Origin of the sequence: Daejeonella sp. (assembly GCF_017495225.1) — a bacterium.
Lineage (GTDB): Bacteria > Bacteroidota > Bacteroidia > Sphingobacteriales > Sphingobacteriaceae > Daejeonella.
On record NZ_JAFEIG010000023.1, the window covers coordinates 1 to 57,671 of the forward strand.

Below are 57,671 nucleotides of genomic sequence, written 5' to 3' on the forward strand. Positions count from 1 at the left end.
AATAACGAGGCGGTATCGCCCCTCGCTCATAAAAGCTCATAAAAGTCAAACACCCAGCCCTGAAAGGGCGCAACTTAATAACGAGGCGGTATCGCCCCTCGCTCATAAAAGCTCATAAAAGTCAAACACCCGGCCCTGAAAGGGTGCAATCTAATAGCGAGGCGGTATCACCCCTCGCCTTAGCAAAATTTACAACATAAAATTTTTTGATATAAGATATACCTCATAAAATTTTTTAAATACATTTATAATATGAGTCAAGACAAAACTAAACTATGGTATTTTGAGAATTTTGACCTTATGAAAACCCTCCCTACTCGAGAGCTCATGAGATTAAACTCTTCAACAAAAATGACTGAAGCATCCAAAAAGTGCATTATATATTTTCCTGATGAAAGTTCTAATTCTGTTTACTTAATTAAACAAGGCAAAGTTAAAATTTCAAGAATTTCGGAAGAAGGTAAGGAGATTATAATTGCCATTTTAGGTCCAGGAGAAATATTTGGTGAGTCCGCTATTACAGAAAAGGGATTAAAAAGGGATGAATTTGCCGAAGCCACTGAAGATACTATTTTATGCAACATGTTTTCTGAGCTTATTCAAGAATTAATGGAGAATGATCCATCATTTGGTTTTAGAATTACTAAAATAATTGGATTTCGCTTAAAAAGAATACAATCCCGTTTTGAATCACTCATTTTTAAGCAATCAGATGAGAGAGTAAAGTCATTTATTAAAGATCTTGTGATAGATGAAGGTCAAAAAAACAGCAATGGTGAAATTGAATTAAAACTTAATCTTACTCACCAAGACATTGGGAAACTCACTGCTACCAGCAGGCAGACTGTAACAACAGTTCTTAATAATCTTGAAAAAATGAATCTAATAACTTATGGCAGGTCGAAAATAGTAGTTAAAGACCTAAGCAAGTTTTAATTTATTCTTCTCACTTAAATACCAAGTAATTACTAAGCCATATTCAAGTAATAGTACCCAAGCGTTTTCCATAAAAGGTACTGAGGCATAGGTTAGATAAGTTAAGAAAATCAGTAAGGACCATATGAGCGCGAATCGATGGTTTGAAAACACACTGATTAATACCAAAAAAGTTAAGTACCATGGATGTATTATTAAGGAAAACAGATAATATACAAAGAGTATTGTTAGAGCACTCTCAAAAAATATTTTATCGCTTTGCTTGAGTTTAGATTTGAGTGAGATGTACATAATTAGCGCAAAAGATATGATAGGAAGTAGTTTGCCAATTATTGCAATTTCATTATAACCTGAAATCTGAAATCCTATCCATCTTGCTAAATAATAAATGCTTGCATTAAATTCAAATTTCTGAAAATACAATCCTACACTATTTCCAATATTGCTTATTAGTTCTTGATTTATAAACGGCAAGAACAAAACAGAGCTTAGCAGCAGAACAAGCAAAGAATAAATAAAACCTTTTTTTAAGCCAAGCTTTTTAATGATTAATGGCAATAAAACTAAAGGAAGGAGCTTTGTGCTTACTGCCAAAGAAAATAAGATTGAAGAAAAAATAATGTTATTTATTAATAAAAAATAAAAGGAAGCAACAACAAAAAATAACATTACACCTTCAAAATGCAGATTACCACTGATTTCAACAATTACCAATGGATTTAATAAATAGATAAGAATTCTGTTTTTGGGTAATTTTAAAAAAGCAATAATTTTTGTGAGAAAAAAATAGCTGCCAATTTCAGCCAGTAAAATTACTATTCGTAAAATAATTATGGCTCCATAATTACTTGATAATGATAGCTTTGAGGCAATAAAAAAAATAAAATGTAGTACAGGCGGATATACAGAATAATAATTGGGAGAATTCATTTTAAGATAAAGCGCATTATTCATTTCACCAACAAGTAAAGATTGCTTTTGAACTTCATCAGGCAAATACAAAAAAGGATTGATACCTTCTTCAATCAAACGACCATCCCAAATAAATCGAAAGTAATCATCAGAAAGTGCGGGAACAGCCAGAATGAATATGGCTCTAAATAAAAAAGAGGATATTAAGATAAAATTAAAATTCCTATCAGATAAACTGGGCTTGAAAACAACAAATAAATAGAAAGAAAAAAGCAAGGCAATTCCGGCAAACAATTGAATACTTTCAGTTCGCTCCGTATAGTATCCTAATAGCAAATAACAAATCACAGAGATGAACACGCCTATACTCAGGATTATGTTTTCCGAACTAAATACGCTTTTATTAAAATTAAACATTAATTTACAAATACTTAAAGATCGTAGTAATGATTTTATAGCCAGCTCCAATGGTACCTTTAATAGTTCCACTTACTTTAGAATGCCCAATACGCACTCTGTATTTCACAGGGACTTCCATTGTTTTGAACTTCAGTTTTGCGGCTTTTAATTGCATTTCAACAGTCCACCCATAATTCCTATCAACCATATCAATCTCCAGAAGCTTATCGTATTTTATAGCCCTAAATGGGCCCAGATCAGTATAATTAACTTTGTAAAAAAAGTTTAATAATGTCGTTGCCAGCCAGTTCCCGAAAATTTGCTGGGGCATCATTGATCCGATTTCTCTGTTTCCTAAAGCCCTTGAACCTATAACCATATCATAATCTTGGTTTAAAATAGGAGCTATCAGTTGTGCTATTTCTTCAGGATAATCAGAATAATCGGCATCAAGAAAAATAACGATATCAGGTTTATTCTTTAGCTCTTTAAGATAAGCAAGGCCTTTTAAACATGCGTTACCATAGCCTTGATTGGGTTCGTCTACCACTGTAGCCCCTGCATTAAAAGCATTTAGGCTTGTTAAATCATTGGAATTATTGTTCACTACAATAACTTCATTTACTATGTCTTTGGGAATATCGGCTATTACCTTTCCTACCGAATTTTCTTCATTGAAAGCAGGAATAATAACAACTATGTTTTGCTTATTAATCATCAAATTCTTCAATCTTTAGCAGGTTTCCACTTGAATCATAATACTTCCAAGTACCCCATTTTCTTCCATTATACTGTTTGCCCTCTTCTGAAATAATTCCATTTAGATACTTTTTCACATAACCAGAAATTTTATCTCGCAAATAACTGGCTTCATGACGTATTTTTCCGTTTTCGTCATAACTTTCCCACCATCCGCTTCTATCGTTATCATTATAATTGCCTTGTTCTTTTAATGTGCCATCTTGGTAATAAAACTTCCAGTAGCCCTTTTTAAGCCCCTTTGTATAATTACCGTCTGAAATCAAAATACTATCTGAGGTAAATTCTCTGGCCAGACCTGAAAGTGTATCATTCCTATAGTTAACGTATTTTGAGCTTCTTTTCTGACCTATTTGTAAATAGCCCCAATAACCTTGTTTTTTATTCTGCTCATAATTACCGGCACAAATTAATGTAGTTCCAGATAAAACTTGCCACCAACCCTCAAGCAAATCGTTCACAAATGTGCCTTTATAAGTCAAATTGTGTTTAACATCTTTAATCTCCCAATAACCTTGCTTCAAATTTACTGAATCAACTACCCCATCAATTACATAATTTTCAAAATTATGTTTATTGTAGGAATTAAATGGCAGATTAATTTTCGGTATGATAGCTAAATATTCTGGCACAAAACTATTTATCGGGCTTTTTTTGCTTGTAGAGAATGAATTATTGTACTCCATTCTAGTTTCTGAACAAGCAACTAGCAGGAAAAGAAAAAAAATATACCAAAAAGAAATTTTGATCATTTTCAAATATAAAAAGTTAAATTCTTTTAGTTTGTCTTAACCCCGACATTTGATTGAGAACACAAACATTATTTTTGAAGAAAACAATAAAAACATGTTAAAACTGAAGATATACTTTTTAGCGGCATTTCTATTTTCCATTAAGGCAACATCGGCACAGTCAATTGATCACTTAACCACAAAAACGGATGAGTTTTTAAAAAAATCTGTCAAATCTGGATTGGTTGATTATTCGCTTGTAAAAAATAATATTTCCGAATTAAATGAGCTGCTTAACTTATATCAACAAATTAAACTTGAAGACAATAACGAAAGGAAGGCTATGCTCATTAATTATTATAATTTGGGTACCATAAAATTGTTAGCTGATAACTATCCCATTTCTTCACCTCAAGAAATTACTGGTTTTTTTGATAAAAATATTTTAGCATATAAAGGCGATAAACTAAGCTTAAATGATCTTGAAAACAAGATTATTAGAAAGGAATATAATGACCCTCGGGTGCATTTTGTATTGGTTTGTGGAGCTCTAGGATGCCCCCCGATCACAGATTTTGCATATGATGCTAACAAACTTGATGAGCAAATGACCCAACAAACAAAGCTGGCCTTGAATAATGCTGAATTTATTCGGGTGGATGCCAAACGTGTATTAGTTTCTGAAATTTTTAAGTGGTACAAAGAAGATTTTTTGAAAGAAAATAAAAGTATTATCCAGTTTATAAATAAGTACAAAAATACTCCTATAGATGAAAAGTCATCTATGGATTATTACACGTATAGTTGGAGGATTAACGACATTAAATCCGTAGTAAATGAAAGTGACACTCAACCTTACGATCCATCTGAACAAACTGCTAACAAGAAACTTAGTACACAAGAATTTACTCCCTCTGTGCTATATAGCAAAGGTCAATGGGAATATAAGCACTTTAATAATTTGTATAGCCAAACAGAGGGTTTTGATAATGAAGGAAACAAAGTAAAATATAATAACCGTGGGACTTATTTATCATCTATCAATCAAGTTTTATTTGGAATAAATTCTCGATTTAATGTTGGATTTGATTTTTGGATAAAATCAGTGCGGATTGATAATATAAATAGTTCACCACTTTCAACATTGTTATTCCAAAATAATACTAATGCACGTACTGCACTTTCGGGTATAGGACCTAAGGTTAAATTTCAGCCTTTTAAGCACCTAAGTCGTTTATCAATTCAAAGTACATTTTTAATTCCTACAGCTAAAGACCAAGAAGGATTATCTAATGGAAGACCCTTTTTAAGCCAGGACAGCTATATATCAATAACACAGGTTTTTTATGATCAGCCAATTGGCAAAAAAATTCAACTGTTTTTTTCTTTGTCGCCATGGGTATATATAAAGAAAAAGTCTGTAGCAAATAGAACAAGCTTAAGTTCACCACTAGATATTTTTGTAAGTTATTTCCCTACAGATAGATTTACATTGTACGCACAACAAGGGTATTGGCCAAATTATGGAGAAAATGGAATAGCGTCTTGGTTTAGTCAGCAAGGATTAGGTACAAAGTACCAAATCATTAAGGGGAAACTAGAAATTGAAAGCTCTTACACCAAATTTACAATGGGAAGAAATCAGGGTGCTGGATCTACCTATAATTTTGGTTTAAGGTTTATTCATTTATAAATTAATTTTTCTAAATACAAGGGATCTGAAAAGGTTCAAAAAAATACTAATTCTATGAATTACACTGTTTTTATATGCGTGCAAAAAAGATCCTTCTCCAAAAATTAATTCCAAAACAGGGCTTGAAATTATCTAAACGATAATAAAGGATACAAAGAAATGTTTAATTCTTTACATTTCATGATCGTCAGATGCCATAGTGAATTAAACATGCAACCTGTCTTTAATAAGTTGCATAAACCCTTGTATGTTTCCAATAGTATTTATTTCATTGCTACTTATCAGCTTTTTTATCCCATTGTTTGACTTTAAATACACCACAGGATAACTTGTCTTTTCCCTGGGGAATTCATTTTCGAAATTATCTGAGTATAAAAACTTAAAATCAATACTTAACGAACTTCTAAATTCAGTCCATTCTTTACGTTCGGAAAAATTATCAAAAGTTAAAGCACATAAATTGCAATTGTATGTTTGCGGCGAAATGATTTTATGCATAAAATCAAATGCCTTATTCCATAGATCACTTTTGGCATTGTATACGAATAGAACTTGATCTTGCATTATTGCATTAATATTTATGTCTCATTTCGGTCTATCCTCTGTTACCATTAATTCCTTCTCTCATTCTACAGCACCATGCTCAATTTCAGTTCCAGTCGCATCATTCCATCTATTTAAGATATAGATTTGTATAAAAGCTTGATAAATAGCGTATTAACAACATCCCCCACCGTCATAAAAGTAGGTTGATTCTGAGATGAAAATATCTGCTCGATTAATGGAATTTAAAGCATTGGCTGTTTTATCGCACACAGCCAAAGGTTGATTTTTTAGAAGAGTATGTCCTTTTTTATCATCAAAGAAAGCTTCATTGCCATAAAAAATCGCGGTTTTGCCTGTAAATACGCAAGGTCCATCTTCTGGCATTGGATCTTTAATTGCACACACTTCAACACTTTCAATAAAAATTATATCATTTGTGTCATAATTTTTAGGATCTAAAATACGATATGGTCTTTTAGCACGTATTTCAACTGTGCCAAAACCAACATCCGTAATCATTTTAATATAATCTTTTAAAGGCATTGCACCGCTTAAGCACAGAGCACGTAAACGTTCATCGTTTTTTAAATTTTCAGGCATTGCAGTCTCGCAAGTTGGATCAGACAATACCAATCTGCCTCTAGGTTTTAAAACACGATACATCTCTGCTAAGGCCTTCTTTAAATCATCCACTTTAAAAATATTAAACAAACAATTTTGAGCAGCAACATCAACACTGTTATCTTCTACCGGCAAATTAAGTGCATCGCCTTTTTTTAAGGTAACAAAGTCTGATTTAAACCAAGGATTTTCATTCTCAGCAATTTTAAAATTATCTCTTGATGCCTGCAGCATTTCATCCACCACATCAATCCCAATTACACCACCTTTAGTTCTGTTAAAATAAGAGAATTGTAAAAGCTCCATGCCACCACCAACGCCCACATATAAAATTGTAGGTTCATTTACTAAGTCCCGGGGATTAACAGTGCTACCACAGCCATAGTTCATCTGTTGCATAATAACAGGTATACTTAATCCTGGCAGTTGCCATATTGGTGTTGTGGTACAGCATAAGCCAACATCGGGCGTAAGAGCAGCTTGCTTATAAACATCTTTCGTTGTTTGAAGGTATGATTCTATAGACATATGTTATGTTCTAGGTGAAGTAAAACTTTCTTTCAGAGAATAAAAGAAAACGGTTAAATAGCCTAATGTGAGCATAAAATGAAAAGGTAATAATCCATAATCTTGGGATTGAAAACCTTTTATTATACCATAAGCAAAATAAAAAGCTAATGTCAATTCAAGTATATTAACCAAGCTTAAATGTGGTAATAGGTATTTATTCCTAAGCAAATTTTGTTGATTTTTATTCAAATTGAATTTTGGCGTTCTAACAAAAGGTGTTTTTTTGCCTAAGTATCCTTCCAGTACGGCAATACTATTATGCAAAGAAAGTCCCATAGAAACCGTCAAAAATAAAGGGAAAGTAACAATCAAATTTAAAATCGCAGATAATGTGTTTTTGAACCTCATTGCTGAGGAAACAAAAAACATAGTGAGCAAAATAAAAAAGCTAAATCCAAAAAGAGAAGCGATATAAAAGAAATTTTTAAACTCGGGCAAAGCAATTTTGATATGCAACAATGGAATACTCAAAATTGCACTTACGAAAATACTCAGGAAGATAGCACTATTTAATAAGTGTATCATTCCATGCCATTTTACACCCAATGATTTACTGCTGGAAAAAACTGATTTTAAATGCTTTCTCGCTGTTTCTGCACCACCTTTTGTCCAGCGGTATTGCTGAGTTTTAAGCGCACTCATTACTGGAGGCAATTCGGCAGGCGATTCAATATCTTCTAAATAAAGAAACTTCCAATCTTTTAACTGTGCTCGGTAGCTCAAATCCAAATCTTCAGTTAAGGTATCAGGTTGCCAATTTCCTGCATCAATAATACATGACTTACGCCAAATACCCGCTGTACCATTAAAGTTGATAAAACCATCATGAAAATTTCGACCTACTTGTTCTACCCTAAAATGTGCATCTAACCCAAATGCTTGTAGTTTTGTAAGGATGGAATAGTTTCGATTTAAATGGCCCCATCGTGTTTGTATCATACCTACTTTAGCATTGATAAAATACGGAACGGTTTGTATTAGAAAATCTGAATGAGGCAAAAAATCTGAATCAAAAATTGCAATATATTCTCCAGTAGCCCTTTCTAAACCAGCCTCCAAAGCTCCAGCCTTATAACCAATGCGATTGCTACGATGAACATGTTCAATGTTAATTCCTTTACTTTTCCAAACTTCTACTTTTGCTTTTACGATGTCAAAAGTTTCATCGGTAGAATCATCTAATACCTGAATCTGCAATTTTTCTTTAGGATAATCAAATTGGCAAATAGTATCAATTAATCGTTCTACAACATATAATTCATTATAAATAGGCAACTGGACTGTAACAAGTGGGTAGTAGGTTAAGTCCTTCTCATTTAAATTTTTTCTTCTTTTATTCTTTAAATACCTATAAATAAGAGTAGCTTGGGTAATACTGTATGCAAATATAAATAATAGTGCAATGGAATAAATAACGAGCACTACTATCATCAAAATCTTCATCGTCATTTATAAGCCTCTATTTTATACTATTATTCCCAATTGAAATCGGATTACTATTGATTCTGTTTTCTTCATCAGCATTTTCAAGCTTTAATACACCTCTAGGGCATACTGCCGAGCAAATTCCACAGCCTACGCAACTTGCACGAACAATATTTTCGCCCTTTTGTGCATATGCTCTTACATCAATACCCATTTCGCATGAGTTGGAACAATTACCGCAAGAAATACATTGTCCGCCATTGGTAGTGATTCTAAATTTCGATTTAAAACGTTGGAATATCCCCATATAGGCAGCTAGTGGGCAGCCAAAACGACACCAAACCCTTGAACCTAACATTGGGTAAAAACCTACTCCAATAACACCCGAAAATGCAGCACCTATCAAAAAGCCATAAGGCTGACGAAGCCAAGTATAAGTATCTAATCCGAAAATGGTACTTGTATTCGTAAAATAATTGTACAATACAGCACCTGTCATGATAAAAACAAAAACCAATATAGCATGAATAGAATAACGCTCAAATTTCCAAGCCGACACTTTTTTAGAAGATAAATGCCTAAATGAATCTCCTGCAGTTTCTGCCAAGCCTCCACAACCACATACAAAAGAACAATACCAACGCTTACCTACAAAATAAGTGATTATAGGAGTCACAAATAAGAATAAAACAATTCCCCAAACCAGATAAATCATGCCCATGGTACCACCATTTTTCATGTTATCGATATGCCAACTATCAAAGAAGTAATAATTCAATGGCCACATATTTTTAACATCTTTAGCAAAATAAGCTTGATCACTATTTAAACCTTCCATGATTTCGGGAATCAAATAGGCCAGAAAGAATTGTGAAATGATAACTACAATTGTTCTGATAATTTGATATCGATTATGACGATATTTCAAAATAAACTTATAACCCAAGCCTGTAATACACAAGGTATAAAGTGTACCGTACACAAACCACTGACTTGCCACTTTCCCGTTTAATGCCAAACTTAATGGATCAAACAATGCTACTAAACCAGTGTTGGCATTACCATTTTCGCCTAAACCTAATAATGATGGAAACCAATAAATAATTACATAAAAGCTGGTGAGAATAATGCCTACTGTCCAACCAATTATACCTCGAGAACTTAATGAACTAAACCAGACACCATTATTCTTTATACCTGGCAAGTCGTTTAGATACTTTTGACGAGCAAAAATAACCATGCCTACCAAAAGTGAACTCAGTGAAATTGGAAGATATACGTTATTATTTAACTTAACATTGAAGGAAGAAAGTACTAATATCAATAAACCAATAGCAATTAAAGCCACTGAGAATTTTTCAGTACTATTTAATTTCCCTTTGTCAGGATTTGAAATGGAAATAGATTCGTTTTTCATTTTTAAATTCCTTTAGTAATGTTAAATTGATTTCTATTAAAGGTATTCCTGATTTCTTTTTCATGTTTTTCAAAAAATTCAGGGTCAAAATTAGCTGATGATAAATTTTCAATGACATATTCAATGGTACGTCCTTCAGTTAGCCATTTATCCAAAATGACATGTCGCATACGAATACCAAAAACATTTAAGCCAACAAACTTTTGACTAGACTTTTCAAAAACGATTCTCAAACAAATTTGCCCCCTAGCGTGCTCCCAATAAAATGAAGATAAGTTTTCTGGAAGCTTTGAAGGCACATCTCCATAAGTTTGATATTCAATATCGAAGAATTTGGCTGAATTGAACCAATGTCCGGGATTATAAACTGTTTTTTCACATGTAGCAATTGCATGAGCCAGTGTTTCCCCATGCATTCTGCCTGTGTACCAAACTTGTTCTATAGGTCTTCTGCCATTTATTGGATTAATAAACTGCGCACAATCTCCAATTGCATAAATATCTTTTATGTTTGTTTCGAAGTACTCATCAACTAAAATACCTCTATCAGTATTAATTTCAGAGCCTTTAACAAAATCAATATTGGGACTAACACCCACGGTTAATCCAACAAATTCGCAATTAATAACATCCCCTTTCGATGTAACTATAGCTTTTACTCTGCCTTTTTCATCAGAAATAATTTCTTTTAATTCTGTATCAAGCCTTAAATCAACATCGTGTTCATGGATATGATTCTCGATTATTTTAGCTTCTTCAGCAGGTAAAACTATATTCCAAAAATTCTTTTCTCTAACCAAAAAGGTGACAGAAATATTTCTCGATTTAAGCATTTCAGCCATTTCTACACCAATCAGGCCACCACCAACAACTACTGCATGTTTTACCTGCTTTGTGTTCTCTACAATTAACTGAAGGTCTTGGTAGCTATACAAACCTTGCACGCCTTTTAAATCTTGTCCTGGCCATCCAAATTTGTTTGGCTTAGAACCAAGAGCCAAAACTAAAATCTCATAATTTAAATTCTCACCATTGGAAAAGCTGATTTGCTTTTTAGCAGAATCAATATGAGTAACAAATCTGTTTAATAAATTTATTCTGCTTTTCTTCCAAAAACTGTCTTCATAAGGTTTGGTGTCTTCATATCGCATGTGCCCCATGTAAATATACATCAATGCTGTACGAGAAAAATGATGATCTGTTTCTGCAGAAATTACAGTGATTGGTGCATTACATCCTTTTCGGATATTTCTGGCACAGGTAATTCCAGCCACCCCATTGCCAATAATGACAATAGATTTTGAATTATTACAGTTTTTAGTCAGTTGATGTATCACTCTTTTATAAAATCTTTACAAAATAATTATTGATTCAAATCCCAACTGTATTCTAAATAAGAGATACTTGCTTTGGGATTAATTTTAACAGCAACATACTTATTTATAAAGTCAATTAAACTAGATTTATTTGATTTAAAATCATCAGCATACCACTCAAATATTTTTGAAATTTTAAGTGCATTGGAGGAAATATTGTTTTTCACATTATCATTCAGAAAAAGTTTTGTTTGTTTTTCTAATTGCATCTCCAATTTATCAGCTGTATAAGCCTCATTTAATAATATAGGGCAAGATTTTGCCGCACAAACCAGCACAAAATGAAATCGAGCATCACCAAATGCTTTTCTTAATTTTTCATGTTCAATATTATTTAACGAATAGCTGATATTGCCGATTTTAATAAATTTAATATCCCAAGGACTTGTTTTGGTAGTGATTTTCATTTTAGTAACTACTTCATTAATACTCTTTACAGGATAGTTATCAACGATGAGTTTAACTGTAAAAGCATTGTAGGCATTAATCCAAAAAGTTTTTTGTTCACTTGCAGTCCAAGTCTTTTCATTAGGCCTATACCCAGAAAGTAGTTTTAAATAGGTATTTAATTTAACTGAATCGGTAACAAATCCTTTATAATTCACTTTACCAATACTTGAAACATTCTTTTTCAAAAGCGTATTCCATAGTTCATGTGAGGGCACTTTAGGTTGTGCAGTAGAATCAATACTAAATAGAACTAAAAAGAAAATTATTATATTTTTCATTTATTATTTTATTTTAAGATTAAAAATATTAACCAAAAATTGCGAACAAAGTTAAAATAAGACCCTACAATAGAATTATGTTTTTTATATTATAAATCCTGATGCTATTCCTATTCCAACAATTGAACCAATCAAAGCTGCACTCCTGAAATCAGCTTTATTATTTTAATAGCCAACATAATAGTTATGTCAGCACCCATTATTATTGATAAACTTAATTAATTCGTCGCTAATTAGTCCTTTGCCTAAAAATTATTAACTAAGTCAAAAAAACAATCCCCAAGGTATTTCTTGCCCAAACTAACAATTATTAAAATCTGTGATTCAACTTCCAAAAAATCTTGTTAAACCCTTAAATTTATCACTTGATACAATTGAAAAAGCAAGGAAAATAAAGAAATAAAAGAATTTTTAAAGTATATATAAATCGTTACCAAGTTATCATTCCTTACACGAAAAAAATGTCTTACCCACGACACATCTAAATTTTAATTGTTTCAACAATCAATCAGTAACATTGTCACCATTTTCAATCTCCTTGCTAAAAGGTTTTACTACACTTATTTTCATTGTTCAAAATAGTTGGATAATTATTTAAATCCTTTTCTTCATCAATATCAGATAGTGCAGGCAAAAGTTTAAAGCTGAGGTTCAAATTTGAAAGATCATGCAAGGTTTCTAACAGAACAGTTTCAGTACTCCAGGTTTTGTTCTCAAAAAACTGTTTATGGTATTTTTGTAAACCCAATAAGTAATATCCTCCATCATTCGCAGGACCAATAACCACTTCGTTTTCTTCTAATATTTTAAATGCATTATTGAGTATACCTTCATTTAATTCAAAACAGTCGCTACCAATAATAACAACTCTTTTATAACCCATTTTAAAGGCATCTATAAATGCATTTGACATCTTTTCTCCTAAATCTTCTCCCTTTTGTAATAATTTTTTAAACTCACCTTCTCTCCAAATATCATTCTCGTTGATATAATCCGAATAGAAAACTGCCTTATCTATTTTTATTGCACTGGTAATTTTTAGGGTGTGATCTAATAACAAATGATAAACATTTAAGGCTTTTTCATGACCAATAGACTTAGCCAGCCTTGTTTTTACTTTACCAAGCTCAGGATTTTTAATAAAGATCATTAATAAAGTATCACTCAGCATATAAATTAAGCTACATTACCAGAACAGCTTGATCCTGCGCCAGCAGTACATCCGTAACAATGCTGATTTGTTTTAATATTTCTTTTGTTTACTGTATTAAGATCAAAATTGGATAGGTGCTGAAATTTATTTTCTACATCAATTCTCATTTCAAGCATTTGATTAAAATCACAATCGTAAATAAATCCATCCCAACTAACAGAAAGCGTATTCCTGCACATTACATTTTCTGCAGCAATTGGATTATATGCATTAACTAATTTCTCCATGTAATTATCATAATTTTCACTTCGTACAAGATATTCTAAAAATCTGCTTACTGGTAAATTGGTAATCGCATAAAGCTTATTGAAGCTGATATTGTATAAACTTTTTAATTTCCCCTTAAATTCTTTTTCTAATGCCATTTGATCGGGTGGAAGAAATGCTCCTGAAGGATTATAAACAAGGTTTAGTTTTAATTCACTGCCTTCTAATCCATATCCAACTTCATTTAACATGGCTAATGCCAAAATTGATTTTTCAAAAACACCATCCCCTCTTTGCGAATCTGTTTTGGAAGCCGTAAAATAGGGCAAGGAAGAAACAACCTCTATTTTATGAGCTTTAAAAAACTCAGGTAAATCATTGTATTTTTTATTTGCAAGTATGATGGTTAGGTTGCAGCGGACAATAATATTTTTATTCAGTTTGCTAAGTTCTTCAACAAACCACCTAAAATCAGGGTTCATCTCTGGAGCACCACCAGTTAGATCAACTGTATGAGCACCTGATTTAGCAATAGCATCCAAGCATAGTTGCATGGTGTCTCTTGTCATTATTTCCTTTCTATCAGGACCAGCATCCACATGACAGTGCTTGCAAACCTGATTACACATTTTACCAAGATTAACCTGAAATATTTCTAATTTATTTGTTGTTAAAGGAAATAAATTTTGTTGTTCAAGTTTTTCTGAAAACATAGTTAATTTTGAACTCCCTAAAAATTTAATTTGATTTTCAGAAGTCGATAAATTATGCTTTAGTGCTAATAAGGATTTTGTAATCATTACATGGATAGTTCTTTGTATTTATTCATCATCTGTACTCCATGAACCAAAGCAGCTCCACCCTTAATTGCGGCAGCCACATGAACAGCCTCCATAAGTTGTTTTTCATCACAGCCTTTTTCCATTGTATCTTGAGTATAAGCATCAATACAATAAGGACATTGAACCGCATGAGCTACTGCAAGAGCTATTAATGATTTTTCTCGTGCTGTTAAAGCCCCGTCTTTAAACACTTCACCATAATAATCAAAGAATTTCTTTGACAAATTTGGCTCAAACTCAGAAATATTACCGAACTTTTTAAGATCTTCAGGATTATAATAGGTTTTCATACATTTTTTTATTTAAACAAAAATAAGTAATAAAGCCTTGTTTAATTGTCTTGATGAAGACAATTCATATACACTCTAATAAATTTTTACGATAAAAACTTCTGGTTTCATTAATTAGGCTAATAATATAGATTGTTTTTGATAAATAGACATTAAGAAATCAAGGCCTTAAATGCAGAAGAGCATCCTTGAAAATGCCTAAAACTAATACAATATCTACATGGTAATTATAAACAATAGACCAGCTTGTAACACTGAATGGCACATTAAGGTTCATGAAGGGCTTGCCTTTCATCAATTTCTTAATAATTATATTTCTAAAACTCTCCTTAGTTTTTTAAAATCAAATGTTCTAATCCACTCATTTCTAAATACTCTGTACTAAATACTAAGTACTAAATATCGCTCCTCTGCTCGGTGTTGGCACCGTTACAACCAATTTCCCAATTTTCTTCCCTCCATTACTCTGCACCTTGTCGAGAGCCTAATTTTTTAAAAATTAGATTAATATAAACTAAGTCTAAACAATTTTAGATCAAATAATACCAGCAAAATAAACAGAAAGCATCATCTAAGCGCCTCGCCCTTGCGAGATTTCATGTGCTTAATTTTCCTACAAATCCTCCCTCAAATTCCCAATATTCTTAACACTGAGTCTGGAAGAAATAGCCGATGCAATAATAGAAACCGTTAAAACAGTACCGAAAACAAGAACAAAATCAAAAAACTTAATCGCAACAGGGTAGGTATCAATCATCATATTTGCACCGCCCATGCTAATAAAACCGAATTTCTGTTGCAGTAGGATAAAAATCAATCCCACGGCCATTCCTACAATACAACCAAGCATAGAGATCATCATTCCTTCGATAAAGAAAATGCCCCGAATAAGGGATTTATCAGCCCCAAGGCTCGTTAAAATAGCAATATCCTTGCGTTTATCAATCACCAACATGGTCAAAGATCCAATAATATTGAAAATAGCAATAATCAGTACAAAGGTTAAAATGAGGAAGATTGCCCATTTTTCTGAATTCAAGATTTTATAGAGTAATTCATTCTGCTGACTGCGATTTTTGACTATAAAATCCTTACCCAGCAATTTCTCCATATCTTCTTGGAATTCATCAATTTTAACTCCCTTTCGGACATTTATCTCAATATTTGAAACTAGCTTATTCTCACCCATTAATTCTCGCGCAAAGCGGATAGGCACAATCATCGTATTATCAAATTCCTGCTGAGCCAGAAATACACCTGCTGGATAAATCGAGCGGATATTGAATTCATCGGCGGGATTTAAGGAATTGGAAGCACCCTTGCGGGGAGAAAATACCTCCAAACTTTGAAATTCATTATCGAGGGTTACTGATAAAAAATTTTGGAGAGCATAGCCAATAACAGCCATATCCTGACCAGAATGATGGATCGTAAAACTACCACTCGAAATTGCCGAATCAAGCGCTGATCTATTCTGTAAAAACCCATCACTAACGCCTTTTATAGTGGCAATCGACTGCGATTCGCCATACCTAACCAAAGCTTTTTCTTGCAATACTTCAGTATAACTGATGGTCCGAGGATCTTCCTTCAAAATTAAAAAAGGACTTGTACTAGGATCAAAAGTCTTGCCTTTTAGGGTTTCGATGCGTAGATCGGGACTAAACGTATTGTACATAGAAAGTACAATGGTTTCAAATCCATTAAATACCGATAAAATGATAATTAAAGCGGCGCTGCCTACAAAAACACCAAGCATGGAAATCCCCGAAATAAAATTGATCGCATTGACCGATTTTTTCGAAAAAAGATACCTTTTGGCGATATAGTAGGATGTATTCAATTTATAAATAATTGATTTACAATAAATTATATTATTTCAAAAAAGGATTGTGCTGCTTTTCAAATCCAATACTAGTGGCTGGTCCGTGACCCGGATAAACACGACAATCATTAGGTAGCGAAAATAATTTCTCGCGTATATTTTTAATCAAAAGTTCATGATTCCCACCTGGCAAATCGGTACGGCCAATGCTTCGGTAAAAAAGCACATCTCCTCCTATTAAAAAGCCATCTTTCTGGCAATAAAAACATACATGCGCTGGCGAATGTCCAGGTGCAAAAATGATCTCAAGCTCAGAACTACCAAACTTGATTGTCCCACTCTCAGGCAAATAAACCTCAGGCAATGGCGAAACTTCATAGCGAATTCCCATTTGTGGCGCATAAGAAACTACTGCATTTAAGACGATTTCTTCACCCTGATGGAATTGAGGCAATAAACCATAGGTATCAAACACAAATTTATTCCCTAAAACATGATCAATATGACAATGTGTATTAAGAAGTAAAACAGGTTTTAACTTATTGTCGGAAATGAATTTCAAAAATTCATTTTGCTCATCTCCAGTATACATTCCGGGATCAATGATGACACATTCTAAGGTTTCATCAAAAAGAATATATGTGTTTTCCTGATAAGGATTAAATGCGAATGACTTTATTTGGATCATAAGTTAATTTACTCATTTCTTTAGAAACAGAACTAGTATATAAAACAATTAATTATAAGTATTAAACCTGAAGTCGCAGAAATAAAATGACTATTTAAAACCTTCATTATTTTTGCCATTTGAAGGTTTTTATCATGTGATCAATATCTTTTTTAATGAAATCAAGCACAGGCTGAATGGAATCAAGTCGAGGCTGCTCATTAAAATATAAAGCACCTCGTAGATAATTATTGGTACTATCGGTCAAGAAAAACTGAACTGAAGAGGCAGTGTTTCCATCAATGGAATAATAAATGCCATAAACCCTTTTTTCTGGATAGGAAATCATGGCTTCATCAATAGCAGTAGCTTTTACCGTATGTTTAAAGGCAAAAGTTCTAGCATCTTCCACTAAAGAATCAAATTGTTTTCTAGTGCTGAATGATTGATAACTCAAATGTACTCGTCCGTTAAACTGTGGGTAATATACATCCATCCAGCAGGGTTTGGCATCCTTGTTTTTATCAGGAATAACACTTGCATAAACTGGAAATTCGAAACTAAAGGGACAATTACTACTATAGTTCTGATATTTTTTTTTCGGAAGATCAATCTTAAAATAAGCCCGTGGCTTTGGCGAATAATCACTTCCACACGAAGAAATTAAAATAGAAATAACAAAAAGGCCGATTAATGATTTCCAATTCATTAGCTATTCCAAATTTCCCAGGATTTTTCGGCCTGTAAATGCAACATCTCTAAACCATTTTTAATAGCAGCACCCTTAGCCTTAGCACGTTTAAGAAATTCGGTCTCCACCGGATTATAAACCAAATCGTAAAGCAAATGCTTACTTGTTAAAAATTCATATGGAATTTCTGGGCATTCGTTAATATGGGGGGCAGTACCCACCGGACTTGTATTGATGATTAGAGTATAATCGCTAAGAATATCCGCATCAAGCTTTTTATAAGTCAATTGCTTACCTGTTGCTCTTCTAGATACTTTTTTAAATGAAATTCCTAACTTTTTAAGCACATAGGCTACTGCTCTAGATGCACCACCTGTACCTAAAATTAAGGCTTTATGGTGATGCTTTTTTAAAAGAGGTTTTAGAGATTGTTCAAAGGCATAAGCGTCTGTGTTATAGCCTTCTAAGCTCATTTGCATGGATGATAACTCTCCGCTAAAAAACGCTTCTACGGGCTGTCTATTCACAATCTTGATGCAATTTACTGCATCAATCTCTTTGGCTGCAGGATCAACCTTGTCTAAATAAAACATAACCCCAATTTTATGAGGAACGGTTACATTTAAGCCACACAAATCGGGAATACCATTTATTAATTCAGGTAAATCGCTAAGATTAGGCAAAGGGTAAAGCTCGTACTCATAATTATCCAAGCCTTCCTTCACGAATTTTTCTGTAAAGTATTTCTTTGAAAAAGAATGAGTTAATGGATATCCAATCAAGCCGTATTTTTTCATATTTAATCTATAAAATTAGGCCCTATCAATTGAATTATTAACTATTTAGCTTCCATGTCAAGGAAATGATCAAAAGTATCACTTCTTAAACCCAAACGTAATGTTTCAACTGGAATTACATCTGCAGGAGCAATATTACCAAGGTTAATATTAGTTCCAATCAATTTAATAAACCATACCTGTTGAGCTTTTTGTGGAGCTTCCCAGATAATGGTTTCAGCAGGTATTTGAGTTAAAATTTCATCAACTAATCCCTGTCTTACCTCTCCCGAATCTCTGTAAAGTCCAACATTACCACTTTCACGCGCTTCAGCAATAACTTTCCATGATCCTGCTTCAATTTCAGCTTTCATTAAGCTAATCCACTTATATGGTGCAAAAATCTTTGCCGCATCCTTTGATCCTACCTCAGAAATAACTGTTACCTGCTCACTCAACTTACGGATATACTCACACTTTTCATCGTGAGGAATACTAATTGATCCGTCAGATACTTCTGCAAACTTCATACCGTACTTATCTAAAATCCTACGGTAATCGTCAAACTGATTTCTAATGATAAAAGCTTCAAATAATGTACCCCCGAAATAAACAGGAATCTGAGCATCACTGTATACCTTTAATTTGTTTTCAAGATTAGGAGTTACATAAGAAGTAGCCCAACCTAATTTAACGATATCTGTATGCGGTCCCGCAACTTCTAAGAAATCTTCTATCTGACGAACACTAAGTCCCTTATCCATTACCATGGTAAGTCCGTTAACACGCGGCTTTTGAAGTCTATCAGGGATATTTTTTAAAGTATAATTCATTTTTTAATCTATTGCTTTAGAATATTTTATAAGACCAATGTTCAATTTAACATCAAAAAAGGCCTTTTAAATTTTTTGCAAATTTCCGAAAAAAAATTAAGACATAGGAATTAATAATTTTTTGGGGATTTTAGCGAGTATAACGGTTAATGATATCTATAATAACCTTGTTTTCATGAAGCTGAGGCAGATATTCAAAAAGGATATGGTGTTTATCAGGATCCGCGTTTAAGGCTGTTTCAAGATAAATAAGCGCTTCCTCAATCTGATGAGCTGCAAAAAGATAGGCTACCATGCGGTAATATAGTTCGGCAGAGTCCGGATTGTTTTTTATTCCTTCAGAAATAATTTCAATCGCTTCATCTAGTTTCTCTTGCTCAAATAAAATCGATGAATAATCAAGCCAACCCTCAATATCTACCGGATTAAGTTCTAACACTTTTTCATATGCCTTCTCAGATTCATCCAATTGCTTGAGTTTGTATTGCGCATCCGCAATCGCAAACCAATAATCAGCGTTTTTATCATCAAGATCGAGAGCCTTCTTATAGAAATATAAAGATTCAAAATATCGCTCCTCAAAGTCGAGAGTTACACCAATTCCAAACCAAGCATCCGATTGCGTAGGATCAAGTTTAACAGCCTTTTTATAGTATGAGCGAGCCTCATCCATTCGCTCAAGCTTTTCATAGCACTCGCCAATAGCGGTATAGGTATCGCCACTTGGCGGTTCATACTCAAAAGTATGTTTATAAACCTCAATTGCCTCGCTATAACGATCCAAATTTACCAAGGCATTACCCTTATTAAAAAAGGCCGAAGCAAAATTATCCTTTATTAGAATTGCATAGTCATAGGCATCGATCGCCTTTTCATACAAATCCATTTTATTGAAAGCATTTCCTAAATTATACCATGCAGCATAGGAGTAAGGTTCATTATTAATGTATTGCTCGTAAAATTTTATGCTTTCTTCTTGCTTATCGAGCACATCATAACAAAATGCAAGTTCATAAAGTGCATCTTGATTTTCCATGTTCTGCTCCAAACATCGCTTTAAATAGATTACCGCATTCTCATAATCACCCATACTTTGATAAACATATGCGATATGAAGTAATATTTCATCGGTGTTTTCTGCAAGATCAAGCGCCTTTTCATAATTATCTAAAGCATCCTGATTACGCTCTAAGCCTTCGAAAATATTTCCCCTAATTGTGTAAATATCCGCATCAGATGGCTCCAACATTTCAGCCTTATTTAAAGATTCAAATGCCTGATCAAACTGATTGGTAGCCAAATATAACTGTGCCTGCTTAATGGAAAATACAGCGGCAAATGGATGTTGATTAATCGCATATTCAGATACCTGAAGCGCTTTTATCGGATCATTTTTTTCAACATAATAGTCAATGATACTTTCAAATGCCTGCGCATCAAAAAAGTATTGATCCTGATTACGGATCATTTCTTCATATCTTTCTACCGAAAATCTGGGATCTTCGGAAAAACCAAACTCGAAATCTTCTTCCATCCTAAAATTATTCCTCTTTAAATACTCCTATGCCTAAAAATAAAAACTTGGCAATTCCAATCTATTAATTTAAGGTAAATGAATAAATTCTCCACTTTTATTTTTCCACATCCTCACAAGCTAATGTATCTTTTGACTGAATAATTTTTTTGCTATCGTTGGAGTAGTTTATTGTTTAATTTGGTAAATACCCTTGAGGGGAAATGTTTAACTTTACAAAAATACGAAATTTTATGCACATAGACATCATTCGGATATTACAGAACCTTGGTATAGAAGCTATTAATCATGCTTCAAGCACAGGTAAGCTATGGTCAAGCGCAGATTCTACAGCGCCAAGTACTATCCATTCTCCTGTGGATGGGAAAGCAATTGCTAAGGTATATTTTGCAAAGCCTGCCGATTATGAAAATATTCTCGACAGTGCTCAAAAAGCATTTAAAATATGGAATACCTGGCCAGCACCAAAAAGAGGTGAAGTTATTCGCCAATTAGGCGACGCTCTTCGAAATAAGAAGGAAGATTTGGGCAAGCTCGTAAGCTATGAGATGGGTAAAAGTCTGCAAGAAGGCTATGGCGAAGTACAAGAAATGATTGATATCTGCGATTTTGCTGTTGGTTTATCACGTCAATTATACGGACAAACCATGCACTCCGAGCGTCCTGCTCACCGTATGTATGAACAATGGCACCCTATGGGAGTGGTAGGAATAATTTCAGCCTTTAACTTTCCCGTTGCCGTTTGGGCTTGGAATGCCACGCTCGCTTTAGTCTGCGGAAATGTTTGCGTTTGGAAACCCTCCGAAAAAACACCTCTTACAGCAATTGCATGCCAGCATATTATTCAACAAGTATTTGAAGCTAATGGGGTGCCTGAGGGGACTTCCAACTTAATAATTGGTGAGCGTAGCATTGGTGAGCTTATGAGCCATGATAAACGTATCGGACTATTATCAGCAACAGGTTCTACCCGCATGGGAAAAGCTGTAGGTGCAGCAGTAGGAGCACGTTTAGGTCGTAGCTTATTGGAACTTGGTGGAAATAATGCCATTATCATTTCTAAAGATGCCGACCTCGACATGTCATTAGTTGGTGCAGTTTTTGGAGCAGTAGGTACCGCTGGTCAGAGATGTACCTCAACACGTCGTCTTATCATCCACGAAAGTGTGTACAATACCTTTAGAGATAAATTAGTAAATGCCTACAAACAATTAAAAATTGGTAGTCCGCTCGATCAACACATGCATGTTGGTCCGCTAATCGATAAAGACGCCGTAAATAATTATCTCAGTGCAATTCAAAAATGTAAAGCTGAAGGTGGTAATTTTATTGTTGAAGGTGGTATTCTCGAAGGAAGTGGTTATGAATCAGGCTGCTATGTAAAGCCATGCATCGCCGAAGCTCAAAATAATTTTGAAATTGTTCAGCATGAAACTTTTGCACCAATACTGTATCTAATGAAATACAAAACTTTAGATGAGGCTATTGCTATGCAGAATGATGTACCTCAGGGACTTTCATCAGCAATTATGACCCTGAATTTGAGGGAAGCTGAGCAGTTTTTATCATATGCTGGATCAGATTGTGGAATTGCTAATGTTAATATTGGGACTTCTGGTGCCGAAATTGGTGGTGCTTTTGGCGGCGAAAAGGAAACAGGAGGCGGTAGAGAATCAGGCTCTGATGCTTGGAAAGCTTATATGCGCCGACAAACAAATACAATAAATTATTCAGACAAATTGCCTTTAGCTCAGGGAATTAAGTTTGATTTTTAATTTGAGCAGGGCTACATAACTTTTAATTCACCAAAAGCTTGTAGCCCTTCCCATGTACATTGATTATCTCAACCTTTGGATCTTCTTTGAGATACTTTCTTAATTTGCTCAAAAATACATCCATACTACGGCCATTGAAATAATTATCATCGTGCCAAATGCTTAATAATGCCTCCTCACGAGTCAAAACCTGATTTTTCTTTAGGCATAATAAACGAAGTAGCTCGGCTTCTTTTGTAGATACCTTTTGCTGTGTATCACCATGATAAATCAATTGGGCCGTGTAATCGAATTTATAATTGCCAATCTCAAATTTTGAAGGAAGATCTGCCGAATTAGATTCACCATGCTCCAAAACTCGTTTAAGCAAAGCATTTACTCGTAAAAGTAATTCCTCAATCCGAAATGGCTTGGTGATATAGTCATCCCCACCCAAATTATAAGCTTCTGATTTATCCTCAATCATCGCCTTTGCAGTAGCAAATATGATAGGAATATTAGGGTTTATGCGCCTGATTTCTTTGCCCAATGTAAATCCATCCTTCTTAGGCATCATCACATCTAAAATGCATATATCAAAATGCTCCTTTGTAAATGCGCGAAATGCCTCTTCTCCATCTCGGCAAAGTACAACATCAAATTTCCCCTTCAGCTGAAGGTAATCTTGTAAAAGCATGCCCAAATTAGGATCATCTTCGGCTAATAAAACTCTTTTCATATGCATAATCCCCCGAAAGGGAAGAAAATTTTAAAAAACATTCAACAAAAACTATGCTAAAGCCTTTATTGGCAGACTAATTTCAAACTCAGAGCCTACATCCTTTTCACTTTTAACCTTTATTGTACCATTGAGACGCTTCACAATATTATTAACATAGCTCAAGCCCAAGCCAAATCCCTTTACATCATGTAAATTACCCGTCGGAATACGGTAAAATTGATCAAATATTTTAGATAATTGATCTTTACTCATCCCAATACCTTTATCAGATACCTTAATAATTAGATTTTTTGCCGTGTTTTGGGTACTAATTTTTATTTGAGGGCTCTCAGGGCTATATTTATTGGCATTATCTAATAAATTGAAAATTACATTCGATAAATGTAGTTCATCGCCCATTACTGTTGCATAATTTGCATTAAGTTGGAGCTCAATCTTCGCATTTCGCTTTTCCAATTGTAAAGACATGCTATCCACAATTGCAGCAAGCAGATCATTCATTTCTACTTCTTTATGCTCAAGCTTAAGATCGCCCTTTTCAATTTTAGCAATATTTAATACCCTTTCAATATGACTTCCTAAACGAACATTTTCATCATAAATAATATTAGCCAAGCGGTCTATACTCCTTTTATCGGAAGTAAGCTCTGGATCTTTTAAAGCTTCGCTAGCTATCATGATAGTCGCTACCGGCGTTTTAAACTCATGTGTCATATTATTAATGAAGTCTGTTTTCATTTCAGAAATCTTTTTCTGCATCAATATCGAATGAATGGTATAGCCGAAACTAAAAATTAAAACCAGCAATAAAGCGCCTGAAAGTCCCATCATTGCCGTTAAATTGGAAAGAATGATGTTATTTTTATTAGGGAAATTAATGGTCAACATTCCCGAATCACGAATCATATCTTTCGGAAAAAGTGGCGTTTCATAACTATTTGAAGGCAAAAAACCTGATTTTGTTGAAGCACGAAGAAATATAACTGTATCGCGCTTAGCCGAACTCACTTTAAAATCAAAATCACTAAAAATTGAAAGGTTTCTCAACTCAGCACGAAGCATCGAGTCAAGTGTTTGTGGATGTACTCTCCTACTCAAAGGCACATTTACTTCGCTATATTCCTGATAAAGATCTTTAAATACCTCCTCCTTATCATTTTTCCCAGCTGCAAAAAACTTCTCTACCTTTTGAGCTGTATTTTCAATCTCAGGCTCAGCCCTAATAAAATTTTTAATTCTAGGCCGCGGTATTGTTCGTAAAAAAGTCCCCTCAATCGGGTCTACAACGATGTATTGTGTTACAGAATCGGCTAATAAATTATTCGTGTTCAGATTATTTCCTGTCAAAGCCCTAGAAATAGTACGCCTTGTTTCCTCATGAACCTGCCCAAAAGCATCTTCCACCTGAAAAACATCTACTTGAAAATTATACTCAAGATCTTTCAAGTCAGATTGACTCAATACATCATTAAAAGACAAGATAACTGGATATTTTGCCCTGAGCATGCTATCCCGCAACTTATAGATGCTATCGGCCTTCTTTTGTTCTCTAGCTAAATATATTGCATCCGATAATCTAGGTCTTTTTTTGGTTGTTTTTGGCGCAATTACAAATTGTGCTTGTTTTTGAACTATAGTTGTTGAAGGTATCATCATCTCAACCTTCTTCTCCAAAAAACTGTTTGCATCACTTTTAGCTAAACGATCCACCACATTTTTTAGCGCCTCATGAACAGATTGATCAAATAATCGCGATTGTAGCTGATATGATTGCCTGAAAAAATACAATTGCATAGCCATAACCCCAACTAAGGCAATGCTCATTAATACAATAATTAAACTGATACTCTTCCGCTTCATGACGATCAAAAATACGCAACATGCTCTTTGTCAGCTTAGTTTTAACACTTTTTAACAAAGCATTAACAAAATCCAACAAAATGGCTTTTTACTTTTGAATGAAAAAATTAAAAAGATTGTTAATGCATTAATTGCATCTATCATTAAAAAAGAACTTTATGAAAAGATATCTCCTAAATCCGCATTTACTGTTAATGGCTTTTTCCGTTTTTATTATCGCAAGCTCTGGCTCATCGGTAAAAGCTCAAAATGAAAAAAGAATTATTAGGAGTATCATCATCACAAATGGTGATACCATTATTAATGGGCAAAAATTAAATGAGGCAAAAGCCGAAGATCGTGTTCGATTAAGAAAAGAACTTAAAGAAATGGGGCAGGATATGGATGGCATAACAGAAAATAGCGTAATCATCAAAAAGAAAAATAGCAAAGAACCCCTGGTACTACATTGGAATGATGAGAAAGATGGTGATGCTGAGCTAAATCTTAATAATCGTAAAAAAAGTGATGTTCGCATATTTAAATTCGATGGAAAAGAAATGAATATCGATTCATTAGTAAATGGATTTGGTTTAAAAATCGACGGTCTAGATAGTAATTTAAGGCAGCGTGGCATCACTACCGAGCGAAATTTCCGACAAGGACTTCCAGGTATGAGACTTAGAGCAAATCCCGAGCGACCAGCGCTTAGAACTCCTTTTTATGGAGGTGAAGACATAAAAAACACTTCCTTATTTAGCTATAATTATATTGATCAAGACGGAATCCCAAGCAGAATGAATATCCGCATATCTGCTATTGAAAAAGAACATGCGGAGAAAATAACAGGAGTAAAAGATGCCAATACTGATTTAAAAGTGGAAGATCTGACACTTTTCCCAAATTTTTCGAGCGGCAAAATGGGAATTTCATTCAATGTATCAAGCAATACTCCATTAAAGCTTAAGATCCTTAACAGTGAATTTAAGCAGGTTTTTAACGATGAAGCGAGCAATTTTAATGGAAATTATAGCAAGCAAATATCTTTAACTAAAAATGGTATTTATTATATCGCTATTAAGCAAAACAATAGCTGGTTTTTGAAGAAATTGATTAAGAGTTAATGTTTAAATAGAGGAAACAGAAAGCCCCGTCCTTTTTAAGGAACGGGGCTTATGTTTTAAAAATGATTTTAATTAGAACGGTAAATCATCGTCGCCTGGAGCTGAGCTAATATCCACCTGACTAGCCATTTCAGGTGCTGCTGAGGCAGTTTCTGAAGCACCAAGTGGTGTTAATCTCCAAACTGAAAGGGTATTGAAATAAGATGTTTTACCAGTTTTATCAGTCCAAGGACGACCACGTAGATTGAAAAACAATTCTACATTTTCGCCAACTTTAATATTGTCAAATAAGTTAACCTTATCCTGCACTGCTTCAAACTTCACGTATTCCGGATAAGAAGGATTCTCTGCATATTCAAGTATAAGCTCACGTTTTTTGAATTTCTCACTCACAGTAATTACCTCTGAGATTTCATGTACTTTTCCTTTTACTTCCATTGTATTTTTCTATTTATGATCGACTCTATTTTTTATTCCAGATCAATATCGGGAATTATTCGCTGTTTTTAACAATCGAATACAATTTGTAAAAGTATAAATTTCAGGCCGTTTTTAATTGCTAACTTCGTAAATTATTATGCAAGTTTTCCACACAAAAAGTAAGATCATTATTACCTGCAATAATCGACTTTCATCGTATTTGCAGCAGGAAGTTGAAGCACTAGGTTATAAAATAATCAGAAGCTTCGCTACAGGCCTCGAATTGGAAGGCACTTTGAATGATTGTATCCCATTAAATCTTCACCTGCGCTGCGCTAGCCAGGTTTTATACTCTATTAAATCTTTTACCGCCGAAAATCCAGCAAGACTTTATAAGGAGTTAATGGAAATCGCTTGGGAAGATCTAATCGACTTTACAGGATATTTTTCAGTTACTTCAACTGTTGATAATGAGACTATTACCACCCCTCTCTTTGCCAATTTAAAAGTGAAGGATGCTATTGTTGACCGTATCAAAGAGAAGAAGGAACTCAGACCTAATACCGGTTCTGATGCCAATAAAGCCGTAATTCACCTTTACTGGAAAGAGAATGATGCCGAAATATTTATCGATACTTCAGGCGAAACGCTCGCTAAACATGGCTACCGCAAAATTCCCGGTAAAGCACCAATGCTTGAAGCATTAGCAGCAGGAACAATTATGGCTACTCGATGGGATAAAAAAAGCCCCTTTGTTGTGCCCATGTGCGGTTCAGGCACCCTAGCTATCGAAGCAGCACTGTTAGCATGCGATAAGTTTCCGGGACTCTTCCGAATGAATTATAGCTTCATGCACATCTTAGGCTATGAAGAAGAAGTGTTTTTTGCCGAAAGACGGAAGCTGAAAGATCAGTCCAAAAAAGAAATTGATTTCCGCATCGTAGCCACAGACATTTCGGAAGATGCCGTAGATGTTTCCATAAAAAATGCACGTACAGCAGGCGTAGATCATCTTATCGATTTCTCTGTATGCGATTTTGCCGATACTGATGTACCTCCCGGACCAGGAATAGTGATGTTTAACCCTGAATATGGGGAGAGATTGGGGGTTCATTCTAAACTTGAAGCAACCTATAAACGCATTGGCGACTTTATGAAGCAGAAATGTAAAGGCTACCGTGGCTACATATTTACTGGAAATCCTGATTTGGCTAAAAAAATCGGACTCCGAGCTGATAGAAGAATTGAGTTTTATAATGGCAAACTAGACTGTAGGTTACTGGAGTACGAATTATATGAAGGAAGCAAAAGAGAGCCAAAACCTATCGAATAAAGACATTATCAAGCAAACTGTTGAGTTTGTGAAGGAAAGTCTGAAAGGTGCAGAAAGTGGCCACGACTGGTGGCATATTGAGCGTGTATGGAATAATGCCAAACTTCTTATAAAATCAGAAGAAGTTGATCCTTTTATTGTAGAACTAGCCGCACTTCTTCATGATATTGCCGACAGTAAATTTCATGATGGTGATGAAGAAATTGGCCCTAAAAAAGCTGGTGAATACCTGAAATGTATTGGAATTGAAGATAGTCAAATTGTTCATATTCAGCAGATTATCAGAAACATGTCTTTCAAGGCAAGCCTCGGTACGCTAAACTTTAGTTCCAAAGAAATGGAAGTTGTACAAGATGCCGACCGACTAGACGCTATTGGTGCCATAGGTATTGCCCGAGCATTTACTTACGGAGGATTTAAAAATCGGGAATTATATAATCCTGAAATTCCGCCAGCACTAAATATGACCAAAGAAGAGTATAAATCTTCCAATGCCCCAACAATCAATCACTTTTACGAAAAGCTTTTGCTGTTGAAAGATAAAATGAATACCCCAACAGGCCTTCGCATTGCCGAAGAAAGACACCAATTTATGCTTACTTACCTCGAACAATTTTATAATGAGTGGAATGGAAAACAGTAATACTTTTAATTATTTTGCTTATGCCAGCAACCTGAAAAAAAGCAATTTAGAGAACAGTTTAGGAAGTAAAATTGATAATTTCTTGGATGGTCGCCTGCTCGACTATGGCTTCCGTTTTAATGTTAAAAATGCAGATGGCAAGGCAAGAGCAAATATCATTGTTTCAGAATCTGAAGATGTTTTTGGTGCCATCTATGAAATTGAGAATACTGTCAAAGAAAAGCTTTTAGCCAGCGAACCAGGTTATAAATTGATTGAGGTAAATATTGAAACCCAAACAGGCTATGTTCCTGCTCTTACATTTATTTCGGATGAAGATGCAGAGGGACTTTATCCTGCAAAAGACTATCTAAAAAGCATTAGCGAAGGTGCAAAAGAACATAAACTACCAGAAGAATACCTCGAGTTTATAATTTCGATGTCTAAGTAAATGCTAAAATTCCAAAATAAATCAACATCATCACGCTGCTAATCAGCGTCATGCGCGACATGTTTTTAAAATTTGCCTCAGCAGGATCTTTATAAACAGCATAAAACCACTTTATAAATAGAACTAAAACTGGGAAGCTTATAAATAGAAAAAGCCAAAAATAATCGCTTAAGCCAACACTCTCCCAGTAAAAATAAACGAGTATCCCCGAAAGCAGGAAAAGAATAGCCGAAAAATAGAAAGAACCACGGATTCCTAAAACTATACTTAATGTAGTATCCCCACGTTTCGAATCCTCAGCATGTTGATAAACTTGAGTTAGCGGATAGGTAGCACCAATAAGGCAGGAGGAAATTAATCCCGCCAAAATAAAATTGAAATCCCAATCTTCTAAAAAACTAAAATTTCCAATGGATGCATAAGTACTCCAATAAATAAATGCCCCTTGAAAGATAAAAACGATTAAGAAACTAATGATTGGGTATTTTTTAAGCCTAAACCTCGGGTGACTATACATTTTTGAGATTACTCCATAAATTAGAACGGCCCAAAAAAGAATCCATCCCACAAAAAATGTAAGAACTAGGGCAATTGCATCTAAAAATAAAGAGAAATAATACAAACTTTTATCAACTGCTGGTGGTTTTTCAATTAGAGCAATACTGCCTTCATCCTTGTCAAAATAGCTGTTATAGCCATTACTTGCAGGATAAACCAATAAATGCCAAATCACAAAGGTCAAAATTGCCTCAAAAAGCCTAATATCAGTCGCTTGCGAGAGCGCAAATAAAAAAACAGGTAATAAAAACACTGAAAATAATAGCCTTAAATGCAGCAAAGCCGATAAAGTCGGAATAAATTTTTTGATAAAATTCATTCCCTAATTTAACATTTTAAACAAAAAATTTAGGGTCTCTATATTGAAAGAATTATGTCATTTCTTGGGAGATGAAAAACAAATCCTTAAAATTTCGTATTTTACATGAATATGAGTAGTTGTATAAGCGCAATTGGTACCGCTAATCCCCAATACCGGATTCCACAGCATGATATCTATAATTTTATGGTCAAAGCATCTGGTTTAAATGCCAGCAATGCCTCCAGACTTAAACAAATTTATGATCATTCGGGAATTGACTTTCGCCATTCGGTGATTGCCGATTTTGGGAATACCGATAGCCAAAAAAACAGTTTATTCGGCCGGATGGAAGATTTTGAAGCCTTCCCAAGTACGCGCCAAAGAATGGAGATTTATCAAAAATCAGCTTCAGAATTAGGTTTTAACGCTGTAAACGACTGTTTTGCCAATCATGGAGAAGATTTAAAATCAAAAATTACCCATCTCATCAGTGTAAGCTGCACCGGAATGCATGCTCCGGGGATAGACATTGAGCTGGTAGAAAAATTAGGCTTAAACAAACACGTTGAACGAACCTGCATCAATTTTATGGGTTGCTATGGTTCATTAAATGCACTAAAAGTAGCCGATTATATTTGTCGCGCTAATGAAAATGCAAAAGTCTTGATTGTCTCTGTTGAACTTTGCACTTTACACTTTCAAAAAGAAAATACACTTGATAACTGGGTGGCCAATTCTTTATTTTCTGATGGTGCAGCAGCCATGATTGTAGAAAATAAATCAAAAACAAGAAGTAATAAACCTAAGCTGATACTTGACACTTTTTATTCCGAATTTTTAATTGAAGCTAAAAACGAAATGGGCTGGTATATTGCTGATGCTGGTTTTGAGATGAAGCTAACCTCAAAAGTTTCAAAGCTTATTTTGAAGCATATAAAATCCATTTCAAATGAGCTACTTAGCAAAGCCAAATTACAATTCAAAGATATTGGGAGCTTTGCCATTCATCCTGGCGGTAGAAAAATTTTAGAATCTGCTGAGTCTGCATTAGGATTCTCGAAAGATAAAAACCACTTTAGCTACGACGTTTTAAAAGAATATGGCAATATGTCGTCGGCAACCATAGTTTTTGTTCTTAAAAAATTATTGATGCAAAAGGATTGGGAAAGCGATGAAAAAATAATGTCTTTTGCCTTCGGACCAGGCTTAACGGTAGAATCTATGATCCTAAAAAGAAATTAAATGCCAGATTTTAAGCAAAGAAGCACTCAAGAAGAGATGATGGATGATTTTTCTCTGCCGCATGAAATAATCGATCCGATTATGGATGAATTAGAGGTGGTGAATAAAATCTTGGGGGGCTATGCCGTATTTTTTGATGCGTTTCAAAAAATTGGCTTGCAAGATGGAATGATTATCAGCGACTGGGGTTGTGGTGGTGGCGATTCATTGAGGGTGATTGCCAAATGGGCGCGAAAAAGAAATTTAAAAATCAAATTAATAGGTGTTGATGCCACAGCATCAGCAATTGAATATGCAAAGCAAAAATCAGTCGATTTTCCTGAAATATCCTATATTTTAGCCGATGTGATGAGTGATCAATTGCTTCCCAATCAATTTGATATCGTAATTTCTAGCCTCTTTACCCATCATTTTGTGGATATAGATTGGATTCATCTGATCCAGAAAATGAGCTCCTGCGCAAGCCAATATGTGATTATTAATGATTTGCATAGACATTGGTTCGCTTATCATTCTATCGGTATTTTAACATCTTTATTTTCAAAATCCGACATGGTTAAACATGATTCAAAAGTCTCGGTTTTGAGAAGTTTTAAGCGTGTAGAACTCGAAAATCTACTTCAACAAGGGAAAATAAAACAATTCACCATTCAGTGGATGTGGGCATTTAGATGGCAAGTATGCATTAATTGCGACAAAAAATTAGCTTCCTGATGAAAAGTGATATAAGCATAATTGGCGGCGGTTTAGCAGGTTTAACCTGTGCCATTCTCTTACAAAAAAATGGCTATCACGTGCGATTGATAGAAAAAAAGAAATATCCTTTCCACCGAGTTTGTGGCGAATATATCTCTAATGAGGTGCTCCCATTTTTAAAATCGCTCGATATTGACATTGATCAACTTGAATACTCACACATCAATCGCTTAGCGGTAACATCAGTCTCAGGAAAAATTTTAAATGCCAATTTAGCCTCCGGAGGATTTGGAATTAGTCGCTTTACCCTCGACAATCACCTTTTTAAACAAGCCGAAAAATTAGGTGTCGAATTTATATTTGATAAGGTAAACGATATACAATTTCAAGAAAATGGCTTCAAAATTAGTACTTCAAGCAACCAAATTTTTGAATCTAAAATAGCTATTTCTGCTCATGGAAAAAGATCCAATTTAGATCAAAAATTAAATCGCTCATTCTTCTATAAAAGGAGCCCCTATTTAGGCGTAAAATATCATATAAAAACTGATTTTCCAGACAATTTAATTCGTTTAGATAATTTTGAAGGGGGTTATTGCGGACTCAGCAAAATTGAGGAAGATAAATTTTGTTTTTGTTACCTATCCGAAACTGCCAATCTAAAAAAATATGCTGGTATCCCAGAAATGGAGGAGCAGGTGTTATACAAAAACCCTTTTTTACGTGAGGTATTTAAAAATTCTGAATTCTTATTTGAAAAGCCGGAGGTAATTAATGAAATTTCCTTTGAACGGAAGAGCTTAGTAGAAAATCATTTAATATTTTGTGGCGATGCCGCCGGAATGATTACTCCCCTTTGCGGGAATGGAATGGCCATCGCAATACATTCGGCAAAGATTTTAGCAGAAAGCATCACTAAATTCCTAAAAAAGGATAGTTTTTTGAACAGAACTGAACTGGAGCAAGATTATATAAGCCAATGGGAAAAACAATTCGCTTTGAGATTAAAAAGCGGCCGATTAATTCAAAATTTATTTGGCAATACCCTTGTTTCAAACCTAGCTATTTCATCGCTAAATAAACTCCCATCCTTAACTCAAGCCTTGGTTCGAAAAACGCATGGAGATGTTTTAGTTTGATAACTTTAACCATAATATACGAAATTTTTTAATAAAAAGCAATAAAATCCCTTCAAATCGATTTGATCAAAAATTATAGTTATTTTGCACTATGAAACTTTGGGTCCTTGTTTTTATCAATGCTTTGGCAGTTGCGCTTAGCCTTTCAATAGTCAATTTTTATTTTCAGGGCAAAATCATAGACTCCGTAATTACATTCTCTGTAGCGCTCTTCACCAGTTACCTTGTTTTTTATTATCTCATTGAGCGTTTTGTATATAATAAGATAAAACTCATTTATAAGCTCATACATAACTTAAAGCTGGGTAAAGATCTCAAAGATGCTTTGGGCGAATATGTAAGTGCCGATCCAATTAATGACGTAGAACAAGAGGTTAAAGAATGGGCTAGAGACAAAAAAACAGAGATTGATCAATTAAAAGAACAAGAAAAATTTAGAAGAGAGTTTCTAGCTAATATCTCCCACGAACTAAAAACCCCTCTTTTTGCCATTCAGGGATATATTGAAGCATTACAAGACGGCGACATTGAAGATCCGCAATTGTCAAAGCGCTTTCTTGAAAAAGCATCTAATAATGTGGAGCGTTTAGCATCCTTTATTAAAGACTTGGATGCTATTTCCAAACTAGAAAGTGGTGAAATACCGGTAAGCTATGATGAATTTGACTTAGTAGAATTAATTCAGGAAGTAATTGATTCTTTAGAGCTAAAAGCGAAGAAATACAATATTTCCATCCAATTTAAAGAAAAATATAAAAATGCTACTCGCGTTTATGCTGACCGTGAGAAGATAAGACAGGTATTGGTGAATCTATTAAGTAACTCATTTAAATACGGTAAAAATCCGGGTAATACCTACATCCGAACCTTTGAGCTTCATGATCAAATTTTAGTGGAGATTACTGATGATGGAATTGGAATTGAAGAAAAATACTTGCCAAGGCTTTTTGAGCGCTTTTACCGCACCGATAAGAGTCGCTCTAGAGATATTGGTGGCTCCGGACTAGGTCTTGCCATAGTTAAGCACATCATCGAAGCACACGAACAAACAATTACAGTACGAAGCACTGAAAATATTGGTTCAACTTTTGGCTTTACATTATCTAGAGTTTAATAATTGTCTTAATACTTAACATTAACTTAACATTGGGCTTGTAACTTTGTGGAATATTAAACACAAAGTCATGTCACTAAACAGTATTTTTCAATATTTTATTCCTAAGGACAAGAAATTTTTCCCTCTTTTTGAAAAAGATAGTGCGAACCTAATTTTATTGGGCGAAAAACTTGTTGAAGCAGTAAACACAGAAGATCTTGCTAAGCGTAAAGAGCTTTTTAAAGACATCTCAGACTTAGAGCATGCAGGTGATGAAATTACACACCAAATTCATTTAGAATTAAGTAAAAACTTCATTACTCCCTTCGATAGAGAGGATATTCACCGTTTGGCAAGTGCCATTGATGATATTGCTGACTATATTCATGGTTCTGCAAGTCGTATGGACCTATACAATGTAACCATCATCACTCCACCAATTAAAGAATTAGCAAAGCTAATTTTAGATGCGTGTATTGATCTTCATAAGGCTATCAATGAACTTCGTGATTTAAAAAATATTCGCTTAATCGCTGATTCATGTGTTCGTATCAATAGCATTGAGAATCAAGCTGATTACGTATTTGATAAAGCTGTTGGGGAGTTATTCGACAATGAAAAAGATGCTGTAAACTTAATTAAGTACAAAGAAGTGCTTTCTGCATTAGAAACCGCTACTGATATGTGCGAAGATGCAGCTAATGTATTAGAATCAATTCTTGTTAAGAACGCTTAAGAATAATAAAAGATATCAAACAGCCTTATGGGATTTACACTTTTAATTGTAATCATTGTTTTAGCCTTAGTATTTGATTATATCAATGGATTTCACGATGCAGCCAATTCTATTGCTACGGTTGTTTCTACGAAGGTATTAACACCATTTCAAGCCGTTGTTTGGGCAGCGTTTTTCAATTTCCTTGCCTATTGGATATTCAGTCTAAATGTTGCGGATACAGTAGCTAAAACAGCTGATACCATGAATATTAATCTAATAGTAATTCTTGCAGGTGTACTTGCGGCAATTGCTTGGAACTTATTCACTTGGTGGTTTGGAATCCCATCTAGCTCTTCTCATACTCTGATTGGGGGCTTTGCAGGCGCTGCAGTAGCGCATGGCGGTTTAGATGTGATAAACCTTGGTGTTATTGGTAAAGTTGCTTCATTCATTGTCTTAGCACCAATTATCGGTATGTTTATGGCTTATGTCATTACTGTAATCATAGTAAATATTTGCCGATATGCCAATCCATCACGAGCTGAGTGGTGGTTTAAAAAATTACAATTAGTTTCTTCCGCTTTATTTAGTCTCGGACACGGTGGTAATGATGCCCAAAAAGTAATGGGAATCATTGCTGCGGCGATTATCGTTTACCTTAAAGATAATCCAGGTGAAGTAAGCACAATGGCTCATTGGCTACAGGTTAGCTATACCGTTGTAGGTGGGAAAGTTAAAATTAACCATATCCCTGAATGGATTCCTATCGCATGTTATACCGCTATCGCAGTAGGAACAATGAGTGGTGGTTGGAAGATTGTTAAAACTATGGGGACTAAAATCACTAAGGTTACTCCATTAGAGGGTGTTGCGGCAGAAACAGCAGGTGCCATCACTCTATTCATGACAGAGCACTTTAAAATACCTGTTTCTACCACACATACTATTACTGGTGCAATTATCGGAGTGGGATTAAGCAAGCGTATCTCTGCCGTTAGATGGGGTATAACAATTAGTCTAATGTGGGCATGGATTTTAACAATTCCTGTGTCAGCAGCACTAGCAGCTACTCTTTATTATATAATAAGCTTATTCTTTTAAAGATTTATTTGAATTTATTTTTGGACATCCGATTATTTTGAAAGGGTCTGAATACGCATATCCTTAAATTCAATTCTAGATAATTCTCTTAGCTTTCCTGCCGTAAATAGGCTATCGTATTTAGATATTACGGTAAGGGAGTCATTTAAGGGCATTTGATAATTGATGTAATCTTGGAAAATTACACCGCCCACATTATGGGTTTTAATAACTTCTCTAAATCTATTTCCTCCAGCACTGTAGGCAAAATGATCCATGCTATAATCACTAACATCAAACCAATAATAATAAACGTCGTTATGGTCGGCACCACCTTCTTTTTGATCAAAGGAAATTTCTAATTTATGATAGCTTTTATCTTTGATTTTTACCTCATCGATATACTTTTTAATAACTGAAGCATCGTTCAATTTTAGTGGTAAATACAAAAAATATACTACAGCATTTAAAGATTGAGAATATTTTGAGACGTCCTTAGCATCTAAATTAAGTTCTTTACCATTTAACGTCCTTTTAAACCCTTGATTGTCAAGAATATCGTGAACCATTCCGGTAGAATCTGAGAAATTACGCTCATAACGAAACTTCCCTTCATTTTGCATGATTTTGAATTTTACATCTCTAAAAGTAAATTCAAGGCTAGCATTTTTAAGCTTATCCATCTGATAAAAGCTAATACTCTTGTCAATAATTTGTTGTGGATCTCGAGAATTTGAACAAGATGAGATTATAAAAATAACAGTAAGGAAAAGAATAAACGTAAATGACTGTCTCATATTAAAATTTATTATTGATTAAAAAAGAATTAATAATGCTAAAACAGCATATTATAAAGCTATAAAACAAAATTAAGCAAAATTATACCCTGCATTAAATTCAAATCATAAATTACAAACAAACAAAAATGCCTTTCAGTTTTAGCTGAAAGGCATTTCAATATGTTTTAAATTATTAAACTAATAATCTTACAGGCTCTTCAAGCAATGCTTTTAAGGTTTGTAAGAATGCAGAACCAGTTGCACCATCAACTACACGATGATCACAGCTAAGCGTAACTTTCATTACATTTCCTGGAACAACAGCACCATTCTTAACAACCGGCACCTGTTGGATCCCTCCAACTGCTAAAATACAAGCATCTGGCGGATTGATAATCGCGGTAAATTCGTCAATTCCAAACATACCTAGATTTGAAATGGTAAATGTTGAACCTTCCCAATCTGATGGTTGTAATTTTTTAGATTTAGCACGCTGAGCAAAGTCTTTTACTTCTGCAGAGATGTGTGAAAGTGATTTTCCATCAGCAAAACGCACCACTGGAACCAATAAACCATCTTCTACAGCCACGGCAACACCAATATTAACGTGTTCATTATAGCGGATTTTATCTCCTAACCATGATGAATTCACATTCGGATGCTGCTTTAAAGCTACTGCAACCGCTTTAAGCACCATATCATTAAATGAGATTTTCGCAGCCGAAAATTCATTGATTTTGGTACGTGCTTTCATCGCACTATCCATATCGATAGACATGGTTAGATAAAAATGAGGGGCAGTAAATAAACTCTCAGAAAGACGCTTAGCAATTACTTTACGCATCTGAGAAACTGGCTTCTCTGTATATTTTTCTTCCCCAATAAATTGTGGAATTGCTGCTGCTTGCGTTTCTACAGCTTTAGATTCAACTGGAGCTGCCGCTTTTTGAGCACCTAGGTTAAATCCTTCAATATCTTTTTTAACGATTCTTCCACCTTCAGCGCTTCCCTTTACTTGAGATAAATCTATACCCTTATCCTTCGCGATTTTACGCGCTAAAGGAGAGGCTTTCAAACGTGAACCTGAGTCGGATTGAACTTCTTGCTTAGCAGCAGCTACTGGAGCAGCTTTAGCTTCCGAACTCACTGGAGCAACAGCAGCGCTCGCTTGTGCCTTTGGAGCTGAGTTAAGAAAAGGAGTAACATCTGTTCCCTCTTTACCAACAATTGCAATAATATCATTAACCTTTGCTGCTTGACCCTTTTCAACACCCACATAAAGAAGTGTTCCATCAGCATAGCCAATCACTTCCATGGTTGCTTTATCGGTTTCCACATCAGCAAGCGCATCATCACTTTTAACTTTGTCACCAACTTTCTTATGCCATTCAGCAATAACACCTTCAGTCATGGTATCGCTTAAAAGAGGCATACGAATAATGGTAGCACCTAAAGCCTCAGCATCCGCATCACTGCTTGCTGGAGCTTCAGAGCTAGTGGCAGCCGGTTTAGCTTCTGCAGCACTAGGCTCAGGACTACTATTTTGCGCTGGAGCAGCACTTAAAAGAGCTTGAAAATCTTCACCAGGCTGACCTAAAATTGCAATTACTGAATCTACAGGCGCTGCCTCACCTTCCTTCGCACCTATATATAATAATGTTCCTTCTTGAAAGGACTCAAAATCCATTGTTGCTTTGTCGGTTTCAATTTCAGCAACTAAATCACCCGAACCAACTTTATCACCAACTTTTTTATGCCACTTTGCGATCACACCTTCTGTCATCGTATCGCTCATTTTCGGCATTTTTACTACTTCAGCCATTATTATTTGATTAGTATTTTATAAAAAGTTTAGATTAATCGCGGATAAATGGATAGTCAGATTGAACGTACACATCTTCATATAATTCAGATGCATCAGGCCATGGAGATTCTTCAGAAAACCTTACTGATTCGTCAACAATTGCCTTTACTTTTTCATTAATCTGGTCAAACCATGCTTCATTAGCATATTTTTTCTCTTCTATTGTAGCTCTTACCACTTCAATAGGATCCTTAGCCTTATAAGTTTCAACCTCTTCTTTGGTTCTATATTTAGCCGGATCAGACATCGAATGTCCTTTATAACGATAGGTTCTAGCTTCTAAGAAAGTAGGACCATCGCCTCTTCTAGCTCTTTGAACTGCCTCATCCATCGCATTATGCACAGCTACTGGATCCATTCCATCAACTGGCGCACATGGCATATCAAAACCTAATCCGATTTTGTAAATATCAACCATGTTAGTAGTACGAGCTACTGAAGTTCCCATCGCATAACCATTGTTCTCACAAACAAAAATTACTGGTAACTTCCATAACATCGCCATATTAAAGGTTTCGTTAAGTGCCCCCTGACGAACAGCACCATCACCCATATAACATACACAAACATTGGTAGTTCCATTATATTTTTCAGCAAATGCAATACCGGCGCCCAAAGGAATCTGTCCACCTACAATTCCATGTCCGCCGAAAAATTTCTTTTCCTTGCTAAACATGTGCATCGAACCGCCTTTACCTTTAGAACATCCGGTTGCTTTTCCGTATAGTTCAGCCATAATTTCATTTGCACCCATGCCTCTAGCCAAAGCATGCGCATGATCACGATAAGCTGTAATCATAGAATCGTCTGGTCCAAGAACCGACATAGCACCAGCCATTACAGCTTCCTGACCAATATACAAATGGCAAAATCCTCTGATTTTTTGCTGCCCGTAAAGTTGTCCCGCCTTCTCTTCAAACTTGCGCATCAAAAGCATTGACTCGTACCACTGAAGATAGGTTTCTTTCGTAATTTCTATTGAACTCATTCGTAATCGTATGTGTAATTCTTTTTTAGCCCTATTAGGGTCAGCAAATCTAACCATATCTTACCAAAAAAAGAATAGTAAAGCGTATTGTTTGTACTGTTTATCTATATTTTTATTTCATATCTATCTATAAACTATGTCATTAAATTGACAATTAAGCACTTCGCCTTGCTTTAGGTCACAAAATTTCGTATATTTGTAACATTCTGGAAATATAAAGCGTATAAATCAGTTCATTCAGTTTATCTTTAAAAACTAGAAAACATTTACAATATGGGTAAAAAGGTTATTTTACTTTTTCTATTAATCGTTTCAATAGTGTCTGTACAGGCACAAACCAATACAAAGGAGCAAAAACCTGCCACTCAGGTAGAAGATCCTGATAACTTGGCAAAAGAATATTTCTCTCAAATTATGGGTGTTGCACTTTCTGCTACATCTAACTTAAAATTATATGAATTTGTTTACGACTGGATAGGAACTCCTTATCGCTTAGGTGGTGGAACAAAAAAAGGTATTGATTGCTCAGGATTTGCTTTTGAATTATACAATAAAGTATTTAGTACTCTTATTGGAAGTAATTCAAGAAATATATTTAGCATGGTAAATCCAATTAATAAAGAAGAATTAAAAGAAGGAGATCTAGTATTCTTCAAAATTGGAAGTCGCTCAATTACCCACATGGGCGTTTACATGGGAAATAATAAATTTGCTCATGCTTCAAGCAGCAAAGGTGTGATGATCAGTGATTTAGATGAAGCTTATTGGAGACGTTACTACTACAAAGGCGGCCGATTGCTTGCCAAACTTAGAGAATAATAAAATTAAAATATTTTTGAAAAGCGTCGTTAACGATGCTTTTTTTATGCCCCAAGGTTTTAGAAATTTCAAATTAAAGCATTTGAACAAAAATCATGTTTTCTAAAAAATAGCATTATTTGATTCAAAAAAGCTGATTTGATAAATATTCTTCCTATCTTTAATAGATTAAAAAGAAAAAAACTTAACTATTATGTACGGAACTTATATTTTCTTATTCATTGCTCTCGTTATTTTATTTAGCTCCTTTGTAACGGTTAGACAAGGGACAATCGCGGTAATCACCATTTTTGGTAAGTATAGAAGACTCCTAAAACCGGGCTTAAGTCTCAAAATTCCATTAATAGAGGTTATTCACTCTCGCGTATCTATTCAAAATCGTGCCGTAGAACTTGAATTTCAAGCGGTAACCGTTGATCAAGCAAATGTGTACTTTAAAGCCATGGTGCTTTATTCAGTAAACAATCCTGATGAAGAAACTATCAAGAATGTGGCCTTTAAATTTATCAACGAGCAAAACCTAATGCAGGCACTTATTCGTACCATTGAGGGTACTATACGTGCTTTTGTTGCAAGCAAAAGACAAGCAGAGGTTTTGAGTCTGAGAAAAGACATTGTGGATCACGTAAAAGATCAATTAGATAATGTTCTAGAGTCTTGGGGTTATCATTTACAAGATCTTCAAATAAACGACATTACCTTTGATGAAGTAATTTTAACCTCTATGAGTCGTGTGGTGGCTTCTAACAACCTAAAAGCTGCAGCAGAAAACGAGGGACAAGCTTTATTAATTACCAAAACTAAAGCTGCTGAAGCAGATGGTAATGCGATTAAAATTGCTGCTAATGCTGAACGTGAGGCTGCGCAATTACGCGGACAAGGTATTGCACTTTTCCGTGAGGAGGTTGCAAAAGGTATGACGCATGCAGCAAAAGAAATGCAAACCGCAGATTTAGACACTTCAGTAATTCTATTTACTATGTGGACTGAAGCCATCAAGCATTTTGCTGAGAATGGCAAAGGAAATGTGATTTTCTTGGATGGTTCATCAGATGGTATGAAACGTACCATGGAGCAAATGATGAGCATCAATATCATGGACACTCAAGACAAGAAAAAAGCATAATTACTGAGTATATTATTTAAAAAAGCTTTAATCTAGCCCCCAATTCAAACCAATTAATTGGAATGAGTTGGGGGTTTTTTTGAATGCGGCTTTAGCAATTTCTTTGAGGCTTAAACGAAAGTGAAAGGTTTAAAGCTATTTATCCCTATTGAAGAATACTCAAAAGCAATTAAGATAAAGCATTAAACCCAGCTAAAAAATACCAAACAAAGAGCCCCGGTATTACCGGGGCTTTCATTATTTTATTTGGATAAAATCGGCCATGATTTGCAATCCTTCATCGCGGATAAAGTCGATATCTTCCTTGGCTTTACTTTCTCCCTTCTTTAGAGGTACCAAACCTTTAGCAGCTCGCTTCTTATTTTCACGAGCTAATGATTTTGCCTCCTGCTCTTCACGATCCTTCTTGAGTTTAGCCTCATTTAAGGTGATAGATGTTTCTGCATCACGCTTAGCAAATTCAGCAATATCTTCTTGAAGATCTTTGAATTCAGATGATGCTTTCATTCGCTCCTGATGTAATGCAAGTAATTTTGCTTTAACTGTAGTTAAATTAGCAACAGGTGTAAAAATACTAGGCTGAACAGTATCAAAAACTAAAGCTCGTGGCTCGGAGCTCTCTCCATATTTATCTTTAGGAAATACCGTTGGGAACTCAATATCAGGAACCACACCCTTATGCTGGGTGCTACTACCATTTACACGATAAAATTTAGCCATGGTTAAATTAATCTGACCAAATTCAGGCGCATTGCTTGAACTTATCTTTTCTCCTTTATTATTATTAACCGTTTGCAATCCTTTGAGCATGATTTTATCACTAGTGCTGATAATTCGAGACATATCAATACCTTGTTGTACGGTGCCCTTACCATACGACTGATTACCAATAATCACACCTCTGCCATAATCTTGAATTGCACCTGCAAAAATTTCGGATGCTGAAGCACTAAAGCGATCAATGAAAACACCTAATGGACCATCCCAAGCAATTGACTCATCCTCATCTTCGTTCACTTCTACTCGGTTTCTACGATCACGAACTTGAACTACCGGACCAGATTTGATGAACAATCCAGTAAGCGTAATTGCCTCTGGAAGTGAGCCACCACCATTACTTCTCAAATCAAGAACAACAGCATCTACTTTTTCTCTTTTTAAAGTGTCTAATAAAAGTTTTACATCACGAGTGGTGCTTTTGTAATTTGGATCACCTGCCTGTAAAGCCTTAAAATCAGCATAAAACGCTGGTAATTGTATGATTCCAATTTTATATGATTTACCACCTTGATTTATGGTTTTAATGATCTTTTTCGCTGATTGATCTTCAAGTACCACCTTATCTCTCATCAATTCAATGATTTTAGGTGTAGATGATAATTCTTGTCCCGCAGGAATCACCTTTAAACGAACAACTGTACCTTTTGGCCCTTTAATTTTTGTTACAGTAACATCTAATCGCCAGCCAATCACATCCACAAATTCACCATCCTTACCCTGCGCAACAGCAATTATTCGATCATTTGCCTGTAAAGCCTTCGATTTGAATGCCGGTCCCCCAGGTATAATTTCAGCAATTTTAACCACCTCATTCTCCAATTGCAATCTAGCTCCGATACCTTCAAATGTACGAGCCAAATCTTCATTAAATTCTTGAGCCCTATTGGGAACAAAATAACTTGTATGGGGATCTACAGTCCCAGTAAAAGCATTCATGAAAATCTGGAAAACATCCTGATGATTGAACTTTGTAGACTGTGATATTAAATTTTCGTAGCGCTTTTTAAGGGTTTCTTTAATTTTTGATTGATCGGTGCCAGTAATCTTCAAGTTAAGCATTTCGTATTTAATACGCTTTGACCAAAGGCTATTTGACTCGGCTTCCGTCTTTAACCATGGAAGTTTTTCGCGGTCATAAGTATAACTATCATTACTAGTGAAACTGAAATCCTTTTCAATTTCCTTTAGTGCAAAGTTAACGCGATCATTATAACGCTTTTGATAAACATTGAAGATGTAAAAAGCCACGCTCAAATCGCCATCACGTAAATCATCATCTAAGTTTAATCGGTATTTCTCGAACTCAGTAATATCACTTTGTAAAAAATAAGTTTTACCACCATCTAAGGCCTTCAAATACTCATCAAATACAATAGATGAAAAATTATCATCAATAACTACTTTATGATAATGGAAATTCTCCATTAATTCTACCAATGACTTAGCAATAACTGATTGTTGCTTATCAGGCTGTAAATCGCCATCTGCTACAATTATATTTACTCTTGGATCGGCCTGGCAGGATAAAGCTGCAACAATAAAAAGGGCCAGACATAATCTCTTTAACATTTCTTTAACTGATTTTAATTTCATCGTAGATTTAAGATATCCAATTTGATACCAAATTTAAACTTTAAGTATTGCAATATTCAAATACAAAGGCAAAGCTTGTAACATGTTTATGTAATATTCACAATTTATGTTGAATATATTCAAAATACATGATTATTAAGCATAATTGAGATTAACAATTTATTGAACTGAGCCTAAATATTCCTGTTCCAATTGCTTAAACTGCAATAAAGCTAGATTTGAAGCATTCAAATTACCTAATTTACCATATAACTCAAAAAGGTCTTTCTTTATTTCAATTAATTGAAACTTATATTGATTTTTTACTGACAATTGCTCGGCTTCCTGGATATCATTTAGAGCTAATTGCCAATCGCCAATTGCCATTTTGACATGTGCCAAATTGATTAATGAGTTTACTATACTTTCTGAATGCCCTATTTTCCGAGCGAGCAAATTAGATTGGATGTAAAACCATTTGGCTTCAGAAAACCTCTTCTGACTTTTATAATTAAATGCCAGTTGATCATAGCATTTTATAGCACCAATTTTATCATTCAACTTATAATATAATAATGGCAAAGCCTTCCTCATCACCAAGTTTTCAGCATCCTTAAAATTATTCTGACTAGTAAATATTTGGGAAAGTAATAGATAAGTATCCGCCAAGCTAACATTATTCTGACTTCTTAAAGAAAGATCCACCAAGGTATTGCCTAATTTAACTGCATTGAAATAATCGCCCATAAAAGCATGAATACGCATCATACTTTGATGGTTTTTAATCACATCAGCATTGTTTTTTAGTGTAGAATTAATGGCTAAAGCTTCGCTAAAAAGATTCAGAGACTCATTCATGTCTCCATTCAAGGCGGTATGTATTCCGTAGGAGTGTATCGCACTAGCTTCTACTTTACGATCACATAAATTCCTATAAAGAAAGATAAGCTGCTCGTATGCGCTAAGCGAATCGCTTTTAAAAGAACCTGAATAAATACCAGCAGATACGGGGAAAATAAGTGGCGGACTATCTGATGCTTTGAGTTGTTTCTTCAAAGACAAAGTATTTTCAATTTTTTTTAGCTGATTAAAAATTTCACTAGGATTTATTTTTTCTTTAGTCTCTAATGAATAAAGTCTCTGTAATTTGGGGATTATACTCCAATTAACCGAATCAATACTTGAAGAAATTGGCTTTGAAAAAGACAAAAATGAAAAGTTAAAGACCAAAAACAGGAATAATAAAAATCTGTTGAAGCGCATTCGAAATCTGAATAAAATATATTTTAAAATATAAACATAGTGATTTCATGAGTTTTTTGAATAATAAAATAGAGATAACATTCTATTATCCATCAAATGAAAAGGAAGCAAGATAAAAATGTGAAAATCTAATTTAAAGATTAAAAAAAGCTCAAAAAATCGATACATTAGAACAGGCAAAAAAAGCTTAAAAATTATAACATCAATTGGCAACCATTCCTCCATTGGCCGAACGTATGCGCCCAGAAACGCTTGACGATTATGTTGGACAAAAACATTTAGTCGGCAAAGAAGCCATTCTACGTGTGGCCATTGAAAGTGGACGCTTGCCTTCTTTAATACTATGGGGGCCGCCAGGAGTTGGAAAAACTACGCTTGCTTTTATCATCTCTAGACAGCTCAAGCGACCTTTTTTTAGTCTAAGTGCTATCAATTCTGGGGTTAAAGACATTCGTGAGGTGATTGAGAAAGCTGCCTTACTGAAAGAGGAAAATGAAAACCTTCCAATTTTGTTTATTGATGAAATTCACCGTTTTTCAAAATCCCAACAAGATTCTTTATTAGGTGCAGTAGAAAGAGGATTAGTGACACTGATCGGTGCCACCACAGAGAACCCATCCTTCGAAGTAATTTCGGCGCTACTTTCGCGAAGTCAGGTTTATATCTTACAAAATTTAAAAGAAGAAGACCTTCTGGAGCTTTTAAATAAAGCAATTGCAGAAGACCCTTTTTTAAAGGAGAAAAAAGTTGTCATTGATGAGCATGAGGCTTTATTACGCCTTTCGGGAGGTGATGCTAGAAAGCTTCTAAATGTTCTTGAACTAGTTGTTAATGCCATCAATAAAGATGAGGTTATTATTAGCAATGAGCTGGTAATGAAGCATGTGCAACAAAACATGGCCATGTATGATAAAGCAGGGGAGCAACATTATGATATCATTTCGGCATTCATTAAATCCATAAGAGGAAGTGATCCCAATGCAGCGGTTTACTGGTTGGCACGAATGATTGCTGGTGGTGAAGATCCATTATTTATTGCCCGAAGATTAGTCATTTTAGCTTCTGAAGATATTGGCAATGCAAACCCCAATGCACTCCTGCTTGCTAATAATTGCTTTCAAGCTGTAAATGTGATTGGCTGGCCCGAATCAAGAATTATTTTGTCTCAAGCGGTTACCTACCTTGCATCTTCTGCAAAAAGCAATGCAAGCTACGAAGCCATCAATAAAGCCCAAGAATTAGTCGCGAGAACCGGCGACCAATCCGTACCCCTCCATTTACGAAACGCACCCACCAAACTGATGAAAAACATTGGCTATGGGAAAGAGTATGAATATTCACACCAATTCGAAAATAATTTTTCGCAACAAGAATATCTGCCCGAAAATATCAGTGGAACACTTTTATACAATCCCGGAAAAAATATGGCCGAAGAAAAAATACGTGAACATTTAAAATCCCTTTGGAAAGGAAAGTATAAATATTAATTTTAAATTAAATTATTTTCTTATTTTTAGATATGACTTTAACCTTCTTAAACCATCAAATTAAGGCTTTTTGGCGCTCAAAAAATACCGGTAAAAGTATTGCCATGCGCATTTTTATGGCAATATTGATAATCTATCTTTTACTGAATGTATTAGTAGTCGCATTTTTCATGGATACCATTCTAGAAAAAACCTTTCCTAATCAGGATAGCATCCAAACATTCAATAGTTTTATTATCTATTATTTTTTATTGGATTTATTATGGCGTTTCCAATTGCAGGAACTTCCAACACTCGCTGTGAGACCCTATTTACACTTGCGCCTCAAAAAAAATCAAATAATAAATTATCTATCTATTACTTCTTTAGGAAGCACATTTAACATCACCCCTCTTCTTTTAAGTATGCCCTTTTTAATAAAAGTGCTTATCCCTACACATGGCTTTCTAGTGTTTGGAGCTTATGTATTGAGCATTTTGGGATTAACGCTTACAAACCACTTTTTTAGTATGTGGATTAAAAGAAAAGTAAACCTAAATGCCATTTGGATGCTTGTTTTCTTAGGTACGCTCTTACTTTTTGTCTTATTAGACTTTCAATTTAAACTCTTCTCAATTTCAGCACTATCGGCGCAGATTTTTGGCCAATTATTAAGCATACCATCCATTAGCTTAATCTTTCTAGTACTAGCAGTACTTATTTTTTTAATGAATTTCAGGTATTTGAAAAGCAATTTATACCTGGAAGAACTCAGCAAGGCTAGTGTTTCGCATAAATCGAGTACCGAAATTCCTTATTTGGGAAGATTTGGATTATCTGGCGATTTAGCAGCCAACGAGCTTAAGCTTATTCTCAGGAATAAAAGACCTCGATCAGTGATTATGACGAGCATTTTATTCATGTTTTACGGACTCATCTTTTATAACAGACCTGATCTAAGCGACTACCCTATTCTCTTTTGTGGGATGTTCATGACAGGAATATTTATCATTAATTACGGCCAATTTATGTTTAGTTGGCAAAGTGCCCATTTTGATGGAATTCTAGTCAGCAAGGTTAGTATCAGAGAGTTTTTCAAAGCCAAATTTTTACTGTTTACGCTATTCTCATCCATCACTTTCCTTCTCACCACACCTTATGTTTATTTTGGGTGGAGAGTGTTACTGATTCACTTTGTCATGCTCATTTGGAACCTAGGAGTAAATACTGTTTTGGTTTTATTTTTTGCCAATCAGAATTATAAAAGAATTGACCTGAGTAAAGGTTCAGCATTCAATTGGGAGGGCGTTGGAGCATCACAATGGATTTTGTCCTTACCTCTTTTAATAACACCATTTATCGTATACTTTCCATTTAGTTATATGGACTATCCGGATGCAGGAATAGCATTTATCGGCATCACGGGATTACTTTTTATTATTAGCAGAGAGTTTTGGTTGAACTTATTAATCAAACAATTTCAAAATAAACGTTTTACAATTGCAGAAGGATTTAGAAATAAATAATATGATTGAGATTCAGGATTTAAAAAAGGGATATTACGGTGTAAATGTTGTAAATATCCCACAATTAAGCATCAAAAAAGGCGAATCAATTGGTTTAGTTGGAAATAATGGTGCCGGAAAAACAACATTATTTCGGATGATGCTCGACCTCATTAGACCCGATGCAGGAGAGGTTTTATCTCATGAAAAAAATGTGGCCTCAAATGAAGAATGGAAAGAGTACACCGCATCTTATTTGGATGAAGGTTTTTTGATTGATTACCTAACTCCAGAAGAATACTTTCATTTTATTGGAGGATTGCACAATAAAAACAAGGCTCAAATAGATACTGAATTAGAAAACTTTAGTGATTTCTTCAATTCTGAGATTTTAGATCGAGGAAAATATATCCGCGATCTTTCCAAAGGAAACCAGACGAAGGTAGGCGTGGCAGCATGCTTAATTCAGAACCCACAGCTATTGATGTTGGATGAACCCTTCGCAAATATTGATCCAAGTACTCAAATTCGATTAAAAAACCTCATTAAAGACTTAAATAAAGAGAAGCAAATTACCTGCCTTATCTCGAGTCATGATTTAAATCACGTTACTGAAGTTTGTGATCGCATTCTTTTAATGGAAAAAGGTAAAATCATAAAAGATATCGCAACTAATTCTAATACACTTCAAGAACTTGAAGAATACTTTTCTGTATTATCTTAGCATCCTACAGAAATAAAAGGAAATGGATTTAAACCTGAAGGGAAAAAGAGCATTAGTATGCGGAAGCAGCCAAGGAATTGGTAAAGCTAGCGCGATAGAGCTCGCATTGATGGGTGCCAATGTGTGCCTGCTTGCCAGAAATGAGGACGCTTTAAAAAAGGTTTTAAAAGAATTAGCCCTTCAAGAAGGTCAAAAACATGAGATTTTAATCGCAGATTTTAGCAATCCGGAGCAATTAAGAACCGTGCTAAACGATTATCTAAAAGATAAAAATGTAGATGTTTTAATCAATAATACTGGCGGTCCGGCAGGCGGACAAGCCATTGATGCCAGCACTGATCAATTTATCAGTGCATTTAATATGCACTTGATTTGTAATCAAATTCTTGTTCAAGCAATAGTCCCAGGCATGAAGAAAAACGCTTTTGGCCGAATCATCAATATTATTTCAACCTCTGTTAAAACACCATTAAAAGGCTTGGGTGTATCAAATACCATTCGAGGTGCTGTTGCCAGCTGGGCAAAAACATTAGCTCTTGAGCTTGGCCCCTATGGCATTACAGTTAATAATGTGTTACCGGGTTTTACTATGACTGGGCGACTAGAATTTCTGATTAATTCGATAGCTGAAAAAGAAGGTAAAAGTTTCGAAGCTGTAAAAAGTGAGATGATTGGCACTATTCCCGCAGGAAGAATTGCAGATGCTTCAGAAGTTGCGGCAGCCATTGCCTTTCTTGCTAGTCCCGCAGCATCTTACATCAACGGAATTAATGTTCCTGTTGATGGTGGGAAGACGCAATCCCTTTAGGATAACAGTTAGCGGTCAAACTAAACAGACACACGTTCAAAATAAAGTAAATGGACAGGGAAAAACTAAAATTTCCGATTGGTAAGTTTGACAAACCATCAAAAATCACCAAAGATATTTTAAAAATGTGGGTATCTGACATTTCAACATTCCCTAAAAGACTTTCAAGCGAAGTTCTTAACTTGACTGACACGCAACTTGACACGCAATACAGACCTGGAGGTTGGACATTGAGACAAGTAGTTCACCATTGTGCCGACAGCCATATGAACAGTTTGACTCGTTTAAAACTTGCATTGACAGAAGACCAACCAATAATAAAACCATATTTTGAAGAACGCTGGGCTGAACTTCTTGATACTAAAAGTATGCCCATTGAACCTTCATTGAAAATGATAGAAGGGATACACGAAAGATGGACAGTTTTATTAAACAATTTGACAGACGAACAATACAGAAAAATTTTTATTCATCCAGAACACGGAAAAACCTTTAGAGTTGACGAGAATATAGGTGTTTATGCCTGGCATTGTAACCATCATCTCGCTCACATAACTGAAACAAAAAAGCGATTTAATTGGGAATAAGAAATAGTACTAACGAACAAAAAGAGGCGTCTCTTCGCAAATCTTTGAACCGATTAAAACTCACCCTAAACAATTTTTAGCAAAGTAATTACTGAAAAGGCTACAAAAAAAAGCCCCTCCAATTTCTTGGAGGGGCTTTTTAATGATTTTAATTTTAATTACTTAGCTGGTGCAGCAACAACCTCACCCTTTACATAAATAACTTTAGTAGGAGTTTTTGCATTTGAGGTAATTGTTAAACCTTTGCTGAAAAACGACATTGCAGCAGCATTATAAGTTACAGTAATTGTACCAGTCTGACCTTTTAATATCGGTGTATTGGTATATTTTGGAACTGTACATCCACAAACACTAGCAATATTGCTGATAATTAATGGCTCATCACCAATATTTGTAAACTTAAAATCTACAGTAACTGGCTTTCCTTGAGGAATTTTACCGAAGTCGTGAGTTTCTGTTACAAACTTGAATTCGGCTTTATTTTGAGCCTTTACTGCTGATACAGACGCAAATAAGAAAAATACGCTGCAAAGAATGATTAACTTTTTCATATTCTATTAGTTTTAATTATAATTCTGCTATTCAATATTTAGCTGAATCGATGTAAAAACAGATTTAATTTATATTACAAAATTAAACATTTTACCGGATTTTAACTGGATAAAAAAAAATGTAACTCAAAAATTACTCTAAAATGTATAAAAAAGGCTTCTTACGAAGCCTCTTTTTATAAAATATGCTTTTTAAAACCTCTTTTCAGGCTTTTTTTCTTCAGAAACGCGAACACCAATTTTGCGTCCATATAATTCGCTTCCATCTAATGCCTCAATGGCTTGCTGAGCGGCTTCTTCATCATCCATTTCCACAAAGCCAAAGCCTTTACTACGGCCACTTTGCTTATCCATGATTATCTTAACCGAACTAGGTTCTCCAAACTTTTCAAAGATTTCTCTTAATTCCCTTTCATCTACTTTAAATGGAAGGCCTCCTACAAAAATATTCATATGCTTATAAATTGGTTTGCTTTTATTGGCTTATTTGCCCTTGATAATAGGGATGTTTATCAATTCTCGTAATTTCAGGATCTCCAATAGCCGTTAATACACGGCGTGCGCTTACTAAGGTTCTAGATTGAAAATCATCGTAATTTTTTGATCCGCTAATCATACTATTGATTCTAACCAATCCAGCAGCATGAATAAACTCACCATTCCCAATATACAATGCAGTATGAGTAACTTTTTTTGTACGCTTATCGGCAGCAAAAAATAAATGATCACCCGGCTTTAAATTTTTTAGAGCCTTGGAAATACTCAATGTATCGTTTTCAAGAATATCAACCGCATCGCCCACTAAAGCTTGTTGTGACGCATCGCGCGGAAGCACAATTCCATGTAATAAATAGCTCGTTTTCGTAAAACCACTGCAATCTAATCCCTTTACAGATGTTCCACCCCATAAATAAGGAATACCCAAAAAATTACGTGCTGTTTTTAATATTTGATCGGCGCTCGGATTGGCTTGCTTTTTCCATTGATCAAATAACTGAGCCTTTTTTGTTGAAATATAGGCTATTCTTTTGTCTGGGAAAGACACTCTGTAAAAACCCTTAGCTTCATCCAAAAGTTGTAAAATATTGCCTGCAACAAGATCGGAAACTGGTGATGATGATTCTGAAGCCTCTGAATAAGCAAATCCAAATAAATCACTATAAACTATTTTTTGGGAACTTTGCCAGTTCTCAAAATCTGCCTTGTTCATCGGAATAATACCTCTTGATTCTGTCCAAGAAAGGTAATTATCAGGAGTTCGGACAAAGAAATGTCCCTTTTCTTTTTTCAAAATTTTTACTGGAGTACCAAGAGTGGCTTGTGTAGCCATCTCTGCCGCATGATTTGGCGCATATCGCGTATTAATCACCGAAAGATTAGAAACCCCATAAATAGCTTCTCCAAGGTCTTTTGAAGGTAAAATATCCTCTTTCAGAATGACTGATAAATTTTCACTCTTTAAAAGTGCTTTAAATTCTTGAACCGCCTCTGGATTACTTACCTGTAAATGATAGCTTAAAGGATCTGATTTTTCAAGCTTAAGCTCATAAAATTCGGTTCTTTTATCAGGCGCGTATTTTTTTTGAACTTGCGTAGAAAGCTGATTAATTCTCTTAATTAATGTTGAATCTTGAAAAGCAGCCTTAGTAGATAAACTGATAAATAAAATCAGAGTAATAAAAAATAGTTTTTTCATATAAAAAAAAGACGAAAATGGAATGTTCCAGATTAGACATGAAACAAATTCCAATTAATATAAAATTAAGTAAAGTATGCGAAAATATGACCTATAAAATTAGCTTGTTACAATTTTGTAAACTAATGAATTATCTAATTGATAATCAGATTATTATGAATTTAAATTGTATAAAATTAGACTTTGTTTAACCAATCTAACAAAGAATGGTATTTATATTTGAAGTTTAATTCTTGAATTGTTCGTTCACTCGAGATTGTCTTCCATTTGACTTTTTCGGGAATAAAAGTAGGTGCTACTAAATTCTCAAATTGGGCTGCAAGACTATAAAATTCTTCTTTAGTGGGATGGGAAGGCGAACACCCTAAATAAACACCTTGAGCAGTTTCCGAGTCGATTAAACAATTAATAAGTGCCACCGCATCATCCAAATGAATCATATTTACCGGTGCTAATCCGTTTGGAACATTTTCCTGACCAGCAAAAAACCTGCCTGGCATTCTATTAGGACCAATTAATCCTGATAATCTTAACAAAATTACCTGCATGTTTAATTCTGAAAATAAGGCCTCCGTCTCTGCTAAAACTTTACCAGATTCAGTCTCAGGCCCTATTTCGGAAAATTCATTCAATATCTCATTTGACTCAGGATAAACCGATGTGGAGCTAATGAAAATTAATTTTGATACCTGCGATGTCTCTAATTGCTTTCTAATCAATTGCGCCATTTGACGGTAATTGGCTAGTCCATCTACACTTCTCCTACCTGGCGGAATAGATATAATGAGAATGTCAGTTGTTAAAAATTGTTCTAAATCAGAAGTTTTGTCAGAACCATCAAAATTGATGAGGTAAGGTTCAATTCCTACCGACTTGAACATGTCAATCTTTCCGGCACTAGTTGTGCTTGCCTTGACCATGAAACCTCTCGAAATTAGATTTAGGGCGAGTGGATAACCTAGCCATCCGCAACCTAAGAGACTAATTTTTAATTTTGAGTTCATTAATTCAATAAATAATATATGTTGGGCATAGAATTTGAACAAGTTCAGTATAAAAATACAATATTATGAAAACTTTAAAATTAAAATCAACGCTATTAATCTTAGCGTTTTCGATCACTTCAATTATTTTCCAAGGTTGCGCTACTGCTACAAAAACACAAAAAGGGACTGTAATTGGTGGAGCTGCAGGAGGTGTTATTGGTGCAATTATTGGTAAGAAAGTAGGAAACACCGCAGTTGGAGCACTTATAGGTGGTGCAATAGGCGGTACAGCAGGTGCTTTTATTGGACGCAAAATGGACCGTCAGGCGGAGGAAATTAAAAATTCTATTCCCAATGCTGAGGTAATTCGTGAAGGTGAAGGCATTGTAGTCAAATTTAATTCTGGAATCTTATTTGACTTGAACCAAGCTGAGTTAAAAGCAAATGCAAGAACCAATATTGAAAATTTGGCAATTTCCCTTAAAAATAATCCAGACACTGACATTTTAATTGTTGGTCATACAGATGCTAGTGGTACAGATGAATATAATTTAAAGCTTTCAGAACGTCGTGCAACATCGGTAAAATCGCTTATTGAAAGCAAAGGTATTTTATCAAGCCGTTTGTCAACTGAAGGAAGAGGTGAAACAGAAGCAATCGCTGATAACGAAACAGAAGCTGGTAGAGCTTTAAACCGCCGTGTTGAGATTGTTATCGTAGCCAATGAAAAAATGAAGGCAGAAGCAAAACAGGCACGTAATAATTAAATTTTTAACGCAAATCCCCTTGGAATGATATTTCAAGGGGATTTTTATATAAAAGAGAAATTTTAAACTTAGTCATCGAAAGGGCGCAAGCTTAAAACATGCCGACCTAAGTCCTGATTACCAATTACTTGCCAGTATTGAGATGCCTCATAAATATCAATACCGCCAGAAAATAATATCCAGGTAATATTTTGATCAATATAAACTTGCGTAGCTGAATGTGCTTGTACTTCAGTAAAATCCCATGATTGTTCGCGACGAATTATTTGCCATTTCATATTTATCTCGGCCACAATTTCAATTGAAATAATTGTATCATTTGCCGGACAAACATTCTCAAAATGCTTCGGTAAAAAACGCATACAGTATTCTAAAAAGGGATGATAAAATTCAGTCTCCAAAAGTAAACTTGCTCCCACCGCTTGTCTAATTTCTTGTTGATAAAGCCAATTTTTAGCGTAAACTTTAAGTAAACCTATTGGGACTACAATGAACGTATTATTTTTATCCAGACTCGAAAATGTTGGAATCTTATTAAGATATGGATCCAATTGCTTATTAATAATCTGTAAATCAGATAAATAAGTCTCAGGATTAAAATCCTTAAAAGAGTTTATTTGAATATCGTTTAAATCAGATACATCAAAAAAATGGAATAGATTCTGCCTCGATTCATCTAATAATTGAATGGCAATATCTTGTACTTTAGCATTGCCAGATGAAATATTTTTATTCCATTGCTCCGAACTTAAACCTGAAAGCAGTTCAAAAAGCTTAGAATTTAGCCTTTGGAAAAGATTTACTGCATTATCCATGCAATTACAAAATCTTTTTTAGCCATTTAAGCAATCCTTTTTTATTTTCATAAGGAGGATAAGCCAATTTATTAAAATCAGGATTCGATTGAAACATGATGCCCCTTTCATGCGAAAAAGCCTTAAAGCCATAAAATCCATGACAACTACCTGTACCGCTATTTCCAATACCGCCAAATGGCAAATTCGGATTGGAAATATGTAAAACCACATCGTTTACACAAGTCCCGCCCGCAGAAGTCTGCCGAATAACTGTTTCAGCAAGTGTATTTGATTTAGAGAAAATATACAGAGCCAATGGTTTTGCTCTTTGGTTTACCAAATTAATGGCTTCCGGCAGACTAGAATAAGTAATGATAGGCAAAATTGGTCCGAAAATCTCTTCTTGCATCAAGCTTGATGACAGTGGTACTTTAGTCAAAATAGTAGGTTCTAATGTATGCTCTGCATCACTATTTGCGCCACCTTTTACAAGAACTGCACCATCGGCAATGGCTTGATCTCTTAAGTTTTTTAATCTATTATAATGGGCTTCACTGATAATCTTCCCATAACTTGATAGGTCAAGTAATTGATTTTTATAGTAAAGTTGCTCGATTTTTTCTGAGATAAGTTTTAAAAACTCAGCCTCCTGATTTTGACTAATCAATACATAATCGGGGGCTATACAAGTCTGACCTGCATTCATGAACTTACCCCAGACAATCTTTTCGGCAGCTTTCTCAAGATTTGCATCTTCGGCGATAATTACTGGCGATTTACCGCCCAATTCTAAGGTTACAGAACTTAAATGCTGAGCTGCGGCTGTCATTACAATTTTACCAATCTTCGGACTTCCGGTAAAAAAGATATGATCAAAAGGAAGTTGTAAAAGCGCTTCAGATAGGGAGGCATCACCTTCAAAGCAAGCAACTTCCTTACTTTCAAAATGATTATTAATCAATTTGGTAACAAGCTGAGCTGTAGCAGAGCTAAGTTCGGAAGGCTTCAAAATAGCTGTATTTCCAGCTGCAATTGCCGAAATTAGGGGAGCAATCAATAATTGAAAAGGATAATTCCAAGGAGCAATTATCAATGAAAGTCCTTTAGGCTCATAATAAATACGGTTTTTTGTCAGTATATTACTAAAACTTGCAGAAACCCTCTGTGGTTTCATCCAGGAAGCAAGATGCTTGAGTGCAAAATCTATTTCCGCATAAACAAAATATACTTCCGTTAATGCTGCCTCAAATTCACATTTACGTAAATCCTTTTGAAGCGCCTCAAAAATCAATTCTTCATTCTCTTGAATAAGAATTTTAAGCTTTTTAAGCTTTTCTTTTCTGTCTTTTACCGAGCTATTTCTTAAAACTAAGCTATGAGCTCTTTGAAGCTCAAATATCTCCTTGATTGTTCCTTGCATTTCTTGAATAAAACCTTTAATAATCTTCAGAATGAATATTAAAAATTCAAAGAAGGTTGTTTTTTATGAAAATCGCCTGCTCTTTGATAAGCCTCTGCAATTTTCAATAATTTTCCTTCCCCAAATAGTTGTCCGGTAAAGGTAATGCTTGTTGGCAGTCCATTTCTAAAACCATTCGGTAAAACAACACAAGGATGACCACTTAAGTTTGTAGCAACTAAATTTTGTCCGAAGGCTGGTGCAATAAAAGCATCCAAACCTTTCATCTTCTTATTCAGCTCCTCAATAAGAATTGCTCTAGCGCGATTTGCTTGGATATACTCAATAGCAGGAATAAAATGTGATGAGCGGAAACCACTAGGCCAAGCATTTTTATCTTGCCTAACCATCAAATCATCGCGATTCGACAAAGTAAGATCTTCGAAGGCAGCACCAGATTCGGCACCTAAAATGATAATCATATCCCGATAAGGAAGCACAGGAAGCTCAATTTCAACCAATTCGGCACCCATATCCTTTATTTTTTTAAGACTTAAGCTATCATTTGCCGAATTCGCATATTTTCTGTTGAATTCCGACTTAATAAAACCAATGCGCATACCTTTTAAACTTGTTCCTTGAGGCGAACTATAATTAAAAGGAGCTGAAATTAGGCTTAAATCTTTGCTATCGGGACCCTGAATAGCATTAAAAACAATCGCACAATCTTCTACACTTCTTGTAATAGGACCTAATTTATCCATGCTCCAGCTCAATGCCATCGCACCGAATTTACTTATCCTGCCAAAAGTTGGACGCAGTCCCGTGGTTCCACATTCAGATGAAGGTGACACAATAGAACCCAATGTTTCAGAACCAATGGCAAAAGGCATACATCCTGCGGATACCGCAGAGGCCGAACCCGCTGATGAACCGCTTGAACCACGATTTAAGTTCCAGGGATTTTTAGTTTTACCACCAAACCAAACATCACCCATAGCTAATTCGCCTAAAGTCATTTTGGCAATCAAAATTGCACCAGCTTCTTCAAGCTTAGTTATTGCGGTGGCATCTACATCCAAAACTTG

Annotated in this window: 56 protein-coding genes (1 of these 56 running past the window's edge); 21 read left to right on the top strand and 35 right to left on the bottom strand. The window is 34.9% G+C overall.

What is annotated here, in order from left to right; all coding sequences use genetic code 11:
- Positions 1-252: 252 nt before the first annotated feature.
- Entirely contained in the window at positions 253-936 is a 684-nt protein-coding gene (locus tag QZ136_RS09975) for a Crp/Fnr family transcriptional regulator (RefSeq protein WP_291403012.1), read from the top strand.
- Here QZ136_RS09975 and QZ136_RS09980 read toward each other — a convergent pair.
- Genes QZ136_RS09980 through QZ136_RS09990 form a run of 3 tightly spaced genes read right to left on the bottom strand, consistent with a single transcriptional unit; the run spans position 922 to position 3,758 of the window.
- On the bottom strand, positions 922-2,265 hold the full coding sequence (locus QZ136_RS09980) for a hypothetical protein (protein WP_291403014.1): 1,344 nt from the start codon (positions 2,263-2,265) through the stop codon (positions 922-924). The genes QZ136_RS09975 and QZ136_RS09980 overlap by 15 nt on opposite strands.
- A 4-nt stretch (positions 2,266-2,269) precedes the next feature.
- On the bottom strand, positions 2,270-2,965 hold the full coding sequence (locus tag QZ136_RS09985; protein ID WP_291403016.1) for a glycosyltransferase family 2 protein: 696 nt from the start codon (positions 2,963-2,965) through the stop codon (positions 2,270-2,272).
- A complete protein-coding gene (locus QZ136_RS09990; RefSeq protein WP_291403018.1) occupies positions 2,958-3,758 on the bottom strand; it encodes a hypothetical protein in 801 nt (266 codons plus the stop codon). Before QZ136_RS09990 ends, QZ136_RS09985 begins: the two co-directional genes overlap by 8 nt.
- A gap of 94 nt (positions 3,759-3,852) precedes the next feature.
- Here QZ136_RS09990 and QZ136_RS09995 point away from each other — a divergent pair, with 94 nt between their 5' ends.
- Positions 3,853-5,430: a DUF547 domain-containing protein gene (locus QZ136_RS09995; protein ID WP_291403020.1), complete on the top strand. Its 1,578-nt coding sequence runs from the start codon at positions 3,853-3,855 to the stop codon at positions 5,428-5,430.
- Between the two features lie 204 nt (positions 5,431-5,634).
- On the opposite strand, the gene QZ136_RS10000 is transcribed toward QZ136_RS09995, so the two are convergent.
- The 16 genes from QZ136_RS10000 to QZ136_RS10075 all read right to left on the bottom strand — a co-directional run bounded on the left by QZ136_RS10000 (position 5,635) and on the right by QZ136_RS10075 (position 20,991).
- Positions 5,635-5,994, bottom strand: coding sequence for a hypothetical protein (locus QZ136_RS10000; RefSeq protein WP_291403022.1), 360 nt, complete (start codon positions 5,992-5,994; stop codon positions 5,635-5,637).
- A 153-nt stretch (positions 5,995-6,147) separates the two neighbouring features.
- Entirely contained in the window at positions 6,148-7,125 is a 978-nt protein-coding gene (arsM, locus tag QZ136_RS10005) for an arsenosugar biosynthesis arsenite methyltransferase ArsM (protein WP_291403024.1), read from the bottom strand.
- A 3-nt stretch (positions 7,126-7,128) separates the two neighbouring features.
- Positions 7,129-8,610 (bottom strand): cellulose synthase family protein, encoded by a 1,482-nt coding sequence (locus QZ136_RS10010; protein WP_291403026.1) that lies wholly within the window; start codon positions 8,608-8,610, stop codon positions 7,129-7,131.
- 16 nt (positions 8,611-8,626) lie between these two features.
- The gene (locus QZ136_RS10015; RefSeq protein WP_291403028.1) at positions 8,627-10,009 is read right to left on the bottom strand and encodes a 4Fe-4S dicluster domain-containing protein; all 1,383 of its coding nucleotides are present in this window, start codon (positions 10,007-10,009) and stop codon (positions 8,627-8,629) included.
- Positions 10,010-10,011: 2 nt separating this feature from the next.
- Positions 10,012-11,346, bottom strand: a complete 1,335-nt coding sequence (locus QZ136_RS10020) for an FAD/NAD(P)-binding oxidoreductase (RefSeq protein ID WP_291403030.1) — start codon at positions 11,344-11,346, stop codon at positions 10,012-10,014.
- Positions 11,347-11,372: 26 nt separating this feature from the next.
- The gene (locus tag QZ136_RS10025) at positions 11,373-12,113 is read right to left on the bottom strand and encodes a DUF547 domain-containing protein (RefSeq protein WP_291403032.1); all 741 of its coding nucleotides are present in this window, start codon (positions 12,111-12,113) and stop codon (positions 11,373-11,375) included.
- Between the two features lie 541 nt (positions 12,114-12,654).
- Positions 12,655-13,263: a TIGR04282 family arsenosugar biosynthesis glycosyltransferase gene (locus QZ136_RS10030; protein WP_291403034.1), complete on the bottom strand. Its 609-nt coding sequence runs from the start codon at positions 13,261-13,263 to the stop codon at positions 12,655-12,657.
- Between the two features lie 26 nt (positions 13,264-13,289).
- Complete coding sequence (gene arsS / locus QZ136_RS10035) at positions 13,290-14,333, bottom strand: arsenosugar biosynthesis radical SAM (seleno)protein ArsS (protein WP_291403036.1); 1,044 nt, start codon at positions 14,331-14,333, stop codon at positions 13,290-13,292.
- Complete coding sequence (locus QZ136_RS10040) at positions 14,333-14,665, bottom strand: arsenosugar biosynthesis-associated peroxidase-like protein (RefSeq protein WP_291403038.1); 333 nt, start codon at positions 14,663-14,665, stop codon at positions 14,333-14,335. The genes arsS and QZ136_RS10040 overlap by 1 nt, the downstream gene beginning before the upstream one ends.
- Positions 14,666-14,825: 160 nt before the next feature.
- Positions 14,826-14,960, bottom strand: coding sequence for a hypothetical protein (locus tag QZ136_RS10045; RefSeq protein WP_291403040.1), 135 nt, complete (start codon positions 14,958-14,960; stop codon positions 14,826-14,828).
- Between the two features lie 318 nt (positions 14,961-15,278).
- Positions 15,279-16,508 carry an FtsX-like permease family protein gene (locus QZ136_RS10050; protein WP_291403042.1) on the bottom strand — a complete coding sequence of 410 codons (1,230 nt, stop codon included), beginning with the start codon at positions 16,506-16,508 and terminating at the stop codon, positions 15,279-15,281.
- Between the two features lie 31 nt (positions 16,509-16,539).
- Positions 16,540-17,178, bottom strand: a complete 639-nt coding sequence (locus QZ136_RS10055) for an MBL fold metallo-hydrolase (protein WP_291403044.1) — start codon at positions 17,176-17,178, stop codon at positions 16,540-16,542.
- Positions 17,179-17,284: 106 nt separating this feature from the next.
- Positions 17,285-17,866 carry a gliding motility lipoprotein GldD gene (gene gldD, locus QZ136_RS10060; RefSeq protein ID WP_291403047.1) on the bottom strand — a complete coding sequence of 194 codons (582 nt, stop codon included), beginning with the start codon at positions 17,864-17,866 and terminating at the stop codon, positions 17,285-17,287.
- Positions 17,866-18,645 (bottom strand): shikimate dehydrogenase, encoded by a 780-nt coding sequence (locus QZ136_RS10065; protein WP_291403049.1) that lies wholly within the window; start codon positions 18,643-18,645, stop codon positions 17,866-17,868. The genes gldD and QZ136_RS10065 overlap by 1 nt, the downstream gene beginning before the upstream one ends.
- 41 nt (positions 18,646-18,686) lie before the next feature.
- Entirely contained in the window at positions 18,687-19,457 is a 771-nt protein-coding gene (locus QZ136_RS10070) for a phosphosulfolactate synthase (protein ID WP_291403051.1), read from the bottom strand.
- Positions 19,458-19,587: 130 nt separating this feature from the next.
- Complete coding sequence (locus QZ136_RS10075; protein ID WP_291403052.1) at positions 19,588-20,991, bottom strand: tetratricopeptide repeat protein; 1,404 nt, start codon at positions 20,989-20,991, stop codon at positions 19,588-19,590.
- Between the two features lie 233 nt (positions 20,992-21,224).
- Here QZ136_RS10075 and QZ136_RS10080 point away from each other — a divergent pair, with 233 nt between their 5' ends.
- Positions 21,225-22,766: an aldehyde dehydrogenase family protein gene (locus QZ136_RS10080; protein ID WP_291403054.1), complete on the top strand. Its 1,542-nt coding sequence runs from the start codon at positions 21,225-21,227 to the stop codon at positions 22,764-22,766.
- Positions 22,767-22,788: 22 nt separating this feature from the next.
- Here the strand turns inward: QZ136_RS10080 and QZ136_RS10085 are convergent, their stop codons facing one another.
- Together QZ136_RS10085 and QZ136_RS10090 are read right to left on the bottom strand one after the other, a co-directional pair.
- A complete protein-coding gene (locus tag QZ136_RS10085) occupies positions 22,789-23,484 on the bottom strand; it encodes a response regulator transcription factor (protein ID WP_291403056.1) in 696 nt (231 codons plus the stop codon).
- 51 nt (positions 23,485-23,535) lie between these two features.
- Complete coding sequence (locus QZ136_RS10090) at positions 23,536-25,347, bottom strand: HAMP domain-containing sensor histidine kinase (protein ID WP_291403058.1); 1,812 nt, start codon at positions 25,345-25,347, stop codon at positions 23,536-23,538.
- A 158-nt stretch (positions 25,348-25,505) separates the two neighbouring features.
- Between QZ136_RS10090 and QZ136_RS10095 the strand changes: the two genes are divergently transcribed.
- Positions 25,506-26,450, top strand: a complete 945-nt coding sequence (locus tag QZ136_RS10095; protein ID WP_291403060.1) for a T9SS type A sorting domain-containing protein — start codon at positions 25,506-25,508, stop codon at positions 26,448-26,450.
- Between the two features lie 72 nt (positions 26,451-26,522).
- Here QZ136_RS10095 and QZ136_RS10100 read toward each other — a convergent pair whose 3' ends face one another.
- The gene (locus tag QZ136_RS10100; RefSeq protein ID WP_291403063.1) at positions 26,523-26,888 is read right to left on the bottom strand and encodes a DUF3127 domain-containing protein; all 366 of its coding nucleotides are present in this window, start codon (positions 26,886-26,888) and stop codon (positions 26,523-26,525) included.
- Between the two features lie 139 nt (positions 26,889-27,027).
- On the opposite strand from QZ136_RS10100, the gene QZ136_RS10105 reads away from it, so the two are divergent.
- Genes QZ136_RS10105 through QZ136_RS10115 form a run of 3 tightly spaced genes read left to right on the top strand, consistent with a single transcriptional unit; the run spans position 27,028 to position 29,276 of the window.
- Positions 27,028-28,203 (top strand): class I SAM-dependent RNA methyltransferase, encoded by a 1,176-nt coding sequence (locus tag QZ136_RS10105; protein WP_291403065.1) that lies wholly within the window; start codon positions 27,028-27,030, stop codon positions 28,201-28,203.
- The gene (locus QZ136_RS10110) at positions 28,166-28,846 is read left to right on the top strand and encodes an HD domain-containing protein (protein ID WP_291403066.1); all 681 of its coding nucleotides are present in this window, start codon (positions 28,166-28,168) and stop codon (positions 28,844-28,846) included. The genes QZ136_RS10105 and QZ136_RS10110 overlap by 38 nt, the downstream gene beginning before the upstream one ends.
- The gene (locus tag QZ136_RS10115) at positions 28,833-29,276 is read left to right on the top strand and encodes a gamma-glutamylcyclotransferase (protein WP_291403068.1); all 444 of its coding nucleotides are present in this window, start codon (positions 28,833-28,835) and stop codon (positions 29,274-29,276) included. The genes QZ136_RS10110 and QZ136_RS10115 overlap by 14 nt, the downstream gene beginning before the upstream one ends.
- Here QZ136_RS10115 and QZ136_RS10120 read toward each other — a convergent pair.
- The gene (locus QZ136_RS10120) at positions 29,269-30,153 is read right to left on the bottom strand and encodes a UbiA family prenyltransferase (protein ID WP_291403070.1); all 885 of its coding nucleotides are present in this window, start codon (positions 30,151-30,153) and stop codon (positions 29,269-29,271) included. The genes QZ136_RS10115 and QZ136_RS10120 overlap by 8 nt on opposite strands.
- Positions 30,154-30,264: 111 nt before the next feature.
- Between QZ136_RS10120 and QZ136_RS10125 the strand changes: the two genes are divergently transcribed.
- From QZ136_RS10125 to QZ136_RS10150, 6 genes are all read left to right on the top strand, one after another.
- Entirely contained in the window at positions 30,265-31,377 is a 1,113-nt protein-coding gene (locus tag QZ136_RS10125; protein WP_291403072.1) for a type III polyketide synthase, read from the top strand.
- The gene (locus QZ136_RS10130; protein ID WP_291403073.1) at positions 31,378-32,091 is read left to right on the top strand and encodes a methyltransferase domain-containing protein; all 714 of its coding nucleotides are present in this window, start codon (positions 31,378-31,380) and stop codon (positions 32,089-32,091) included.
- A complete protein-coding gene (locus QZ136_RS10135; protein ID WP_291403075.1) occupies positions 32,091-33,212 on the top strand; it encodes an NAD(P)/FAD-dependent oxidoreductase in 1,122 nt (373 codons plus the stop codon). Before QZ136_RS10130 ends, QZ136_RS10135 begins: the two co-directional genes overlap by 1 nt.
- A 91-nt stretch (positions 33,213-33,303) precedes the next feature.
- Complete coding sequence (locus QZ136_RS10140) at positions 33,304-34,326, top strand: ATP-binding protein (RefSeq protein ID WP_291403077.1); 1,023 nt, start codon at positions 33,304-33,306, stop codon at positions 34,324-34,326.
- 70 nt (positions 34,327-34,396) lie between these two features.
- A complete protein-coding gene (locus QZ136_RS10145; protein ID WP_291403079.1) occupies positions 34,397-35,044 on the top strand; it encodes a DUF47 family protein in 648 nt (215 codons plus the stop codon).
- Positions 35,045-35,071: 27 nt separating this feature from the next.
- Positions 35,072-36,127, top strand: a complete 1,056-nt coding sequence (locus QZ136_RS10150; protein WP_291403081.1) for an inorganic phosphate transporter — start codon at positions 35,072-35,074, stop codon at positions 36,125-36,127.
- Between the two features lie 32 nt (positions 36,128-36,159).
- Here QZ136_RS10150 and QZ136_RS10155 read toward each other — a convergent pair whose 3' ends face one another.
- From QZ136_RS10155 to pdhA, 3 genes are all read right to left on the bottom strand, one after another.
- Positions 36,160-36,903 (bottom strand): DUF6503 family protein, encoded by a 744-nt coding sequence (locus QZ136_RS10155; RefSeq protein WP_363245192.1) that lies wholly within the window; start codon positions 36,901-36,903, stop codon positions 36,160-36,162.
- A gap of 175 nt (positions 36,904-37,078) precedes the next feature.
- Complete coding sequence (locus QZ136_RS10160) at positions 37,079-38,707, bottom strand: pyruvate dehydrogenase complex dihydrolipoamide acetyltransferase (protein ID WP_291403085.1); 1,629 nt, start codon at positions 38,705-38,707, stop codon at positions 37,079-37,081.
- Positions 38,708-38,741: 34 nt separating this feature from the next.
- Positions 38,742-39,737 (bottom strand): pyruvate dehydrogenase (acetyl-transferring) E1 component subunit alpha, encoded by a 996-nt coding sequence (gene pdhA / locus QZ136_RS10165; protein WP_291403087.1) that lies wholly within the window; start codon positions 39,735-39,737, stop codon positions 38,742-38,744.
- A gap of 273 nt (positions 39,738-40,010) precedes the next feature.
- Here pdhA and QZ136_RS10170 point away from each other — a divergent pair, with 273 nt between their 5' ends.
- Positions 40,011-40,556, top strand: coding sequence for an NlpC/P60 family protein (locus QZ136_RS10170; RefSeq protein WP_291403089.1), 546 nt, complete (start codon positions 40,011-40,013; stop codon positions 40,554-40,556).
- A 193-nt stretch (positions 40,557-40,749) separates the two neighbouring features.
- Complete coding sequence (locus QZ136_RS10175) at positions 40,750-41,682, top strand: SPFH domain-containing protein (RefSeq protein ID WP_291403091.1); 933 nt, start codon at positions 40,750-40,752, stop codon at positions 41,680-41,682.
- A 237-nt stretch (positions 41,683-41,919) separates the two neighbouring features.
- On the opposite strand, the gene QZ136_RS10180 is transcribed toward QZ136_RS10175, so the two are convergent.
- Positions 41,920-44,055 carry a carboxy terminal-processing peptidase gene (locus QZ136_RS10180; protein ID WP_291403093.1) on the bottom strand — a complete coding sequence of 712 codons (2,136 nt, stop codon included), beginning with the start codon at positions 44,053-44,055 and terminating at the stop codon, positions 41,920-41,922.
- 159 nt (positions 44,056-44,214) lie between these two features.
- Entirely contained in the window at positions 44,215-45,090 is an 876-nt protein-coding gene (locus tag QZ136_RS10185) for a hypothetical protein (protein ID WP_291403095.1), read from the bottom strand.
- A gap of 413 nt (positions 45,091-45,503) precedes the next feature.
- On the opposite strand from QZ136_RS10185, the gene QZ136_RS10190 reads away from it, so the two are divergent.
- The 5 genes from QZ136_RS10190 to QZ136_RS10210 are packed head-to-tail and all read left to right on the top strand — an operon-like array spanning position 45,504 to position 50,387.
- Positions 45,504-46,784, top strand: coding sequence for a replication-associated recombination protein A (locus QZ136_RS10190; RefSeq protein WP_291403097.1), 1,281 nt, complete (start codon positions 45,504-45,506; stop codon positions 46,782-46,784).
- 32 nt (positions 46,785-46,816) lie between these two features.
- The gene (locus QZ136_RS10195) at positions 46,817-48,289 is read left to right on the top strand and encodes a DUF5687 family protein (protein WP_291403099.1); all 1,473 of its coding nucleotides are present in this window, start codon (positions 46,817-46,819) and stop codon (positions 48,287-48,289) included.
- Between the two features lies 1 nt (position 48,290).
- Complete coding sequence (locus QZ136_RS10200; RefSeq protein WP_291403101.1) at positions 48,291-48,992, top strand: ABC transporter ATP-binding protein; 702 nt, start codon at positions 48,291-48,293, stop codon at positions 48,990-48,992.
- Between the two features lie 22 nt (positions 48,993-49,014).
- Complete coding sequence (locus QZ136_RS10205) at positions 49,015-49,800, top strand: SDR family oxidoreductase (protein ID WP_291403103.1); 786 nt, start codon at positions 49,015-49,017, stop codon at positions 49,798-49,800.
- Positions 49,801-49,850: 50 nt separating this feature from the next.
- Complete coding sequence (locus tag QZ136_RS10210; RefSeq protein ID WP_291403105.1) at positions 49,851-50,387, top strand: YfiT family bacillithiol transferase; 537 nt, start codon at positions 49,851-49,853, stop codon at positions 50,385-50,387.
- A 158-nt stretch (positions 50,388-50,545) separates the two neighbouring features.
- On the opposite strand, the gene QZ136_RS10215 is transcribed toward QZ136_RS10210, so the two are convergent.
- The 4 genes from QZ136_RS10215 to QZ136_RS10230 all read right to left on the bottom strand — a co-directional run bounded on the left by QZ136_RS10215 (position 50,546) and on the right by QZ136_RS10230 (position 53,638).
- Positions 50,546-50,938, bottom strand: a complete 393-nt coding sequence (locus tag QZ136_RS10215; protein ID WP_291403107.1) for a DUF1573 domain-containing protein — start codon at positions 50,936-50,938, stop codon at positions 50,546-50,548.
- Positions 50,939-51,130: 192 nt separating this feature from the next.
- Positions 51,131-51,391, bottom strand: a complete 261-nt coding sequence (locus QZ136_RS10220; RefSeq protein ID WP_291403109.1) for an RNA-binding protein — start codon at positions 51,389-51,391, stop codon at positions 51,131-51,133.
- 22 nt (positions 51,392-51,413) lie between these two features.
- On the bottom strand, positions 51,414-52,634 hold the full coding sequence (locus QZ136_RS10225) for an SH3 domain-containing C40 family peptidase (protein WP_291403112.1): 1,221 nt from the start codon (positions 52,632-52,634) through the stop codon (positions 51,414-51,416).
- Between the two features lie 176 nt (positions 52,635-52,810).
- Positions 52,811-53,638 (bottom strand): SDR family NAD(P)-dependent oxidoreductase, encoded by an 828-nt coding sequence (locus QZ136_RS10230; protein ID WP_291403114.1) that lies wholly within the window; start codon positions 53,636-53,638, stop codon positions 52,811-52,813.
- A 65-nt stretch (positions 53,639-53,703) separates the two neighbouring features.
- On the opposite strand from QZ136_RS10230, the gene QZ136_RS10235 reads away from it, so the two are divergent.
- Positions 53,704-54,387, top strand: coding sequence for an OmpA family protein (locus QZ136_RS10235; protein WP_291403116.1), 684 nt, complete (start codon positions 53,704-53,706; stop codon positions 54,385-54,387).
- A gap of 68 nt (positions 54,388-54,455) precedes the next feature.
- Here QZ136_RS10235 and QZ136_RS10240 read toward each other — a convergent pair whose 3' ends face one another.
- The 3 genes in view from QZ136_RS10240 to QZ136_RS10250 are tightly spaced (at most 38 nt apart) and all read right to left on the bottom strand, a layout consistent with a single transcriptional unit that may run on beyond the window.
- The gene (locus QZ136_RS10240; RefSeq protein ID WP_291403118.1) at positions 54,456-55,202 is read right to left on the bottom strand and encodes a hypothetical protein; all 747 of its coding nucleotides are present in this window, start codon (positions 55,200-55,202) and stop codon (positions 54,456-54,458) included.
- A 4-nt stretch (positions 55,203-55,206) separates the two neighbouring features.
- Positions 55,207-56,604, bottom strand: coding sequence for an aldehyde dehydrogenase family protein (locus QZ136_RS10245; protein WP_291403120.1), 1,398 nt, complete (start codon positions 56,602-56,604; stop codon positions 55,207-55,209).
- A gap of 38 nt (positions 56,605-56,642) precedes the next feature.
- Positions 56,643-57,671 carry the 3' portion of an amidase gene (locus QZ136_RS10250; RefSeq protein ID WP_291403122.1) on the bottom strand. The gene runs 645 nt beyond the window's last position, so only the last 1,029 of its 1,674 coding nucleotides appear in the window; the start codon falls outside the window, past its right edge; the stop codon is at positions 56,643-56,645.

What these genes read in the sequence shown, in the direction of transcription:
- QZ136_RS10130 (WP_291403073.1), top strand. Translation starts at nt 31,378, where the DNA reads ATGCCAGATTTTAAGCAAAGAAGCACTCAAGAAGAGATGATGGATGAT.
- pdhA (WP_291403087.1), bottom strand. Translation starts at nt 39,737, where the DNA reads ATGAGTTCAATAGAAATTACGAAAGAAACCTATCTTCAGTGGTACGAG.
- QZ136_RS10220 (WP_291403109.1), bottom strand. Translation starts at nt 51,391, where the DNA reads ATGAATATTTTTGTAGGAGGCCTTCCATTTAAAGTAGATGAAAGGGAA.
- QZ136_RS10055 (WP_291403044.1), bottom strand. Translation starts at nt 17,178, where the DNA reads ATGATCCAAATAAAGTCATTCGCATTTAATCCTTATCAGGAAAACACA.
- QZ136_RS10025 (WP_291403032.1), bottom strand. Translation starts at nt 12,113, where the DNA reads ATGAAAAATATAATAATTTTCTTTTTAGTTCTATTTAGTATTGATTCT.
- QZ136_RS10010 (WP_291403026.1), bottom strand. Translation starts at nt 8,610, where the DNA reads ATGAAGATTTTGATGATAGTAGTGCTCGTTATTTATTCCATTGCACTA.
- arsM (WP_291403024.1), bottom strand. Translation starts at nt 7,125, where the DNA reads ATGTCTATAGAATCATACCTTCAAACAACGAAAGATGTTTATAAGCAA.
- QZ136_RS09985 (WP_291403016.1), bottom strand. Translation starts at nt 2,965, where the DNA reads ATGATTAATAAGCAAAACATAGTTGTTATTATTCCTGCTTTCAATGAA.
- QZ136_RS10040 (WP_291403038.1), bottom strand. Translation starts at nt 14,665, where the DNA reads ATGAAAACCTATTATAATCCTGAAGATCTTAAAAAGTTCGGTAATATT.
- QZ136_RS10085 (WP_291403056.1), bottom strand. Translation starts at nt 23,484, where the DNA reads ATGAAAAGAGTTTTATTAGCCGAAGATGATCCTAATTTGGGCATGCTT.
- QZ136_RS10155 (WP_363245192.1), bottom strand. Translation starts at nt 36,903, where the DNA reads ATGAGACAGTCATTTACGTTTATTCTTTTCCTTACTGTTATTTTTATA.
- arsS (WP_291403036.1), bottom strand. Translation starts at nt 14,333, where the DNA reads ATGATTACAAAATCCTTATTAGCACTAAAGCATAATTTATCGACTTCT.
- QZ136_RS10175 (WP_291403091.1), top strand. Translation starts at nt 40,750, where the DNA reads ATGTACGGAACTTATATTTTCTTATTCATTGCTCTCGTTATTTTATTT.
- QZ136_RS10100 (WP_291403063.1), bottom strand. Translation starts at nt 26,888, where the DNA reads ATGGAAGTAAAAGGAAAAGTACATGAAATCTCAGAGGTAATTACTGTG.
- QZ136_RS10200 (WP_291403101.1), top strand. Translation starts at nt 48,291, where the DNA reads ATGATTGAGATTCAGGATTTAAAAAAGGGATATTACGGTGTAAATGTT.
- QZ136_RS10170 (WP_291403089.1), top strand. Translation starts at nt 40,011, where the DNA reads ATGGGTAAAAAGGTTATTTTACTTTTTCTATTAATCGTTTCAATAGTG.
- QZ136_RS10105 (WP_291403065.1), top strand. Translation starts at nt 27,028, where the DNA reads ATGCAAGTTTTCCACACAAAAAGTAAGATCATTATTACCTGCAATAAT.
- QZ136_RS10110 (WP_291403066.1), top strand. Translation starts at nt 28,166, where the DNA reads ATGAAGGAAGCAAAAGAGAGCCAAAACCTATCGAATAAAGACATTATC.
- QZ136_RS10135 (WP_291403075.1), top strand. Translation starts at nt 32,091, where the DNA reads ATGAAAAGTGATATAAGCATAATTGGCGGCGGTTTAGCAGGTTTAACC.
- QZ136_RS09990 (WP_291403018.1), bottom strand. Translation starts at nt 3,758, where the DNA reads ATGATCAAAATTTCTTTTTGGTATATTTTTTTTCTTTTCCTGCTAGTT.
- QZ136_RS10225 (WP_291403112.1), bottom strand. Translation starts at nt 52,634, where the DNA reads ATGAAAAAACTATTTTTTATTACTCTGATTTTATTTATCAGTTTATCT.
- QZ136_RS10000 (WP_291403022.1), bottom strand. Translation starts at nt 5,994, where the DNA reads ATGCAAGATCAAGTTCTATTCGTATACAATGCCAAAAGTGATCTATGG.
- QZ136_RS10095 (WP_291403060.1), top strand. Translation starts at nt 25,506, where the DNA reads ATGAAAAGATATCTCCTAAATCCGCATTTACTGTTAATGGCTTTTTCC.
- QZ136_RS10235 (WP_291403116.1), top strand. Translation starts at nt 53,704, where the DNA reads ATGAAAACTTTAAAATTAAAATCAACGCTATTAATCTTAGCGTTTTCG.
- QZ136_RS10065 (WP_291403049.1), bottom strand. Translation starts at nt 18,645, where the DNA reads ATGAAAAAATACGGCTTGATTGGATATCCATTAACTCATTCTTTTTCA.
- QZ136_RS10180 (WP_291403093.1), bottom strand. Translation starts at nt 44,055, where the DNA reads ATGAAATTAAAATCAGTTAAAGAAATGTTAAAGAGATTATGTCTGGCC.
- QZ136_RS10030 (WP_291403034.1), bottom strand. Translation starts at nt 13,263, where the DNA reads ATGATCTTTATTAAAAATCCTGAGCTTGGTAAAGTAAAAACAAGGCTG.
- QZ136_RS10245 (WP_291403120.1), bottom strand. Translation starts at nt 56,604, where the DNA reads ATGCAAGGAACAATCAAGGAGATATTTGAGCTTCAAAGAGCTCATAGC.
- QZ136_RS10045 (WP_291403040.1), bottom strand. Translation starts at nt 14,960, where the DNA reads ATGAAAGGCAAGCCCTTCATGAACCTTAATGTGCCATTCAGTGTTACA.
- QZ136_RS10210 (WP_291403105.1), top strand. Translation starts at nt 49,851, where the DNA reads ATGGACAGGGAAAAACTAAAATTTCCGATTGGTAAGTTTGACAAACCA.
- QZ136_RS10205 (WP_291403103.1), top strand. Translation starts at nt 49,015, where the DNA reads ATGGATTTAAACCTGAAGGGAAAAAGAGCATTAGTATGCGGAAGCAGC.
- QZ136_RS10090 (WP_291403058.1), bottom strand. Translation starts at nt 25,347, where the DNA reads ATGAAGCGGAAGAGTATCAGTTTAATTATTGTATTAATGAGCATTGCC.
- gldD (WP_291403047.1), bottom strand. Translation starts at nt 17,866, where the DNA reads ATGAATTGGAAATCATTAATCGGCCTTTTTGTTATTTCTATTTTAATT.
- QZ136_RS10015 (WP_291403028.1), bottom strand. Translation starts at nt 10,009, where the DNA reads ATGAAAAACGAATCTATTTCCATTTCAAATCCTGACAAAGGGAAATTA.
- QZ136_RS09975 (WP_291403012.1), top strand. Translation starts at nt 253, where the DNA reads ATGAGTCAAGACAAAACTAAACTATGGTATTTTGAGAATTTTGACCTT.
- QZ136_RS10140 (WP_291403077.1), top strand. Translation starts at nt 33,304, where the DNA reads ATGAAACTTTGGGTCCTTGTTTTTATCAATGCTTTGGCAGTTGCGCTT.
- QZ136_RS10080 (WP_291403054.1), top strand. Translation starts at nt 21,225, where the DNA reads ATGCACATAGACATCATTCGGATATTACAGAACCTTGGTATAGAAGCT.
- QZ136_RS10145 (WP_291403079.1), top strand. Translation starts at nt 34,397, where the DNA reads ATGTCACTAAACAGTATTTTTCAATATTTTATTCCTAAGGACAAGAAA.
- QZ136_RS10150 (WP_291403081.1), top strand. Translation starts at nt 35,072, where the DNA reads ATGGGATTTACACTTTTAATTGTAATCATTGTTTTAGCCTTAGTATTT.
- QZ136_RS10115 (WP_291403068.1), top strand. Translation starts at nt 28,833, where the DNA reads ATGGAAAACAGTAATACTTTTAATTATTTTGCTTATGCCAGCAACCTG.
- QZ136_RS10125 (WP_291403072.1), top strand. Translation starts at nt 30,265, where the DNA reads ATGAGTAGTTGTATAAGCGCAATTGGTACCGCTAATCCCCAATACCGG.
- QZ136_RS10240 (WP_291403118.1), bottom strand. Translation starts at nt 55,202, where the DNA reads ATGGATAATGCAGTAAATCTTTTCCAAAGGCTAAATTCTAAGCTTTTT.
- QZ136_RS09995 (WP_291403020.1), top strand. Translation starts at nt 3,853, where the DNA reads ATGTTAAAACTGAAGATATACTTTTTAGCGGCATTTCTATTTTCCATT.
- QZ136_RS10070 (WP_291403051.1), bottom strand. Translation starts at nt 19,457, where the DNA reads ATGAATTATACTTTAAAAAATATCCCTGATAGACTTCAAAAGCCGCGT.
- QZ136_RS10215 (WP_291403107.1), bottom strand. Translation starts at nt 50,938, where the DNA reads ATGAAAAAGTTAATCATTCTTTGCAGCGTATTTTTCTTATTTGCGTCT.
- QZ136_RS10195 (WP_291403099.1), top strand. Translation starts at nt 46,817, where the DNA reads ATGACTTTAACCTTCTTAAACCATCAAATTAAGGCTTTTTGGCGCTCA.
- QZ136_RS09980 (WP_291403014.1), bottom strand. Translation starts at nt 2,265, where the DNA reads ATGTTTAATTTTAATAAAAGCGTATTTAGTTCGGAAAACATAATCCTG.
- QZ136_RS10075 (WP_291403052.1), bottom strand. Translation starts at nt 20,991, where the DNA reads ATGGAAGAAGATTTCGAGTTTGGTTTTTCCGAAGATCCCAGATTTTCG.
- QZ136_RS10120 (WP_291403070.1), bottom strand. Translation starts at nt 30,153, where the DNA reads ATGAATTTTATCAAAAAATTTATTCCGACTTTATCGGCTTTGCTGCAT.
- QZ136_RS10160 (WP_291403085.1), bottom strand. Translation starts at nt 38,707, where the DNA reads ATGGCTGAAGTAGTAAAAATGCCGAAAATGAGCGATACGATGACAGAA.
- QZ136_RS10230 (WP_291403114.1), bottom strand. Translation starts at nt 53,638, where the DNA reads ATGAACTCAAAATTAAAAATTAGTCTCTTAGGTTGCGGATGGCTAGGT.